53 protein-coding genes, 1 tRNA gene and 3 pseudogenes (1 of these 57 running past the window's edge) are annotated in these 56,765 nt (G+C 59.7%); 28 read left to right on the forward strand and 29 right to left on the reverse strand.

What is annotated here, in order from left to right; genetic code table 11:
* Positions 1-249: 249 nt before the first annotated feature.
* Positions 250-579: a hypothetical protein gene (locus SLH49_RS15790; RefSeq protein ID WP_320270128.1), complete on the forward strand. Its 330-nt coding sequence runs from the start codon at positions 250-252 to the stop codon at positions 577-579.
* Positions 564-1,544: pseudogene (locus SLH49_RS15795) on the forward strand (recombinase family protein); the annotation flags it as partial. The gene SLH49_RS15790 and the pseudogene SLH49_RS15795, both read left to right, overlap by 16 nt.
* Before the next feature lie 538 nt (positions 1,545-2,082).
* Here the strand turns inward: SLH49_RS15795 and SLH49_RS15800 are convergent.
* Positions 2,083-2,169, reverse strand: a tRNA-Leu gene (locus tag SLH49_RS15800).
* Between the two features lie 166 nt (positions 2,170-2,335).
* Between SLH49_RS15800 and lipB the strand changes: the two are divergent.
* Positions 2,336-3,016, forward strand: a pseudogene (lipB, locus tag SLH49_RS15805) (lipoyl(octanoyl) transferase LipB); the annotation flags it as partial.
* Positions 3,017-3,131: 115 nt separating this feature from the next.
* Here the strand turns inward: lipB and SLH49_RS15810 are convergent.
* Together SLH49_RS15810 and SLH49_RS15815 are read right to left on the reverse strand one after the other, a co-directional pair.
* Positions 3,132-3,929, reverse strand: coding sequence for a universal stress protein (locus SLH49_RS15810; RefSeq protein WP_320270129.1), 798 nt, complete (start codon positions 3,927-3,929; stop codon positions 3,132-3,134).
* Between the two features lie 94 nt (positions 3,930-4,023).
* Positions 4,024-4,572 (reverse strand): pseudouridine synthase, encoded by a 549-nt coding sequence (locus SLH49_RS15815; RefSeq protein ID WP_320270454.1) that lies wholly within the window; start codon positions 4,570-4,572, stop codon positions 4,024-4,026.
* Between the two features lie 246 nt (positions 4,573-4,818).
* Here SLH49_RS15815 and SLH49_RS15820 point away from each other — a divergent pair, with 246 nt between their 5' ends.
* The 3 genes from SLH49_RS15820 (at position 4,819) to SLH49_RS15830 (ending at position 8,763) form a co-directional block, all read left to right on the forward strand.
* Positions 4,819-5,991 (forward strand): type III PLP-dependent enzyme, encoded by a 1,173-nt coding sequence (locus tag SLH49_RS15820; RefSeq protein WP_320270130.1) that lies wholly within the window; start codon positions 4,819-4,821, stop codon positions 5,989-5,991.
* A gap of 123 nt (positions 5,992-6,114) precedes the next feature.
* Positions 6,115-7,395, forward strand: coding sequence for a DUF3422 domain-containing protein (locus tag SLH49_RS15825; protein ID WP_320270131.1), 1,281 nt, complete (start codon positions 6,115-6,117; stop codon positions 7,393-7,395).
* Between the two features lie 57 nt (positions 7,396-7,452).
* A complete protein-coding gene (locus tag SLH49_RS15830) occupies positions 7,453-8,763 on the forward strand; it encodes a cytochrome-c peroxidase (RefSeq protein WP_320270132.1) in 1,311 nt (436 codons plus the stop codon).
* Here the strand turns inward: SLH49_RS15830 and SLH49_RS15835 are convergent.
* Together SLH49_RS15835 and SLH49_RS15840 are read right to left on the reverse strand one after the other, a co-directional pair.
* Positions 8,760-10,232 (reverse strand): CRTAC1 family protein, encoded by a 1,473-nt coding sequence (locus SLH49_RS15835; RefSeq protein WP_320270133.1) that lies wholly within the window; start codon positions 10,230-10,232, stop codon positions 8,760-8,762. The genes SLH49_RS15830 and SLH49_RS15835 overlap by 4 nt on opposite strands.
* Positions 10,229-11,494, reverse strand: coding sequence for an ROK family protein (locus tag SLH49_RS15840; RefSeq protein WP_320270134.1), 1,266 nt, complete (start codon positions 11,492-11,494; stop codon positions 10,229-10,231). Before SLH49_RS15840 ends, SLH49_RS15835 begins: the two co-directional genes overlap by 4 nt.
* A gap of 208 nt (positions 11,495-11,702) precedes the next feature.
* On the opposite strand from SLH49_RS15840, the gene xylF reads away from it, so the two are divergent.
* The 8 genes from xylF (at position 11,703) to SLH49_RS15880 (ending at position 21,049) form a co-directional block, all read left to right on the forward strand.
* On the forward strand, positions 11,703-12,734 hold the full coding sequence (gene xylF / locus SLH49_RS15845; protein ID WP_320270135.1) for a D-xylose ABC transporter substrate-binding protein: 1,032 nt from the start codon (positions 11,703-11,705) through the stop codon (positions 12,732-12,734).
* Between the two features lie 124 nt (positions 12,735-12,858).
* Positions 12,859-14,151 (forward strand): sugar ABC transporter permease, encoded by a 1,293-nt coding sequence (locus tag SLH49_RS15850; protein ID WP_320270136.1) that lies wholly within the window; start codon positions 12,859-12,861, stop codon positions 14,149-14,151.
* Positions 14,148-14,897 carry an ATP-binding cassette domain-containing protein gene (locus SLH49_RS15855; RefSeq protein WP_320270137.1) on the forward strand — a complete coding sequence of 250 codons (750 nt, stop codon included), beginning with the start codon at positions 14,148-14,150 and terminating at the stop codon, positions 14,895-14,897. Before SLH49_RS15850 ends, SLH49_RS15855 begins: the two co-directional genes overlap by 4 nt.
* On the forward strand, positions 14,897-16,336 hold the full coding sequence (xylB, locus tag SLH49_RS15860; protein WP_320270138.1) for a xylulokinase: 1,440 nt from the start codon (positions 14,897-14,899) through the stop codon (positions 16,334-16,336). The genes SLH49_RS15855 and xylB overlap by 1 nt, the downstream gene beginning before the upstream one ends.
* Positions 16,333-17,637, forward strand: a complete 1,305-nt coding sequence (xylA, locus tag SLH49_RS15865) for a xylose isomerase (RefSeq protein WP_320270139.1) — start codon at positions 16,333-16,335, stop codon at positions 17,635-17,637. The genes xylB and xylA overlap by 4 nt, the downstream gene beginning before the upstream one ends.
* Before the next feature lie 112 nt (positions 17,638-17,749).
* Complete coding sequence (locus tag SLH49_RS15870) at positions 17,750-18,664, forward strand: hypothetical protein (protein ID WP_320270140.1); 915 nt, start codon at positions 17,750-17,752, stop codon at positions 18,662-18,664.
* On the forward strand, positions 18,661-19,869 hold the full coding sequence (locus SLH49_RS15875) for a hypothetical protein (RefSeq protein WP_320270141.1): 1,209 nt from the start codon (positions 18,661-18,663) through the stop codon (positions 19,867-19,869). The genes SLH49_RS15870 and SLH49_RS15875 overlap by 4 nt, the downstream gene beginning before the upstream one ends.
* A complete protein-coding gene (locus SLH49_RS15880) occupies positions 19,862-21,049 on the forward strand; it encodes a glycerate kinase (RefSeq protein ID WP_320270142.1) in 1,188 nt (395 codons plus the stop codon). Before SLH49_RS15875 ends, SLH49_RS15880 begins: the two co-directional genes overlap by 8 nt.
* Positions 21,050-21,066: 17 nt before the next feature.
* Here the strand turns inward: SLH49_RS15880 and SLH49_RS15885 are convergent, their stop codons facing one another.
* A complete protein-coding gene (locus tag SLH49_RS15885) occupies positions 21,067-22,320 on the reverse strand; it encodes a cytochrome-c peroxidase (protein WP_320270143.1) in 1,254 nt (417 codons plus the stop codon).
* Between the two features lie 33 nt (positions 22,321-22,353).
* Here SLH49_RS15885 and SLH49_RS15890 point away from each other — a divergent pair, with 33 nt between their 5' ends.
* Both SLH49_RS15890 and SLH49_RS15895 read left to right on the forward strand, forming a co-directional pair.
* A complete protein-coding gene (locus tag SLH49_RS15890) occupies positions 22,354-22,842 on the forward strand; it encodes a tetratricopeptide repeat protein (RefSeq protein WP_320270144.1) in 489 nt (162 codons plus the stop codon).
* Positions 22,843-23,089: 247 nt separating this feature from the next.
* Positions 23,090-23,917, forward strand: a complete 828-nt coding sequence (locus SLH49_RS15895; protein ID WP_320270145.1) for a LysR family transcriptional regulator — start codon at positions 23,090-23,092, stop codon at positions 23,915-23,917.
* A 48-nt stretch (positions 23,918-23,965) separates the two neighbouring features.
* Here the strand turns inward: SLH49_RS15895 and dctP are convergent, their stop codons facing one another.
* The 6 genes from dctP to SLH49_RS15925 form a co-directional block, all read right to left on the reverse strand.
* Positions 23,966-25,027: a TRAP transporter substrate-binding protein DctP gene (gene dctP, locus SLH49_RS15900; protein ID WP_320270146.1), complete on the reverse strand. Its 1,062-nt coding sequence runs from the start codon at positions 25,025-25,027 to the stop codon at positions 23,966-23,968.
* Between the two features lie 23 nt (positions 25,028-25,050).
* On the reverse strand, positions 25,051-26,622 hold the full coding sequence (locus SLH49_RS15905) for a TRAP transporter large permease (RefSeq protein WP_320270147.1): 1,572 nt from the start codon (positions 26,620-26,622) through the stop codon (positions 25,051-25,053).
* Positions 26,622-27,218, reverse strand: coding sequence for a TRAP transporter small permease (locus SLH49_RS15910; RefSeq protein ID WP_320270148.1), 597 nt, complete (start codon positions 27,216-27,218; stop codon positions 26,622-26,624). The genes SLH49_RS15905 and SLH49_RS15910 overlap by 1 nt, the downstream gene beginning before the upstream one ends.
* Before the next feature lie 108 nt (positions 27,219-27,326).
* A complete protein-coding gene (locus SLH49_RS15915) occupies positions 27,327-27,830 on the reverse strand; it encodes a flavin reductase family protein (protein ID WP_320270149.1) in 504 nt (167 codons plus the stop codon).
* On the reverse strand, positions 27,830-28,720 hold the full coding sequence (locus SLH49_RS15920; protein ID WP_320270150.1) for an aldo/keto reductase: 891 nt from the start codon (positions 28,718-28,720) through the stop codon (positions 27,830-27,832). The genes SLH49_RS15915 and SLH49_RS15920 overlap by 1 nt, the downstream gene beginning before the upstream one ends.
* Positions 28,720-29,877: an LLM class flavin-dependent oxidoreductase gene (locus SLH49_RS15925; RefSeq protein WP_320270151.1), complete on the reverse strand. Its 1,158-nt coding sequence runs from the start codon at positions 29,875-29,877 to the stop codon at positions 28,720-28,722. The genes SLH49_RS15920 and SLH49_RS15925 overlap by 1 nt, the downstream gene beginning before the upstream one ends.
* Before the next feature lie 101 nt (positions 29,878-29,978).
* Here SLH49_RS15925 and SLH49_RS15930 point away from each other — a divergent pair, with 101 nt between their 5' ends.
* The 3 genes and pseudogenes from SLH49_RS15930 to SLH49_RS15940 all read left to right on the forward strand — a co-directional run.
* Entirely contained in the window at positions 29,979-30,686 is a 708-nt protein-coding gene (locus tag SLH49_RS15930) for a GntR family transcriptional regulator (protein ID WP_320270152.1), read from the forward strand.
* Positions 30,687-30,690: 4 nt separating this feature from the next.
* Positions 30,691-31,779 (forward strand): Gfo/Idh/MocA family oxidoreductase, encoded by a 1,089-nt coding sequence (locus SLH49_RS15935; RefSeq protein WP_320270153.1) that lies wholly within the window; start codon positions 30,691-30,693, stop codon positions 31,777-31,779.
* A 333-nt stretch (positions 31,780-32,112) separates the two neighbouring features.
* Positions 32,113-32,730: pseudogene (locus tag SLH49_RS15940) on the forward strand (IS5 family transposase); the annotation flags it as partial.
* A 71-nt stretch (positions 32,731-32,801) separates the two neighbouring features.
* Here SLH49_RS15940 and SLH49_RS15945 read toward each other — a convergent pair.
* The 7 genes from SLH49_RS15945 to SLH49_RS15975 form a co-directional block, all read right to left on the reverse strand.
* Positions 32,802-34,319: a tripartite tricarboxylate transporter permease gene (locus SLH49_RS15945; protein ID WP_320270154.1), complete on the reverse strand. Its 1,518-nt coding sequence runs from the start codon at positions 34,317-34,319 to the stop codon at positions 32,802-32,804.
* A gap of 3 nt (positions 34,320-34,322) precedes the next feature.
* Positions 34,323-34,817 (reverse strand): tripartite tricarboxylate transporter TctB family protein, encoded by a 495-nt coding sequence (locus SLH49_RS15950; RefSeq protein WP_320270155.1) that lies wholly within the window; start codon positions 34,815-34,817, stop codon positions 34,323-34,325.
* Between the two features lie 61 nt (positions 34,818-34,878).
* Positions 34,879-35,865, reverse strand: coding sequence for a tripartite tricarboxylate transporter substrate binding protein (locus SLH49_RS15955; RefSeq protein ID WP_320270156.1), 987 nt, complete (start codon positions 35,863-35,865; stop codon positions 34,879-34,881).
* 245 nt (positions 35,866-36,110) lie between these two features.
* Entirely contained in the window at positions 36,111-36,668 is a 558-nt protein-coding gene (locus SLH49_RS15960; protein ID WP_320270157.1) for a membrane integrity-associated transporter subunit PqiC, read from the reverse strand.
* Between the two features lie 2 nt (positions 36,669-36,670).
* The gene (locus tag SLH49_RS15965) at positions 36,671-38,764 is read right to left on the reverse strand and encodes an intermembrane transport protein PqiB (RefSeq protein ID WP_320270158.1); all 2,094 of its coding nucleotides are present in this window, start codon (positions 38,762-38,764) and stop codon (positions 36,671-36,673) included.
* Complete coding sequence (locus tag SLH49_RS15970; RefSeq protein ID WP_320270159.1) at positions 38,761-39,393, reverse strand: paraquat-inducible protein A; 633 nt, start codon at positions 39,391-39,393, stop codon at positions 38,761-38,763. The genes SLH49_RS15965 and SLH49_RS15970 overlap by 4 nt, the downstream gene beginning before the upstream one ends.
* Positions 39,363-39,869 carry a paraquat-inducible protein A gene (locus tag SLH49_RS15975; protein WP_320270160.1) on the reverse strand — a complete coding sequence of 169 codons (507 nt, stop codon included), beginning with the start codon at positions 39,867-39,869 and terminating at the stop codon, positions 39,363-39,365. Before SLH49_RS15975 ends, SLH49_RS15970 begins: the two co-directional genes overlap by 31 nt.
* Positions 39,870-40,105: 236 nt before the next feature.
* Here SLH49_RS15975 and SLH49_RS15980 point away from each other — a divergent pair, with 236 nt between their 5' ends.
* The 4 genes from SLH49_RS15980 (at position 40,106) to SLH49_RS15995 (ending at position 43,773) form a co-directional block, all read left to right on the forward strand.
* Positions 40,106-40,792, forward strand: coding sequence for a fumarylacetoacetate hydrolase family protein (locus tag SLH49_RS15980; RefSeq protein WP_320270161.1), 687 nt, complete (start codon positions 40,106-40,108; stop codon positions 40,790-40,792).
* Between the two features lie 71 nt (positions 40,793-40,863).
* Positions 40,864-41,895, forward strand: a complete 1,032-nt coding sequence (locus SLH49_RS15985) for a TRAP transporter substrate-binding protein (RefSeq protein ID WP_320270162.1) — start codon at positions 40,864-40,866, stop codon at positions 41,893-41,895.
* Between the two features lie 34 nt (positions 41,896-41,929).
* A complete protein-coding gene (locus SLH49_RS15990; RefSeq protein ID WP_413785304.1) occupies positions 41,930-42,466 on the forward strand; it encodes a TRAP transporter small permease in 537 nt (178 codons plus the stop codon).
* Complete coding sequence (locus SLH49_RS15995) at positions 42,463-43,773, forward strand: TRAP transporter large permease (protein WP_320270164.1); 1,311 nt, start codon at positions 42,463-42,465, stop codon at positions 43,771-43,773. Before SLH49_RS15990 ends, SLH49_RS15995 begins: the two co-directional genes overlap by 4 nt.
* Here the strand turns inward: SLH49_RS15995 and SLH49_RS16000 are convergent.
* Entirely contained in the window at positions 43,770-45,401 is a 1,632-nt protein-coding gene (locus SLH49_RS16000) for an alpha-D-glucose phosphate-specific phosphoglucomutase (protein ID WP_320270165.1), read from the reverse strand. The genes SLH49_RS15995 and SLH49_RS16000 overlap by 4 nt on opposite strands.
* A gap of 11 nt (positions 45,402-45,412) precedes the next feature.
* Positions 45,413-46,066: a P-loop NTPase fold protein gene (locus SLH49_RS16005; RefSeq protein ID WP_320270166.1), complete on the reverse strand. Its 654-nt coding sequence runs from the start codon at positions 46,064-46,066 to the stop codon at positions 45,413-45,415.
* 198 nt (positions 46,067-46,264) lie between these two features.
* Between SLH49_RS16005 and SLH49_RS16010 the strand changes: the two genes are divergently transcribed.
* On the forward strand, positions 46,265-47,131 hold the full coding sequence (locus tag SLH49_RS16010; protein ID WP_320239031.1) for a YihY/virulence factor BrkB family protein: 867 nt from the start codon (positions 46,265-46,267) through the stop codon (positions 47,129-47,131).
* On the opposite strand, the gene kynU is transcribed toward SLH49_RS16010, so the two are convergent.
* On the reverse strand, positions 47,128-48,324 hold the full coding sequence (kynU, locus tag SLH49_RS16015) for a kynureninase (protein ID WP_320270167.1): 1,197 nt from the start codon (positions 48,322-48,324) through the stop codon (positions 47,128-47,130). The two genes, SLH49_RS16010 and kynU, sit on opposite strands and share 4 nt — an antisense overlap.
* On the reverse strand, positions 48,321-49,079 hold the full coding sequence (locus SLH49_RS16020; protein WP_320270168.1) for an SDR family oxidoreductase: 759 nt from the start codon (positions 49,077-49,079) through the stop codon (positions 48,321-48,323). Before SLH49_RS16020 ends, kynU begins: the two co-directional genes overlap by 4 nt.
* 80 nt (positions 49,080-49,159) lie before the next feature.
* Here SLH49_RS16020 and SLH49_RS16025 point away from each other — a divergent pair, with 80 nt between their 5' ends.
* The 4 genes from SLH49_RS16025 (at position 49,160) to SLH49_RS16040 (ending at position 54,014) form a co-directional block, all read left to right on the forward strand.
* Positions 49,160-49,609: an isoprenylcysteine carboxylmethyltransferase family protein gene (locus SLH49_RS16025; RefSeq protein ID WP_320270169.1), complete on the forward strand. Its 450-nt coding sequence runs from the start codon at positions 49,160-49,162 to the stop codon at positions 49,607-49,609.
* Between the two features lie 103 nt (positions 49,610-49,712).
* Positions 49,713-51,293, forward strand: coding sequence for a Re/Si-specific NAD(P)(+) transhydrogenase subunit alpha (locus SLH49_RS16030; RefSeq protein ID WP_320270170.1), 1,581 nt, complete (start codon positions 49,713-49,715; stop codon positions 51,291-51,293).
* Positions 51,294-51,305: 12 nt separating this feature from the next.
* Positions 51,306-52,823 (forward strand): NAD(P)(+) transhydrogenase (Re/Si-specific) subunit beta, encoded by a 1,518-nt coding sequence (locus SLH49_RS16035; protein WP_320270171.1) that lies wholly within the window; start codon positions 51,306-51,308, stop codon positions 52,821-52,823.
* Positions 52,824-52,955: 132 nt separating this feature from the next.
* A complete protein-coding gene (locus SLH49_RS16040; RefSeq protein WP_320270172.1) occupies positions 52,956-54,014 on the forward strand; it encodes a phospholipase D-like domain-containing protein in 1,059 nt (352 codons plus the stop codon).
* A gap of 5 nt (positions 54,015-54,019) precedes the next feature.
* Here the strand turns inward: SLH49_RS16040 and SLH49_RS16045 are convergent, their stop codons facing one another.
* The 6 genes from SLH49_RS16045 to SLH49_RS16070 form a co-directional block, all read right to left on the reverse strand.
* The gene (locus SLH49_RS16045) at positions 54,020-54,394 is read right to left on the reverse strand and encodes a hypothetical protein (RefSeq protein WP_320270173.1); all 375 of its coding nucleotides are present in this window, start codon (positions 54,392-54,394) and stop codon (positions 54,020-54,022) included.
* Positions 54,394-54,633 (reverse strand): hypothetical protein, encoded by a 240-nt coding sequence (locus tag SLH49_RS16050; RefSeq protein WP_320270174.1) that lies wholly within the window; start codon positions 54,631-54,633, stop codon positions 54,394-54,396. Before SLH49_RS16050 ends, SLH49_RS16045 begins: the two co-directional genes overlap by 1 nt.
* Positions 54,626-55,189: an RNA polymerase sigma factor gene (locus SLH49_RS16055; RefSeq protein WP_320270175.1), complete on the reverse strand. Its 564-nt coding sequence runs from the start codon at positions 55,187-55,189 to the stop codon at positions 54,626-54,628. Before SLH49_RS16055 ends, SLH49_RS16050 begins: the two co-directional genes overlap by 8 nt.
* Before the next feature lie 60 nt (positions 55,190-55,249).
* A complete protein-coding gene (locus tag SLH49_RS16060; RefSeq protein WP_320239020.1) occupies positions 55,250-55,543 on the reverse strand; it encodes a hypothetical protein in 294 nt (97 codons plus the stop codon).
* Between the two features lie 79 nt (positions 55,544-55,622).
* Entirely contained in the window at positions 55,623-56,579 is a 957-nt protein-coding gene (locus SLH49_RS16065) for an ABC transporter permease (RefSeq protein WP_320270176.1), read from the reverse strand.
* Positions 56,572-56,765, reverse strand: the end of a protein-coding gene (locus tag SLH49_RS16070) for an ABC transporter permease (RefSeq protein WP_320270177.1). 814 nt of this gene lie beyond the right edge of the window; only the last 194 of its 1,008 coding nucleotides appear in the window; the start codon falls outside the window, past its right edge; it ends in the stop codon at positions 56,572-56,574. Before SLH49_RS16070 ends, SLH49_RS16065 begins: the two co-directional genes overlap by 8 nt.

Genomic DNA, 56,765 nt, shown 5'->3' on the forward strand with positions numbered 1-56,765 from the left:
CAGATCAGAAATGATATTTCCGGTTTTGGATATAATGATGGAAACAGATACCCTGCGCCTCTTACCCAAGATGACCATGGGTTTGCCATGATATGGACAGGTTAAGCGTATGAGGTCGTTTGAATTTTCTCTTGCGTGACGAAGGGAAACGATGCATTATGTTCTGTATTTGTTCACATTCTGCCTTGGTGTCGTGGACACCGTAGAACGAACGCATCACCCAAACATTTAGACGAAAGGAAACCGGCTATGTCCCGCCAGCCCCATCATTGTGACCTCCCGCCAGATTTTAATCCTGAGACCGCTCCACCGACGCTGACCATTGATTGGGATGCCTATCTCCCCTTCTTTGAAGACGAAGATATCTCCGAAGAGGAAAAGCGCGAGCTGATTGAAGCTCTTTGGTCGATTGTGGTCAGCTTTGTTGACCTAGGCTTTGGCGTTCATTCTGTTCAACAGGCCTGTGGACAAAATGAGGTTCTTGTCGGCGATGCGTCAAAGGATTTGGTATCCTTGTTGCAAGACGATTGGAACAAAGCCCAACAATGCGAACAGGAGGATACATGGCAGGATCAGTAATCCAACGAAAAGCAGTCATTTACTGCCGTGTGTCTGGGGCAAAGCAAGTTCGCGAAGGTGACGGCCTCGCCTCACAAGAAACCCGGTGCCGTGAGTATGCCAAATACAAGTCCTACGATGTCGTTGAAGTCTTCACCGACGACATGACGGGCAAGGCGACTGCGCGACCGGGTATGCAGTCGATGCTTGGTTACCTCCACATGAATGCCAGCAAAAGTGATGAGATTGTTGTCATTATTGATGACATCAGCCGCTTGGCACGTGGCCTGAATGCCCATCTTGAACTGCGTCAGTCATTAGCCGGTGCCGGTGGCAAGCTGGAAAGCCCGTCTATTGAGTTTGGTGAAGACAGTGACTCCGTGCTTGTCGAGAACTTGCTTGCCTCGGTTGCTCAACATCAGCGCGAGAAGAACGGCGAACAGACATCCAATCGCATGAAGGGACGTATGATGAACGGCTATAGCGTTTTCGCCGCGCCGGTGGGATATCGCTACGAGAAACGTAGTGGGCACGGCAAGATGCTCGTCCGCGATGAACCCGTTGCATCCATTGTCCAAGAGGTCATGGAAGGCTATGCATCCGGACGTTTTGAGACACAGGCCGAGGTGAAACGCTATCTCGAAAACCAAGCGGCATTCCCTAACATTAACGGCAACGTGCGCCAACAAATCGTGACGGATATGTTTAACCGGGTTCTCTATGCTGGATACATCGAACACGAGCCTTGGGGCGTCACACGCCGTAAGGGACATCATGAGGCGCTTGTGTCGCTCGAGACCTATGAGCGCATTCAATCCCGCAAGGCTGAGCGTCAGATCGCGCCTGCACGTCCGGATATCAATCAAGACTTTCCACTGCGTGGTGCAGTGACATGTGCCTGTTGCGACAAGCCGCTAACCTCTTGCTGGTCACGCAGTGCGACAGGCAAGCGATATCCTTACTACTGGTGTCAGACAAAAGACTGCGTGATGTATCGCAAGAACATCCGCGCTGAAAAGATCGACACGGCCTTTGCAGAGGTCATGCAGTCGCTGGCACCCTCGAAGGGTATGATTGCGCTCGTAACAAAGATGCTTAAGGACGCATGGTCACAACGGCTTGTACAGACAGACGCTAAAAAAGAGAGCGGGAAGCGCAAGGTTGCGCAGTTGAACCGACAACTGGATGGTCTATTGATGCGGATTGTGGAGACGGACAATCCAACAGTTGTTGCGGCCTATGAGAAAAAGATCGCTAAACTGGAGCAAGATAAGCTCACCTTAGCGGCTCAACTCGCGCAAAAGAGCAAAACAAAGCATAGCCTTGATGAGATTTTCGAACTTTCCATGGCATTCCTGACAAACCCCTGGAGCCTATGGGAAAAAAGCAATCTCACCCTCAAGAAAACAGTGCTCAGATTGGCTTTTCAGTCACCTTTAGCCTATTCCCGCGAAAACGGGTTTCGAACTCCGCAAACCTCTGTGATCTTTAGGTTTTTGGGTGATCTCAAAGAAAAATATGAAATGGTGCGGTCGGGGGGACTCGAACCCCCACGAGTGTTACCTCACAGCGACCTCAACGCTGCGCGTCTACCAATTCCGCCACGACCGCAAGTCTTTCCAGGCTGGTAAGTGGAGTTCTCATAGACGAGGCGTTTTGTGATGCCAAGAGGGAAATGGCGTCTGTGCCTGCACGCAATGCCGTCATTGTTAGAACGTTACTTTTGCACCACGATCAATTGTGGCACACCGATGCCTAACGATCAAAAGAGGACGCTCAAAATATGGTGGAGTGGATCATCAGTGACGGGCTGACCGACTACGCCGCCGCACTCGATTTCATGGAGGCACGGGTCGAGCGTATCGTTGATGGAACAGCACGGGAATGCATCTGGCTACTGGAGCATCCGCCGCTTTATACCGCCGGCACCTCCGCGAAGGCTGAGGATCTGATCGATCCGCATCGTTTTCCTGTCCATCAGGCAAGGCGCGGTGGAGAGTACACTTATCATGGTCCGGGGCAACGTGTTGTCTACGTAATGCTTGATGTGGGCAAGCGCGGACGCGATGTGCGGGAATTCGTGAAGGACCTCGAGAACTGGAGTATCGCAGCGCTTGACTGTTTTGGCGTTCGTGGCGAAATCCGCGATAATCGTGTTGGGGTTTGGGTGCGGCGCCCCGAAAAGCCCAGACGGCCTGACGGACAGCCCGCCGAAGATAAAATTGCGGCCTTGGGTATACGCCTGCGCAAATGGGTCTCGTTCCACGGCCTATCGATCAATGTCGACCCTGATCTGGAGCATTTCACAGGGATCGTCCCTTGCGGGATCAAGGCGCATGGTGTCACGTCCCTTGTTGACTTGGGCTTGCCTGTCACAATGGCGGACCTTGATGTGGCGTTGCAGCAGACCTTTGACAAGGCGATGTGCGGTGATCGCGTCGTGGACCCACCCGCATGATGCCGCTGATCACAAGCTTCGTGGAAGCATGGCGTTTCCAGGCTACCAGGGCGAACCGCGAGATTTTGGGTGAGCTACGTCACGACATATCCAAAACGATAACGTCGTTCTTCGACTAGAGGATGAGTATGTCGCAGGTGACATGTCCAAGCAGGAAGCTGGCCGTGCTGCCGAGGACAAATGCTTCCAAACCTGTCTTTTGTGTTCGTCCAAACGCTACCAGATCCGACCGCGCCGTCTTGATCGCCGCCAAGAGCGCATCGTTGACCCGTCCGCTGAGCAGGTCAACTTTTGGCTGCGGGACTGCATTGGACATTTTGCGCGTGATTTCGGCTAGGTGACCATGGACCATATCCTGAGCGTTGGCGCGTGCGGCCTCTGTGACGTCGCCAATCACCTTTGTAACTGTCAAGTCAGCCTCTGGCGCGATCCTCAATGCGTGTTCAAATGCGCGGCGCGCGTTGAGCGAATGATCGAATGCCACAATGGTCCTTTTATAGCTTCTGTGGACAGGACCACGTACCACGAGGATCGGATGCGCGATCTTAGATACGATCTGGTCGGTTGACGTGCCTTGAAAGATGGTTGCTGCGGTCAGATCCTGGCTTTGGCCCAACACCACCAAATCAGGATCCACTGCGGAGACCCTTGTGATGATGGTCTGAACGGGATCACCGATCTGCGTGTAGGCTGTCCAGTCTGGCCGCTTCGTTTCATCGGGCGTTAGTTCGGCGAACTGACCGGCGATCCGCTCATCCAATTCGGCTCTACGTGCTTCCATGCTCTCCGCAGCAGATGCGCCGACATAGATGACATGCAGATGCGACATATGTTCAGTGGCGAGGCGGCAGGCGCGTTCGAGCGCGCGATCCGAACGGGAGGTGAGGTCGCTGGCATAGAGAATGTGTTGCATTTTGTGCCTGTGTTAGGTGTCTTAGACGCAAACAGGATGCCTCATCTTGGCAAGAAATGTATTGATTTATATCAAATGCTTACCAGCGTATTAGTTATGTTGTGACCTCGCGCCATTCACCAGACAATAGCCCGTCGAGGGACCAATCGCCCACGCGCCAGCGCACCAGCCGGAGCGTGGGAAAGCCGATATGGGCGGTCATGCGACGTACCTGGCGGTTGCGGCCTTCACTGATCGTGATCTCGATCCATCGGTCGGGCACGGATTTGCGAAAACGCACTGGCGGGTCACGATCCCAGAGGATGGGGGGATCGATTTGCCTCACCTTTGCAGGGCGGGTCGGCCCGTCCTTGAGGGTTACACTATCGCGCAGCTTCTGAAGCTCCGAATTCGTTGGTACCCCTTCGACCTGCACCAGATAGCATTTGCTCAGCTTGTGCTTCGGATCAGCGACCCGTGCCTGCAGCCGTCCGTCATCGGTGAGCACCAGCAAACCCTCGCTATCGCGGTCGAGGCGTCCGGCGGGATATACGCCGGGCACATCGATGTAGGATGAGAGGGTCGGGCGCGGCGTTGGGCTACGCGCATCTGTGAATTGCGACAGGACGCCAAAAGGTTTGTTGAACAGGATCACGCGGGCCATGACTTTCATGTGCCGCAGATATGCGGGCCCGTCCATGCCGATATGAAAAATCGCATAGTGTCATTTTCCCTCTTGTGCCGAATCTCAACTTGCCCCAAATGCGCGCCCATAGACGCCAACGCACGCGCCTCTGGCCAGTGATAGTCAACGCACTCGTGTTTACGTAGCGACGGTAACGTCTCTTTTGGAACTGAGCGGTCTGGGGCGGTGAGAATCCGTTATGGCCGGGTCTACTGGAGATGACCCATGACTATGCACTTCGCGCCCGACGGGGCGTCTTTTTCTGTCGAATCCACTTCTCGCCTCGATGCGTTTGTTGCCGCGCGCAGCTTTGACAAGCCGACACTGGTGATGGACCTTGATCTGGTTGAGGCGCAATACCGTGCGCTGCGCCGGGGGCTCGGACGGGCGGATATCCATTATGCGGTCAAGGCCAATCCGGCGCGTCAGGTCATTGCGCGGCTCGTCGATCTTGGCTCGCACTTCGATGCGGCCTCACGGGCCGAGATTGCGCTTTGCCTCGAAGAGGGCGCGCAGTCGTCAGAGGTCTCCTTTGGCAACACGATCAAGCGTGACTCTGACATCGCCTGGGCCTGGGACCAGGGGATTACGCTGTTTGCTGCCGATGCGGCAGAAGAACTGGAGAAGATCGCCGCAAATGCGCCGGGCGCTTGCGTTTACATCCGGCTGGTGGTCGAGACATCGCCGGGCGACTGGCCGTTGTCGCGCAAGTTTGGCTGCGACAAGGATATGGCGCTGCAATTGCTAGACATGGCGAAAACACTGGGCCTGAAACCAGTTGGGTTTTCATTCCATGTCGGTTCGCAAACCCGGCAGGCGGCGATGTGGGCGCCCACTTTGGACGTGATGGCCGACATCTGGCAAGCCGCGCGGGCGGCGGGGCATGATCTGACTTTGCTCAATATCGGTGGCGGGTTCCCAGCCTTTCATGGTGAAGAGATTGAGACACCGACAGCTTATGCCGCCGAGGTTATGGCAATGGTCGAGGCGCGTTTCCCGAATGTCCCACACATCATGGCTGAACCTGGTCGCGGTATGGTGGCAGAAGCTGGCGTGATCGTGGCCGAAGTCATGCTCGTCAGCCGCAAGTCGGACCGTGATTTGCATCGCTGGGTCTATCTGGATATCGGACGTTTTTCCGGGCTCGCCGAAACGGAGGGTGAGGCGATCCGCTATCAGTTTGAGACGGCAAAGGATGCCGAGCCGATGGGCCCATGCATTCTGGCGGGGCCAAGCTGTGACAGCGCGGACGTGCTTTATGAAAAGCGACCTGTGTCATTGCCACTGTCGCTGAAATCCGGAGACCGCGTCCTGATCCGCAACACTGGCGCCTACACATCGACCTATTCTTCGGTTTGTTTCAACGGCTTCCCGCCGCTGGATGTCGTTGTCATCTGACCAAAAGGTGGCGTGCGGTATACTGTTGCACGCCGCTAACTATTTATAAATTAACAATTTTCATGGTTTACAGGGTGTGAAACCTCGCTACCTTGCGGGGAAGAGTAGCAACAAGGCACGCCCATGCCCGCAATCGAAGATCACCCGCTGCGCTATCAGATGGCCAATGAGCTGCATGCGCGGCCTTTTCCTGCAGTGGCCGCCCCCAGCCGTGCGGCCTATCTGGCAATTAAGCCTGCTAGCAACGCGGCAGGCCGCGACCGCGAGGCGGATCGCGCCCATCTGATCGACCTTTTGGACCGCTTTGGCGCGCAGCATCCGCAACCCGGAGCCACGCATTACTTTGGCAAGATCGGCAAGCACGAATTGAAATGGGAAAGCCATACCGAGTTCGTGACCTACACGGTCTTCGGGGAAGGTGTCGCCGAACGGCCCTTTGACGCCGCAACATTTGCCGTTTTCCCCGAAGACTGGCTGGAAGCGGCCCCGGGCACGCGCGTGACGTCCGCGTTGATCCGCGTTGAAGTCGCTGATGGCGACGATGGCATCGCGGAGAAGGCGCGCGACTGGTTTGTACCCGAAAGCCTCGCCATCAGTCGTGTGGTGGGGGATGATCTCGTTGTCGCTGGAGATTTTCGGATCGACCCCGGCGGCCATATGCGTTTTGCCGCCTTCGCGCGCCCACATGTGGGTGACCGGCGCGTCGGTCGCGTCGTGCAGCGGCTTTGCGAGATTGAGACCTATAAGGCGATGTCTATGTTGGGCCTATCACGGGCGCGGTCCCTAGGGCCGAAAATGGCGGAATTTGACAGGAAACTGACCGGCTTGTTGGAGAATATGCGCGGTGCGGTCGCGCATCCTGCCGAGGTGTTGGAGGGGCTTCTGGAAGTTTCGGCAGAGATCGAAAACACGATTGCTCAATCAACATTTCGTTTCGGCGCAACAGGGGCTTACGAGACGATTGTGAACCAACGCATCGCGGTTTTGCGCGAGGAGCGGTTCTCCGGGCGCCAAACCTTTGGCGAGTTCATGATGCGCCGCTTTGATCCGGCCATGCGCACCGTGAAGTCGACGGAAGGGCGCTTGCAGGCCATGTCGGATCGCGCCTTGCGTGCTGGCGATCTGTTGCGCACGCGGGTTGATGTGGAGCGCTCTGCCCAGAACCAGGAACTGCTCACTAGCATGGACCGGCGCGCCGATCTGCAATTGCGCTTGCAGAAAACGGTGGAGGGGTTGTCCGTTGTCGCGATCAGCTACTACGCCGTCAATCTGGTGCTCAACATGACCGGCCCGCTGGAAGAGGCGTTTGGCATCAGCAAAGTGGTATTCGCCGCTTTGGCGACACCGATTGTGCTGGGCATCGTCTGGTATCTCGTCAATCGCATCCGCCGCAATATGGAGTAAGTGCCGCACTTGCACCCCGCCTGCGCCATGCTAACCATTGCGGACGGGGAGGAAACGATGCGGATCATCACAACGGGTTTCATGGCAGTTCTTGGCACGGGTGTCGTGGCAGAGGGCTTGCCGCGCGCACTGACCGACGCCGATTTCCGGCCCGTGCGCGAGGTGGAGGCACGGCTGGGCCAGTTGCTGTTCTACGATCCGATCCTGTCGGGCAATCGCGAAGTGTCTTGCGGCACCTGCCACCATCCGGCCTTTGGCACGGGAGACGGTCTGTCGCTCGGCATTGGCGATGGCGGCATCGGTCTCGGCCCGAAACGGGTGGTTGATTCCGAAAACATGCCAGAACAACGCATCCCGCGGAACGCGCCCGCGCTCTTTAACCTCGGCGCGCATGAATTCACCGTGCTCTTCCACGATGGCCGGATCGAGGTCGACCCCGACCGACCTGGCGGCCTGCGCACACCACTGGATGCGGATATGGTGACGGGCTTTGCCTCGCTTCTGTCCGCACAGACGATGTTCCCGGTGCTGAGCGCCGATGAGATGGCGGGGCATTACAGCGAAAACGACGTATCCCAAGCCGTGCGGCGCGGGGTGATCACGGGTGAGGGCGGCGCGTGGGACATCATCGCGCGGCGGGTTGCGGACACTCCCACCTATGCCCATGATTTCATTGCCGTTTATGATCACATCGATGAGCCGGACCAGATCACATTCGCTGATATCTCGAACGCGATTGCGGCTTTCATGGAATGGGAATGGCGGTCGGATAGCGCACCTTTTGACGCCGTTCTGCGGGGAGAGGGTACGTTGCCAGAGCCCGCCGCGACCGGCATGGAGCTGTTTTACGGCAGTGCGGGCTGCGCCGCCTGCCACAGTGGCCCGTTTCTGACCGACCATGATTTTCACGCCATGGGCGCTCCGCAAATCGGCCCCGGAAAGGCCGCCCGCTTTGAAAGCCACGCACGAGACGAGGGGCGGTTTCGCGTGACAGGTGATCCGGCCGATCTCTATGCATTCCGCACGCCGTCCCTGCGCAATGTTGCCCTAACCGCACCTTACGGGCATGCGGGTGCCCATAGCGATCTGCGCAGTTTTATCGTGGCTCATCTGGACCCGGCGGTGGACCTGCAAGCCTACGACCTGACGCAGGCGACCTTGCCAGAGATGCCAGTAGATGACGCACGCGGGTTCGCCGACAGTTCCGCAATCATGGCAGCCATAGCCGATGAGCCGGTTAATGTGACAGATGAGGAGGTGACGGCTCTGATCGCATTTCTCGACGCGCTGACCGACCCGATCTCTGTTGAGGGACGATTGGGCATCCCTGATACCGTGCCGAGCGGTTTGCCCGTCGATCAGCCCTAGCGGCTGATAATCAGCGTCTGGTTTGCCGGGCTTTCGTGGCCAGAGACGGAGCCATCGGGCCAACGCACGGTGATCACCGCACTTTCGGCATCGCCGAGACCGAAATGCAGGGGCAGGGCGCTGCCCCCCGCATGGCCGCCGCCGACCACCTTTTGCTGCACCTGAATGCCCGCAGAATCTGCCCCGTAGCGGACAATGATCGTCGCCCCGATCCCAAAGGTGTTCACATCCATCTGGCTCATATCCACGCGCAGCCAGTTGCCGGTGTCTTCGGTGATGTTGCGATAAAGCTCCATCGGCGCGCGGCGGTTCATCACCACCAGATCAAGCCGACCGTCATTGTCAAAATCGGCGAAAGCGGCTCCGCGAGACCGGTCCGTCGTCGCGATACCTGCTGTCGCCGCGGCCTCCACAAACGTGCCATCCTCGTTCTGCATCAACAGGTTATTGGGATCACGTGTAGCCAATCCCGGCATCTGGTCCACATTACCTTTCGCGATGAAAAGGTCTGGCTGCGTATCGTTGTCCACATCCGCAAATTCCGCATGCCACCCGGTTGAGGGGCGGCCATCATCGCCGATATGGGGCCGCTGCGCGTAGGTGCCAATGCTGTAGGGCGCAGCTCCATAGGTTCCGTCCGGGTTGGCCAGTTGCATCAATTGATCGCCCATCGAGGTCAGCATGACCTCATCCAAGCCATCGCCCGTCAAATCGCGACTGGCAATCCCCATGCCCCAGAGCGAGACATTGTTCCAACCGTCCTCCGGCCCCAGAAAGTGCCCGTCGGCGATGTCCCACATCTGCTCGTGCCCGCCGCGCACGTAGTAGTGGCGATCATTGGAAATGCGCAGAGTGGGCCGCCCGCGCGCATCATTGGCGGCGAGCATAGATAGTGGGCAATAGCCAGGGGTAAGTGGGGTCGCGAAGTAATCGCCGCTTCCGGCCCGTAGCAGGTAATTGTCATCGCAGGCCTCAAACGGACCGTCAGGGTCGCTGCGATCCACGTAATTTCCGATGGCCATGACGAGGCCCTGATCGTCCCACCAAGCCGAGAATGCGGTGGTCCAGTCATCGCGCAGGGGCAACTCGCTGCCACGACTGAACCGGCAATCGCCCGCACCCATCTGCAGTTCGTTCTGCCCGACCCGCATGATGAATAGATCGAGCGTACCGTCGCTGTTGATATCCAGCGGATAGGCACCCGTCACACCGGTGATTGCGGGGAATTCGACGGGGATGAAGGTAAAATCGCCCTGATTTACGAAAAGCTTCGCGGGGTTCTCGCCGCCAGCAGCAAAGATATCGGGCAGTCCGTCGCGATTGCAGTCAAAAACCGCGATGCCGCCACCCACAAAATGCTCCCATCCACCATCATAGACATGGTCAGGAAGGCCGAATGAACGGTCCTCAAAACGGGGCTCCGCCGCCACCGCCGACGCCAGAAACAAAACGGGCAGGGCGCGGATCATGTGCGACTTTCACCCAACGCCGCGTCGGTGACGGCGGTCAGGGCAAGCGCTGTGGCGCCACGCGCCCAGGCCAGATCTCCCCAGGCGTGGATCTCGACACGACAGGGCGTGCGCCCGTCATTCAAGGTCAGCTTCTGCATCTCGGCCAGCACTTCATCGGCGTAAAGATAGTCGTATTTCATCCGCGCGCCTGACAGAATAATCAGTTCCGGATCAAAGAGTTGGATGATATTCGACAGGCCCACCGAAAGATAACGTCCGGCCCGGCGAAAGATGGTCAGTGCCGCTTCGTTCCCGGATTTGGCCTGTGCGAAAAGCGCCTCGAGCATCGCTGCGGGGCTTTGCAGATTGCGGGGATTGCGGTGCAGCGCAGTCGCTGCCTCGCGCGCCAGCGCATAATCGGCCAGATAGGCCTCCAGGCAGCCGCGCTGGCCGCAGCGGCAAAGCGCGCCGTCCAGTTGCACCTTGATATGGCCAAGCTCCAACCCCATGCCGCGCGAGCCGCGGAACAACTGATTGCCCAAAACCATCCCCATGCCGACACCATGTTCGATGGTCACAACCGCAAAATCCGGCATGGCGCGGCCCGCGCCGAACCAGAGTTCCGCCAGTGTCAGGACATTGGCATCATTGTCCAGCAGCAGGGGCAGCCCGAAGCGGCTGACAAAGGCGTTCGCCATGTCCACGTCCCGGTCGACCAAAAGTGGAGACCAAGGGACCATACCGGTCTCGAAATCCACGATCCCTGACATCCCGATACCCACCGCCGAGATGTCCGACAGTGACTTACCGGCGCTTTTCATGACAAGGTCCATAAGCGCATCGATTTCTTCCAGCAAAACATCCAGTGACTTGGGCGTTGGTTGGGTTTGCAAGGAGGCATCTGCCAGCATGCGACCGGCAAAATCGGTCAGGACGGCGGAATGGCTCTCGTCCGACAGCTTGATGCCGATCACATGATGGCCTTCGGGCACCACCTCAAGGGCGACCGGCGGGCGGCCGCGTCCGCTTTCGCGCGGTAGGCCCTCAACCTCGCGCAAGAGATTTGCCGTGATCAGATCGGCGGTCAGGGTCGTGGCAGAGCCTGCGCTGATGCCAAGCGCGCGGGTGACGTCAGTTCGTGCAGCACGGCCCGCTGCTCGCACATGTTCAAAGATTTGCTGGCGCAGCGGCTTGGAATCGGTGCTTTCGCTCGGCAACATCGGGCCGCAGCCAGTGGGCCCCTCTGATTCGCCGCTTTCCGCTGTGATTTCATCATACATATTTCAAGACTTGAATTATTGTGTAGTGGAAACCCAATCAACAACCAGACTTTTCCAGCTTTGCCCAAAATTCGAGCTTACGCAAAGCAATTTTTTCACATTGGTGGCGATTTTTATTTTGACAACTGAAATTAATTGGTCATCCTGTCCGACGTAAGGTCAAAAGACCTACGCCCTGAGCCAAAGGGTAAATCGTTGGGAGGAACATATGCATAAATCCATTATTGCCGCGGTTATTGCTGTTGCAGGTTTCAACTCTGCAGCGCTCGCAGATGGTCACGGCGTCACTGTTGGCGTGAGCTGGTCCAACTTTCAGGAAGAGCGCTGGAAGACAGATGAGGCAGCGATCAAAGCCGCTTTGGACGCCGCCGGCGCCACTTACGTGTCGGCTGATGCGCAGTCATCTTCGGCAAAGCAGCTTTCGGACGTTGAAAGCCTGATCGCGCAGGGCGTGGATGCCCTTATCATTCTCGCACAAGACGCAGCGGCGATTGGCCCTGCGGTCGATGCAGCCGACGCTGAAGGCATTCCGGTTGTGGCCTATGATCGCCTGATCGAAGACCCACGCGCATTCTACCTGACATTCGACAATGTCGAAGTTGGCCGCATGCAGGCCCGCGCCGTTCTTGCCGCCCAGCCAAACGGCAACTACGTCATGATCAAGGGCTCACCCACTGACCCGAACGCGGATTTCCTGCGCGGTGGTCAGCAGGAAGTGCTGCAAGCCGCGATTGACAGCGGTGCGATCACAATCGTGGACGAGGCCTATACCGATGGCTGGCTGCCTGCGAATGCGCAGCGCAACATGGAACAGATCCTGACCGCCAATGACAACAACGTGGACGCGGTTGTTGCTTCGAATGACGGCACTGCCGGTGGCGCCGTCGCTGCGCTGACTGCACAAGGGATGGAAGGCATTCCGGTGTCAGGTCAGGACGGCGACCATGCTGCGCTGAACCGTGTGGCGCTGGGTACGCAGACCGTCTCCGTTTGGAAGGACGCCCGTGACCTGGGCTATGCGGCAGGGCAGGTGGCTGTCTCCATGGCCAGCGGCGCGCCGATGCTGAGCGTCGTGGGTTCTGGAAAATGGACCTCGCCCGGCGGGACCGAGATGACCTCGCTCTTCCTGGAGCCTGTGCCTATCACAGCCGACAACTTGACCACGGTGACTGATGCCGGTTGGATCACTGTCGACGCGCTCTGCCAGGGTGTCTCAGGCGGTCCGGCCCCTTGTAACTAAGCGTTGCGGGCGGGCAATGCCCGCCCTGATCGGGACCTTGTGAAAGACTTGCGAAGTCCCTTCGCTGCATTTCAAAGCGTCTGTCTCATGCGCTGGCCCCAAACGGGCCGGAACGGAGGATCATATGTCTGATCAAATTGCAGAACCCGTCAAAGCCGAACGCAACTTTCTGGCCAAGCTTGAGGTCGATACTCGCCTGTTGGGGATGATCGGTGCGTTTGTTCTGGTCTGCCTCGTCTTCAACGTGCTGACAGACGGGCGGTTCCTGACACCGCGCAACATCTTCAACCTGTCGATCCAGACCGTTTCGGTCGCGATCATGGCGACGGGCATGGTTTTTGTGATCGTCACACGGCACATTGATCTCTCGGTTGGCGCGTTGCTTGCCACTTGTACCGCTGTCATGGCGATGACGCAGACGCAATTTCTTCCAAACGTGCTTGGGTTGGAGATCGGCCACCCCATGATCCCGTGGATCACCGTTCTAGTCGGACTTCTGACCGGCGCGCTGATCGGTGGATTTCAGGGCTATCTGGTGGGTTACCAGATGATTCCGGCCTTTATCGTTACGCTGGGTGGTCTTCTGATCTGGCGCAACGTGGCCTGGCACATGACCAACGGCCAGACCATCGGCCCGCTGGATGAGACCTATCTACTCTTTGGCGGCATCAACGGCACGCTCGGCGTCTTTTGGAGCTGGGTTGTCGGTGTCTTGGCGGCAGTGGCCTCGGCCTTTGGTATTCTCTCCGCGCGTCGCAGCAAGATCGGCCATGGTTTTGCGGTCAAGCCGATGTGGGCAGAGGGCATCGTCATTGGTGTGGTTGTCGCTGCGATCCTGGGCTTTGTCGCGGTGCTGAACTCTTACACGGTGCCAGATCGGGTCATCGCCCGCGATCTGGAGCGCTGGGGCTGCGAGGCGGCTGAAGGCTGCACGGCCGCCTACGGCATTCCTTATTCGGTCCTGTTGCTGATCGTCGTGGCCATCATCATGACTGTCATCGCGCAGCGCACGCGGTTGGGCCGCTACATCTTTGCCACCGGGGGGAACCCCGATGCGGCAGAGCTGTCGGGCATCAATACGAAGCTGCTGACGGTCAAGATTTTCGCGATTGTCGGTGTGCTCTGCGCCCTTGGTGGCATCGTTGCCTCTGCCCGGTTGGGGTATCACACCAATGATATCGGCACGCTCGACGAACTCCGCGTGATCGCGGCAGCGGTAATTGGCGGCACCGCCCTGTCGGGTGGGATCGGCACAATCTACGGCGCCATTATCGGCGCGTTGATCATGCAATCCCTGCAATCGGGCATGGCCATGGTGGGCGTCGATGCGCCCTATCAGAACATCGTGGTGGGCTTTGTGCTTGTCCTCGCCGTATGGATCGACATCCAGTACCGCAAATTCTCGGGAGCGAAATGATGACACCTCTTGTTGAGATGAAAGATATCTGCATTTCGTTCGGCGGGGTGAAGGCGGTCGATCATGTGAGCATCGACCTCTATCCCGGCGAGGTTGTGGGCCTTTTGGGCCATAACGGGGCCGGGAAATCGACGCTGATCAAGATCCTGTCGGGCGCCTACAAGATGGATAGCGGCGAGATTTGGATCAACGGACAAAAGGCCAATATCCAGACCCCACGCGATGCGCGCGACCACAATATCGAGACAATTTATCAGACGCTGGCGCTCGCTGATAATCTTGATGCGGCCTCAAACCTGTTTCTGGGGCGCGAATTGACAACGTCTCTGGGCTTCGTGGATGACGGCCGGCAAGAGGCAGAAACGGCCAAGATCATGGCGCGCCTCAACCCGAACTTCAAAAAGCTGAGCGAGCCTGTCTCAGGTTTGTCGGGCGGTCAGCGGCAATCGGTGGCGATTGCACGGGCGGTCTATTTCAAGGCGAAGATCCTGATCATGGATGAACCGACCGCAGCCCTGGGTGTGCACGAGACCAAGATGGTCGCGGACTTGATTCAGGAGCTGAAGGCGCAAGGTCTTGGCATCTTTCTGATCAGCCATGATACACGCGAAATGATGGAGCTTTGCGACCGGGTGTCTGTGATGAAGAACGGACAGGTTGTGGGGACCGAGCGGGTCGAAGATGTGACGGAAGATGACATCCTGTCGATGATCATCCTTGGGAAAAATCCAAAGAAAGCAGCCTGATGTATATCGGTCTTGATCTTGGGACCTCTGGTCTCAAGGCGGTGCTGATTGATGAAGCCCAGGCGGTGCTGGCCGAGGCCGTGGCACCGCTGGAGGCCGTGCGGCCCGAACCTGGATGGTCGGAACAGGTGCCTGCGACATGGCTCGATGCGGCAGATGCTGCTATGCGGGCGCTGGGCGCGCAGGTCTCGCTGGAAGCGGTGCGTGGGATCGGGTTGTCGGGCCAGATGCACGGCGCGACGCTGCTTGATGCGGCGAACGAGGTGCTGCGCCCCTGCATCTTGTGGAACGACACACGGTCCGCTGTTGAGGCGGCGGAGCTGGACGCCGATCCGCAGTTTCGCGCGCTGACGGGCAACATCGTCTTCCCCGGTTTCACTGCGCCGAAACTGGTCTGGGTCGCCCGACATGAGCCGGAGATTTTCGCGCAATTGGCGCGGGTGCTGTTGCCGAAGGATTACCTGCGGCTTTGGCTGACAGGTGAGGCTGTGGCCGAGATGTCGGATGCTGCGGGGACATCCTGGCTGGATGTCGGCAAGCGCGACTGGTCGGATGCGTTATTGGCGGCCACCGGCATGTCGCGGGACCAGATGCCGCGATTGGTCGAAGGGTCGCAGGTTTCCGGGCAATTGCGCGATGCACTGGCGGTCTGCTGGGGCCTACCGAAGGGTGTGGTCGTGGCCGGTGGCGGTGGCGACAACGCCGCAAGTGCGGTTGGCGTGGGCGTTGTCAAGGCGGGTGATGCATTTGTGTCACTTGGAACTTCAGGCGTGCTCTTTGCCGCCTCGGATGCGTATCAGCCCGACGCTGCCACCGCCGTACATACCTTTTGCCACGCGCTGCCAGGCACATGGCATCAGATGGGCGTGATCTTGGCTGCTGCCGACGCGCTCAACTGGTTTGCGGGCGTGGCGGGGCAGCCCTCGGCCACCCTGACGGGTGCTCTCGGGGAGTTGCAAGCGCCAACGCGGGCGCTGTTTCTGCCCTATCTGGGGGGAGAGCGGACGCCGCATAATGATGCCAGCATTCGTGGATCGTTTCTGCATCTGGATCACGGGGCCGATCAGGCAGCCATGACCCGGGCCGTGCTGGAGGGTGTGACCCATGCGATCCGGGATTGCTATGATGCGCTGTCTGCGACGGGGACGCAGATCAACCGCTTAATTGCCGTCGGCGGTGGGTCGAAATCCGACTATTGGGTCAAGGCGATTGCAACCTCGCTGGGCCTGCCCGTTCAACTGCCGGTTGCCGGTGATTTCGGTGGGGCGTTCGGCGCCGCACGGCTTGGCATGATGGCGGCGACGGGGGCGGGGGTTGAGATCGCGACGCCACCACAGATCGCCCGCACGATTGACCCTGACACATCGCTTACTGCGGCCTTTTCCGAGGCGCATGCGCGCTATCGCGCCAGCTATGCCGCATTGAAAGGACTGATATGACCGACTTTTTCAAAGGCATCCCAGCCATTACGTATGAGGGGCCGCAGACGGGCAATGATTTTGCCTTCCGGCACTACAATCCGGATGAGATGGTGATGGGCAAGGCGATGAAGGATCACCTGCGCTTTGCCGCTGCCTATTGGCATTCCCTCGCCTGGCCCGGCGGCGACCCGTTTGGCGGCCAGACGTTTGAGCGGCCCTGGTTCGGCGACACGATGGCGGCGGCGAAGCTGAAGGCGGATGTGGCCTTCGAGATGTTCCAGATCCTCGGCGTGCCCTATTTCTGCTTTCACGATGCCGATGTGCGGCCCGAAGGCACGAGCTTTGCTGAGAGCACAAAGAACCTTGCAGAAATTGTTGATTACTTTGCGGAAAAGATAAACGCCTCCGGCGTCAAACTACTGTGGGGCACGGCCAATCTGTTCTCGCACCGCCGCTACATGGCCGGGGCGGCGACGAACCCTGATCCGGATGTGTTTGCCTATGCCGCCGCAACGATCAAGACCTGTATGGATGCGACGATCAAGCTGGGTGGCGAGAACTACGTGCTCTGGGGCGGGCGCGAGGGTTATGAGACGCTGCTCAACACCGATATGGGCCGCGAACGGCAGCAGGCGGGTCGCATGCTGCAGATGGTGGTCGACTACAAACATAAGATTGGGTTCAAGGGCACGATCCTGATTGAACCGAAGCCGCAGGAGCCGACCAAGCACCAATATGATTACGACGTCGCCACGGTGTATGGGTTCCTGAAGGACTTCGGACTTGAAGGCGAAGTGAAGGTCAATATCGAGCAGGGCCATGCGATCCTGGCTGGCCATTCGTTTGAACATGAACTGGCGCTAGCGCGTGAACTGGGCATCTTCGGGTCCATCGATATGAACCGCAACGACTATCAGTCGGGCTGGGATACAGATCAGTTCCCCAACAATGTGCCCGAAATGGCTTTGGCCTATTACGAGGTGCTGCGCGCGGGCGGGTTTACCACCGGGGGAACGAATTTCGATGCGAAGCTCAGGCGGCAAAGCCTTGATCCAGAAGACCTTATCCTCGCCCATGTGGGTGGCATGGATGCCTGTGCGGCGGGGCTGAAAGCCGCCGCCGCGATGCTGGAAGATGGTAAGCTGGAAGAGGCGCGCGCTTCGCGTTACGCGGGCTGGGACACCTCCGACGCGCAAGGGCTGCTGACACAGGCGACATTGGATCACTGCTATGAGTGTGTTGTCCGCGACAATATTGATCCACAGCCGAGATCGGGCCGGCAGGAGCGGCTGGAAGGCCTCGTGAACCGTTATCTCTAGGCTACGCTATTCCTGACCTTGTGCCGTGGTGTTGGCCTGCCTAGTCTGGTGCGGACCAGACAGGCTCAAGACGTTGATCGGCACAGTTTTCAAGACATTCAGGCGGCGTTACATGGACCTGACCCTGCGGTCCGGGCGCGACTATTTGGTGCGGATTGTCGAGCGTCCGGGGCTCTGGATGTCGCCGGGGGATTTGGAGAAATTGTCAGCTGCTTTGCGACAGATTGCAGCGCAGACGCTGGATGCAGGGAGCCTCACTTACGGTGTGTTTTCTGGCGACAAGGCGCGGATGGAAGCGGTGATCATCACGCTTGTGTCGCGCCGCGATGGCACGTCGGTGGCGTTTAACGCGCTTGCGGTGATGGATGTCGACACTGCGCCGCAACCGACCGAGGTGCTGCATCTGGGCCTCGTCATGGTGGACCCCGATGAGCGATCCAAGAACCTGTCTTGGGTGCTGTACGGTTTGACCTGCTTTCTGATTTTTGTGCGGCGGCAGTTTCGGCCAATCTGGATCTCGAATGTCACGCAGGTGCCTGCGGTTGTGGGCATGGTGTCCGAGATGTTCTCGGATGTCTGGCCGCGCCCGGCGGGCGGGCGGCGCACGCTCAATCACCTGCTGCTGGCCCGTCAGATCATGGCGCACCATCGGCAGGTCTTTGGTGTGGGCGATGACGCTGGATTTGATGAGGCGCGATTTGTAATCACTGAGGCCTATACCGGTGGGTCCGATAATCTGAAAAAGACCTGGGCGCAGGCCCCAAAACATCGCGACGAAAGCTACAACGCGTATTGCGCGGTGACGCTGGATTACGACCGTGGTGACGATGTGCTGCAGCTGGGGCAGATGGATTTGGCTGCAATGCGCACGTATCTTGCGCGCGAAGTGCCGAAGTCGGCCCTGCTTGGCTTGCTGGTTACCGGCGCGCTGGTCGCGCTGCGGCGTCTGATCTTGCCAGCGATCTACTGGGCCGACAGCACGCGGCCTTTCTCGATCCTGCGCCCGGCCAAAGATCAAAAACCATGATTGCCGCCGCGACGATCCTGGTGCAGCTTTTCCTGTCCTGCGCGGCTCTTTTGGGGCTGTTTGTCCTCCGCGGCGTCCTGATGGCACGCGATCCGTGGGAGCCGATCAACCGCCGGTTTCTCTTTGGTGTTCAGGTCACGATGATGCTCTTTGCGGCGCGGGTCTTCATGATTTTGACCGGGATTGAGGCGTTTCGCATCTTTGTGCTGCTGGCTGCCGGTCTGATCCCGCTTGCAGTGCTTTTGCTGACCGAAGGGCTGTTGCGCCGGCATGCCCCACCCTCAATCAAGCTTTATGTCGCTGGTGGGGCCTGCATCGCGGCTCTCACTTCGCTTTGGTATTCCAATAGCATCGACCCGGCCCGTTTGTTTACGCTTCTGGCCTTTCAGGTTTCGGGCTTTGTGATTGCTGGCTGGCTGATCCTGACGCGTGATCAGGCGTCACTCTCGGCCCAGGAAAACGCGACGGCCGTCCGGCTTGGCCTGTCGCTGTTGTTGCTGATTCCGTTGGCAATGGGGGACTTCCTGCTTCTTTACATCGATCTGCCGATCCAGTTTTCGGCCCTTGGTGTTCTGATCCTGTGCTGGCTCGCCATCGGCCTTGGCCGGGCGCATCAGGGCCATCGCGCAACATTGGCCAATCTGGGGGTCATGATTGCGGCGGGCGGATCGGTGGGCGGCATGATCGGCTTTCTGGCTGCATTGGGTCAGGATGGAACACTTCTTGTGATTGCGGCCATTCTGACCATGCTTTTTGTGGTTGCTATCTTGAACGATGCGCGCGCCTTGCGGGCTGAAGAACAGAGCTTGGGCCTGCTGCGCTATCTCGCGGATGCCAAGACCGACGACCCGATGGCGTTCCTGCGCAACCTGCAAAGCCACCCCCTTGTGGACGGTGCCGTTGTGATCAGTGAAGATCGCCTTTCGGATCTGCAACCGTCTGTTTTGGATGAGATTTTCGAGGCAGCTCCAGTATTGCGCAAGTCCGACCCGCCGCAGCTTAGCGCAGTGGCCGATGATCATATCGCCTATCTCTTTGAACATTACGCAGCCACGCACGTGATGCTTGCGATGGTGAACCCCCGCGTGCTGATCGCACTTGCGATGCCGTCGCTGACCGCATCGCCGCAGGCAGAGTTGGAATTACGGGTGGTTCAGCGTATGGCTGCATTGATGGCCAAAGAGGGGAGAGTTGGGCATGGATGATCCACGCGAAGTGGCGCGCCGGATTTTTGATGCGGGGCTGCGCGCGGCTGATCCTTTTGCGGCTGTGGAGAATGCGCTCGACCGTGTACAATCGCCAGCACTGATCATCGCCGTGGGAAAGGCCGCGCGGCGCATGGCCGAACCGGCGCTCGCGCGCTTTCAAGGTGCGCCATGTCTCGTGGTGACTAATTACGAGAATGCAGGTGATCTGAACGGTGCATTGGTTCTGGCAGCCGGGCATCCGGTGCCCGATGAAAATGGGGCAGCCGCCGCGCGCACAGTTATTGATGCGTTGCAGGCCGCCCAAGGGCCGGTTCTGGCCTTAATTTCAGGTGGCGGATCGGCCCTCCTGCCTGCGCCTGCAGGAGATGTGACGCTTGCCGATAAGGCAGTCGTGAATGAATTACTGCTGGGTGCGGGCATGGATATCTGCACAATGAACCTGATCCGGCAGCAATTGTCGGAACTGAAGGGCGGCGGTTTTCTGCGTTGTGCAGCACCGCATCAGGTGACCGCGTTGATCCTGTCCGATGTTGTCGGAGATGATCTCTCTGCCATTGCCAGCGGGCCCACTGCGCATCCCCTTGGCACCGCGGCTGACGCGATTGAGGCCCTCCAGAAGGCAGGCATATGGGCGCGCGTACCGGATGCGGTGCGCACTTATCTAAAAGGTGCGCCACCACTTGAACCGGTGCCTGATTGCACGAACATCCTTGTCGGTTCAAACGCAAGAAGCGTGGGCGCAATGGCCAAGGAAGCGGGTAAGGTGCATGTGATGTCTGACCCGGTTGAGGGCGACGTGGCCGATGCGGCGCTTAAGATCTGCGATGAGGCGCAGCCGGGGATCACCCTCTGGGGTGGTGAGACCACGGTGCATTTGCGCGGGAACGGGCGCGGTGGGCGCAATCAAGAACTGGCATTGCGCATCGCGCTTGAGGCACGTGCACGTGGCTGGACCCGCTGGGTCTGTCTGCAAGGCGGGAGTGACGGGCGTGATGGCCCCACCGATGCGGCCGGCGGTCTGGTCGATCAGGACACGTTGGACAAGATCGGCGCTGTTGAAGCACTGCTTGCCAATAACGACAGCTATGCCGCGCTGAAACAGGCGGGCGACCTTTTGATCACAGGCGCGACCGGCACGAATGTGGCTGATCTGGGTGTGATGATCCGGATGGACTAAGCCGGTCAGCGCTGACGTCAGTCGACAGGCAATCCACTTGGAACGGTTTTGGGGCGACCAAGAGGGCGTTCTTCGGCAGTCTCGCCGGTCAAAGCGTGCAGGAACGCGACAAGATCGGCAATGTCATCGTCACTCAGAGACATGGGGCGCAGATCATTCACGGCAGCCTGTCGGGCCATTTCCGCACTGTCCTGACGGATCGCAAAGTCAACGGGGGCCAGCCACGGAACGTCAGGAAGGTTCGCGACGTTCTCCAACCAGGCCGCGCGGGCTGCGATAGGGTCCGCATGGTGCCGGATCATTGCCTCAAGCGTCGGATAGGCGCCGTTATGACCGTAGGGGCCGGTCAGGGCGACATTTCTCAATGACGGCGTGCGGAACTTGTAGGCGTCTTCCAGGACGTTCGTTTCGGCCATCCGCCCCACGTCGCGCGCGATCTGATCCCAGCGTCGTGTCCGCCCCGGTCCGAAGGCTGGTAGGCCAAGCGCGTGGAACTGCTGATCCGTGAAAAGCGGGCCCGCATGGCATGATGCGCAGCGGTTGTTGAAGAAAAGTTCGCGCCCACGCTCTGCATCTTCGGGCAAAGGGGTGCCGGTCAGCCAGGCATCATAGGGACTGTCATAGCTTTGCCATTCGCTGGCGATGAAGGCCCCCAGGGCATTACCAATTTCAACAATGGTCACATCGCCAGGCTCTTCGATATGATCGAAGGTCTCAACGAACATGGCGCCATATGCGGGTATCGTGCGTACCCGTTTCGCGATGATGGGCCAGCCGCGATCAATCCGATTGGTGACCGCCCCGATCACATCGTTCTCGCCCAGGTTTCCGGCCATCTCAAACTGCGCAGCCATCGGAAACAGCGCTTGCGCGGCCAACAGATTGTCCAGACCGGCGGGCAGCCATTCCTCCGCCGGGCTGTCGAAACCGTTGTCATAGATATCGGAGCGCGTCAGGCGACCATCGTGGAAGAGGACCCGGATGTCGTTATGCCCAAGGTTCCAAAGTGCAGGCGCGTTGCGCGGCACGCGTTTCTTTATCCGGTCGGGCCCTGTGCCGGGGCTACGTTCTGGCCCGACGCCCACGCCACCTTCGCCAATGCCGAGTGAGAGCCCATCACCCCCGGCATGGTCATGATGATGGCAAGTGCCACACGATATATTTCTGTTGCCTGACAATATCTTATCATAGAACAGAAGCTGCCCGATCCGGACTTGATCAGGGTCGATGGGGATGTAATCATCCGGTCCGATACCCTGCGCGGCAGCCATCTGGCCCGCGAGGATCAACCCAAGGAGAGTGGTATGCTGCCTGCTCAGAAAGCGTTGATATGGCTTGTGGCCGGCTGGATGCTTGCCACTCCGGCGCAGGCGGACATGGAGATGGCGCGCGATCTGATGGAAGCCGGCGAATACGGTGAGGCCCGCGCGCTTTTTGAGGTTTACGCACGCTCTGGCAATGCGGAAGCCGAGGAGTTGATCGGGGTCATGTATGCGCTTGGTCTGGGTGTGGAACGCGATGATGAGCGGGCGTTTGACTGGTATCTTCGGGCGTCGTTGAAGGGCCATGCGGGCGCGCAATCCGGGTTAGGCTGGTACTATGAAGTCGGACGCGGCATTCCCGCCCCCGATATGGTCAGAGCGTATCTGTGGTACGCGCTATCGGCAATAGGCGGGGACCCCGATGCACTGATCAGCCTTGAAGAAATCACGCCCCGCCTGACAGCCGAAGAACGCGCCCGCGCGGAGGTACTGGTGGATGATTACAAGGCGTGGATGTATCCGTTTCGGTAGTGTCATAGCGCCTCGTCAATACGGCCTTGATCCGCTGGAGCCACTGTTGACGCTTACGCTGGCGCAACTCAGCTTTCATTTCTGCAAAGATCAAACGCTCGTTTTGGTATTCCGTTTGCGGTTGGCACTGCTTAGGCAGGGGGCGGATAAGGGGCGTCATTGGGGGGCCTTCTTGCTAGGATGCCTCAGACCTAACCTCGCCAAGGCGGGTTGATCAGACCGCAAAACCGAATGTGGACTTTCGCAAATGCAAACGGATTGGAACGACCTTGCCTATTTCTCGGCCATTGCGCGGCTGGGGAGTTTGGCGCGTGCGGCGCATGACTTGGGGGTCAGTCAGGCGACGTTGAGCCGCCGGATGAAGGCGTTTGAGGCAGCACTCGGGCGGCGGTTGTTTTTGCATGGGGCGGAGGGGTACACGCTCACCGCGGATGGCGCGGCGCTGGCGCAGAAGACAGTGCATATGGAGGAGGCCGCGCGGCAGATCGACCAATGGCGCGATGCGGCGAAGGGGCCGGTCTGCGTGCGGATTTCGGCGGGAACGTGGACGGCGATGGATCTGGCGGAGAATGTACAGGCCTATTGGAGGCCGGATACTGTCTGGTTGCCCGAATTTGTCTATTGCGATCATGATTTGGACATTGCGCGGCGCGAGGTTGATATCGGGCTGCGCAATCGGTGTCCGGAACAGCCCTGGGTCGCGCGGCGGCGTGTGGGGGAGGTGGCGTTTGCGGAATATGGCGCGGACAAGGACGTGCAAGGCTGGATTGGGGCGGCCTGGGGGGCGACGATGACGCCCTCGGCGCTTTGGGTGAAAGCGCGCTATGGCGACCGGATCGTGACCAAGGCCAACAGCCCGCATCTGGCCTGTGCGCTGGCGAAGGCCGGGATTGGGCGGGTGGTGCTGCCGATGTTTATCGGGGAGCGGATGGCGGGGTTGCAGCGGTTGTCGGAGCCGATCGCAGAGCTTCAGAGCGAGCAATGGATCGTGTCGCATCATGAGGCGCGGAATGAGCCGCCGATCCGCGCAGCACTGGATGCGATTGCGACTTATGTGCTGGGGCGGAGCGCATAGAAAAAGGGCCGCCCAACGAGACGGCCCTTTCGCGTTTGCAAATTGAGTTTAGTTCAGGTCGCTGGAATAGGCAGCGTCAAGCTCGCCCTCGACTTCCTCGACCGCTGCAATCAGCGCATCCAGCATTTCACCGCCGCCATCGACATTGTCGCGGAACCAGGCATAGACAGGCTGCGCAGCCTCGGCGAAGGCAGCTTTTTCATCAGGCGTCGGCACATAGATGTCGCCGCCACCGGCCACGAAGGCCTCATAGGCTTCGATGGATTTCCGCTTGGGTGAGGCGAAGGTGGCCTGTTGAAGCTGGCTGAACCCGTCGACCACGACGCGGCGCAGATCCTCTGGCATCGCCATGAAGTTGTCGTTCGACATCCACCAGAGAGCGCCCATGTAGGAATGGCCGTCGAGCGTCAGGTATTGCAGGCCCGCATCGGGGAATTTCATACCCATGATGTCGGTGATGCCGTTGGCGGTGCCTTCGACCACGCCGGTCTGCAGCGAGGTGAAGAGCTCCGGCCACGGGATTGGTGTGGCGGAAGCGCCCATCGCCTCAACCAGTTGCACGGGCAGGTCGGCGACCACGGTGCGCATTTTCAGACCGGCAAGGTCTTCGGGTGTCTGCACCCGGCGTTCGGTGTTCGCAAAGTTGCGCCAGCCGCCTGTATTGCCGACGGTCATGAGCCGGATCGTGTTATCACTGTCTTCCAGCGCCTTGTCTCGCAGGGTGCGGACGAAATCGCCCGACAGCACAGCCTCGGCCACGCGGTCATCGGACATCAAGTAGGGCAGGTCGAGGACTTGGATATAAGGGAAGATGCCCGCGGCACCGCCGGAGGTGGAGATGTAGACATCGATGGAGCCTTCCGAGACGCCTTCCAGGCATTCCGCGCCGGTCGCACAAAGCTGGGTGCCGATGAAGAGTTCAACGCCGATCCGGCCGTTGGAAGCCGCCTCGACATAGTTCTTGAAGACGACCAGACCGTCATAGTCTTCGTCGTTCTCATTCGAGTTCGCTGTGGCCCGGATGGTGAATTCCTGATGGCCATCCGCCCAAGCGGCGAATGGTGTCGCCAGAAGGGCGGCAGTGGCCGCGATTTTGAGATGATTCAGCATTACTCTCTCCCTGTTGCTGATCTTTAGTTGATGCCCGGTGACGGGCTAATGCAAGCGCTGAATCCGACCTCTGGGCCGCAGCCCAGGAACCCGGTCAGATAGGGCACTGTCATGGAAATGGCGGGGATGTAGGTGATCAGGAAGATCACCAGAATTTCGACGGCAAGGAACGGCAGGATTGCCTTGGCGATGGTTTCCACCTTTTCGCGAGAGACGGTACTGGCCACGAATAACACAAGCCCCATGGGCGGCGTTGCCAGCCCCACAGTCAGGTTCACGCTCATGATGATGGCGAAGTGGACGGGATGCACGCCGAGGTCGACGAAGATGGGGCCAAGGATGGGGCCGAGGATGATGATGGCGGGGCCCGCATCGAGGAACATGCCGACGACGAAAAGCAGGATGTTGATGAGGAACAACAGCATCAACGGGTTCTCGGAGAGCGATAGGATGAACTCGCTGAGGATTTGCGGTGCGTAGCTGAGCGAGACCACCGTTTTGAACGCGACGGCCGCGCCGACCAGTAGAAGCACGGCAGCGGTGGCAAGGGCCGAGCGGGAGAGGACCTGATGCAGGTCTTTCAGCGTCATGGAGCGCAGGACAAGGAAGCTGACGATCAGAGCATAGGCGACGGCGACGGCTGAGGCCTCGGTCGGGGTCATGATGCCGATCAGGATGCCACCCAGAATGATGATGGGGGTTTGCAGGGGGGCGACAGCCTTTTTGCAGATGATGCGGAAGTCGTGGCTGACCCGTTTGCGGTAGCCCATCAGCAGGAAATGGGCGGCGAGCAGGCACACAGCGAAGGTGCCAAGGATGACGGTGCCGGATGCGGGGATGGTCTCGCCCGCCGCGTTGACAGTCTCGGCGGTGATGCCGGTGGTGGCGGTCAGGATCGCATAAAGGATGTAGCCGAAGTTGAGCCGCAGAAGCACGAAGCTGACCCAGTACTCGGTCGCGCTCATCATTTGGTTTTTGTGGACGATCCGTTCGGCCTTGGGCAGGTTGTAGCGGTCGGCCATGAGCCGGACCATGATCATGAGGCCCACGCCAACCATGATGCCGGGGACGATGCCTGCGAGGAAAAGCGCGGCGACGCTTTCGCCCATCACATAGGCGTAGATGATCATGATGCCGGATGGCGGGATGATCGGGCCGATGACTGAAGAGGCGGCGGTAATGGCGGCGGCGAATTTGCGGGAATAGCCGTTTTTCTCCATCGCCGGGATGAGGGTGGAGCCGAGGGCGGAGGTGTCGGCGACGGCAGAGCCGGAGAGGCCTGCGAACAGGATGGAGGACAGGATGTTTACGTGGGCGAGGCCGCCGCGCAAGTGCCCCATGAAGGCTTGGGAAAATTCCACAAGGCGCAGCGTGATGCCGCCGCGGTTCATGATCTCACCCGCCAGCATGAAGAAGGGCAGGGCCATCAGCGGGAAGCTGTCCATGCCGTTGTAGAAATTGCGGTAAAGGACCGAGAGTTGGCGCGCTTGGTCGTCGAGTGTCAGTAGCGCAAAGGGGGCCGCGAGCAGGGCAAAGACGACCGGCAGGCCGACCATGATCAGGACAAGAAAGACGGGCAGGAACCAGAGCAGCATTATTCGGCCCCCGCGTAGTCTTCGACGCTGAGCGGGTTCAGTTTTTCGCCCTGACCGGCGAGTTTAATGATCTGGCGGATCATCAGTTCGAGATTGACGAGGATCAAAAGGTTCACACCGACCCAGAGCGAGGTGAACTGATAATTGTTCTGGAACCGGTTGCCGCATGTGCCGATCTCGATCCCGAAGGGCCAGCGCAGGCTTGAGGAACAGCCGCGGCCAGAGATCGTGTCGACATGGTTATTGAGGCCCTTGTCCCAGGCGATGAAAAGGACCCACAGGGTGATGGCCAAAAGGATCAGGGTCAGGATCGCCGCAGCCATGCGGGGCAGGGCGCGTTCGAGCATGTCGATGGAGACAAACCCGCCGATGCGGTAGGCCATGGGCGCCATCAGGCCAGTCATCCAGAGCATGCCGAAGCGCGCGCCTTCTTCGGTCCAGTTCGGGGCGTCGTTCAGCACATAGCGGAAAAAGACCTGACCCAGGATCAGGCAGACCATGATGGCAAGGGCCGCAACCGCGATCGCCTTGCCGATGGCAAGCACCACGGTGTTGAACCGTTCAAGCGGCCAAAGTAGGCCAAACAGGACCGACATCGCGGCTCCTCCCCTGTTTATGTCAGGGCCTTTGGCCCTTTTGTTGTCAGCGGTGTTGGCCGCCGCCCCGGATATGGTCCGGGTCCTCAGGTACTGCGGATTTTTCCGTCAGTCTTGGTGAAAGCCCCCGTATTTGCCAGCGTGAAAGACGAGCGGGTCACCGGGATTGTGATGTGCCTTTATGACCCGGCCCACGATGATGACGTGGTCGCCGGCGTCATGGGTGGCTTCAAGATTGCATTCGAATGTGGCGAGCGCCCCTTCGATGATCGGCATGCCGCAATGCGAGAGGTGCATAGGGATTTGGCTTATCGCGGTTTTGGAGCGCACGATCGCCGCGCATATGTCGCGTTGATCGGCGGCCAGGACGTGGATCGCGAAACGGCGAGAACCAGCGAAATGTTCGAAGCGTTTGGACGCTTTGGCGGGTGACCACAGCACGAGCGGCGGGTCGAGCGACACGCTGGCGAAGCTGTTTGCGACGATGGCAACGGGGCCTTCGGGGCTGTCGGTGGTGACGACCGTGACCCCTGTCACGAAGGTGCCGAGCGCGCCGCGAAAGCTGTCCGCGTCGGTGCTGGGATCGAAAGTGGCGATGGTGCCTGCGTCCATTAGGGAACCTCTTGGCCAAGAGCGGCCGTGTAGAGCGCGAACCAGGTTTGCCTGTCCATTTTGACTTTCAAAGCGTCAGACAAGGTTTTGATTCGGTGAAGATTATTTGTGCCCATCACCGGCATGATATTGGACGGGTGTGCGAGTAGCCACGCCACCGCGACGGCGCCTGTGTCGACACCATTCTCTGCGGCGACTTTGCCCATCGCGTCTTGCATCGGGCCGGTTCCGGTCATCAGGCTACCGCCGCCGAGGGGCGACCACGCCATGATGGGGATGCTCCGCTCTTGCAGATAGGCGACATCGCCGTTGGTGAAGCCCTGATGCGCGCTGAGCGACAGTTCGATCTGGTTGGTGATGAGCTTTGTTTTCATCGCAGACTGAAGCAGTGTCCAGTCATGCAATTTGAAGTTGGAGACCCCGACCGAGCGGACCTTGCCGGAGGCGACGACCTCATCCAGCGCGGCACCTGTTTCCTGATGGTCCATCATTGGGTCAGGGCGGTGGATGAGTAGGGTGTCGATCTTGTCGATGCCCATCAACCGCAGTGAATGATCGACCGAGGCGAGGATATGCGCGCGGCTTGTGTCGTAGTATTTGACCGGTGCGTCGCTGTAGCGGCCCATCGGGGCGACGATATCGCATTTGGTGACGATCTCGATCTGGTCCTTTAGGGCAGGCGCGGTTTTGAGGGCGTTACCCAGCACCTCCTCCGCCTCGTAGCCGCCATAGATATCGGCCTGATCCATCGTTGTGATGCCCTGTTCCAGGCAGGCCTCGATCTTGGCTTGCACATGGGCGGACGAGGTGTCGCTGTCATCGCTCAGCCGCCACATGCCGTAGATGATGCGGCTGAAGGAAAGGTCTTCGGTGATCTGGATGCGGTCCATTAGCGGCGGGTTCCGGTGCCCAAGGGCGTGGCTGGTGTTTCGTTGGGCACCCGGCCGTATTCATGGGGCAGGGAGCAGGTCTTAAGCTGTGGCATCACGCGCTGGCCAAAATGTTTGGCCTCATCGATATGCGGATAGCCCGAGAAGATGAAAGCACGGATGCCCATCTTTTGATAGGCTTCAATTTTGCTAAGTATCTGATCTGTTGAGCCGACAAGGGCCGCACCGCAGCCGGAACGCGCGCGGCCAACACCGGTCCAGAGGCCGGGTTCGGTGTAGCCGTATTTGTCGGCGAGTTCGCGCGCGCGGGCCTGATGGGAAACGCCGAGGCTGATACTGTCATGGGCGCGGTCGCGGATCAGTTTGCCATATTCATCGTCGAGTTTGCTGGCGATGTAATCGGCATATTCCTTGGCCTCTTGTTCGGTATCGCGGACGATCATGTGGACGCGCAGACCGTAATCGAGCGTGCGGTTATGGGCGGCGGCGCGTTCATTCACGTCCTTCATGCGCTGTGCGAGCATGTCGGTCGTTTCGGGCCACATCAGGTAGACGTCACATTGGGCGCCGCAAAGTTCGAGTGCTGCGGGGGAATAGCCGCCGAAATAGAGGAGCGGGCCGCCGTTCTGTTGGTAAGGTTTGGCGGGGTCGGTTGTCAGTTTCGAGATCTGGTAGATGTCGCCGTCATAGCTGACCTCGTCCTGGGTCCAGCATTTGCGCAGGATTTCAACGACTTCGTGGGAGCGTTTGTAGCGATAGGCGCTCTCAGCCACTTCACCTGGGAAATCGCTGCTGATGACGTTGAGGGTCAGGCGCCCTTTCAGCATATGGTCGAGCGTCGCGATGGTGCGGGCGAGCATGATCGGTTGGACTTCGCCGCAGCGGATCGCGGCGAGGAAGTTCATCTTGCTGGTGAGCGGCGCCATGCCAGCCACGAAGCTGAGCGTGTCCTGACCCACCTGATAAGAAGACGGGGCAAGGATGTTGCGGAAACCTTGTTCCTCAGCCGTCAGCGCGATGTCGCGGCAATGCTCCCAGCTTGAGCGCAAATCGCCATCGGGCAAGCCGAGGAACTGGTAATCGTCTGAACACAGTGCGGAAAACCAGCTGACTTCGGTCGCATCAAGGTCTGCGCTGGTGACCGGTACGATGGTCATCGATTCTCCTCCCCGAGATATGTTTGGCCTCTTGCGTAGCATGCAATTTTTGGTGCAACAATAGTGTATCAATTTATCCGGTGGCCAGGGGAGGGGTTGCCATGGCAAAAACCTCGGCCCTGCCGAAATTCATTCAGCTGAGCGAAATGCTGATCCGCGAGATTGCCGCCGGGCATCTTGCCGATGGTGCGCGGCTGCCCCCCGAACGCGATATGGCGGATGATCTGGGCGTGGCCGTGGGGACCTTGCGCAAGGCGCTGGCGGACGTTGAGGCCAAAGGGCTCTTGGACCGGGTGCAGGGGTCGGGCAATTATGTGCGGCACAGGCCTGCGGTCGACTCCGTCTATGCGTTTTTCCGGCTGGAGCTGTTGAAAGGTGGCGGGTTGCCCACGGCAGAGGTTTTGTCGGTGGATCGCTTGCCTAAGCCTGACGGCTTTGCGCGCTTGGGTGGGCACCCGGAAGGGCACCGCATCCGGCGGCTGCGGTCACTCGATGGGGTGCTGGTGGCGCTGGAAGAGATTTGGCTCGATGGCGGGCAACGCGACGTCATCGCGATGGGGGACCTTTCAGAATCGCTTTACCACTTTTATCGGCACGAATTGGGGCTGGTGATTGCGTCGGTCGAAGATCAGATCGGGGTCGATGTGGTTCCCGATTGGGCACCGGCGGCGTTTCATATGAAGCCGGGGCAAACCGCAGGCTATATCGCGCGGGTCAGTCGGACCGCCGCCAAGGAACCGGCGGAATTTTCGCGCACCTGGTTTGATGCCGGGCGTGCGGCTTACATCTCTCGCATGGGAAAAGGTTAACGACGTGCAAACGGTGAATTACGGTCTGATTGGCTGCGGCATGATGGGCCGCGAACATATCCAGAATATCAATCTCCTGCCGCAGGGGCGGGTGTCGGTTGTTTACGATCCGGTCGCGGAACTGGCAGCATCGGCCGCAACTCTGGCACAGGACGCTCATGTGGCTGAGTCCTTGGAGGAATTGCTGGCATTCCCGAATCTGGATGCGGTTGTGATTGTGAGCCCGAACTACCTGCATGTGCCGCAATTGCAGCAGATTGTTGCAACGCGCCCCCTGCCGATCTTGTGTGAAAAACCGCTTTACACCGAACCTGCGGATGCGCCGGTCATCACGGAATTGTTCGCAGACTATTCGCATCCAGTCTGGGTTGCGATGGAGTATCGGTATATGCCGCCCATCGCCGCCCTCGTCAGTCAAGCCGAACAGGCAACCGGCGGCATCAAGATGCTGTCGATCCGCGAGCATCGCTTTCCATTCCTGCCGAAAATCGGCGACTGGAACCGGTTCAATGCGAAGTCCGGGGGAACATTGGTCGAAAAGTGCTGCCATTTCTTCGATCTGATGCGTCTGATCCTCGATGACGAGCCAGTGCGTGTCATGGCCAGCGCTGGACAATCGCTGAACCACATTGATGAGCGGTACGATGGGGAGGTGCCTGATATCTGGGACAACGGCTATGTCATCTTGGATTTTGCGAAGGGCGCACGCGCGATGCTGGAATTGTGCATGTTCGCCGAAGGCTCCAAATGGCAGGAAGAGATCAGCGCCGTGGGTCCCAAAGGCAAGATCGAGGCGCTGGTGCCAGGGCCAGGGCGGTTCTGGCCGAAGCTGCTGGGTGACCCGCCTGTGCCACAACTGATCATCAGCCCGCGCGCGCCAAAGGGGCCATATGTGTCCGAGATACCCGTTGATCCGAAACTGTTGGAGGCCGGGGACCATAACGGATCGACCTTCTATCAGCATCAACGCTTCAATGCCGTTGTGCGCGGCGAGGGGAATGTTGAGGTCACGTTGGCCGATGGGGCAAGGGCTATCGAAATTGGACATGCCGCGCAGGAGAGTGCGCGCCAAGGACAGGCCGTGCTGCTCTAGTGGTCTGCCGTCTCGCCATGACGGGCTATTGGGGCGTAGAAATCTAAGCACGCGCAAAGGTTAAGAACCAAATCAGCATGAAATGCCGCGCTGTGGTCCGTTCTGACCAATTGGTTTTGACGCTCTGGTTCGACATAAATCAGGTGCCCGCCGATCGCGAGATCTGGATGTTGTCGCCTTCTTGATGCTTGCTGTGCTTAATGCTGCAAGTCAGCGGGACCTTCGGCTCTACTTGAAATCCCAGAAATCAGTTCAGGTTTTTCGAGTGACGCTTTGAGCCCAAGACCCATTGATTTCCGCTTGGTAGCCTGCTTCGCAGTTCGAAAACGAGCGGTGAACATGTTTGATCTTTTCTGGCTGACAGACGCGCCGAATGCATGTGGCCCGCACAAACCATCCTACAATCGCTGGAAACGGTGGAACGATAACGGCATCTTTGCACAAATGATGATGTGCCTGGCTGCAGATCAGGGTGAGATAGAGGCCGAAATGACCGGCGCAACATATTTCAAAACGCATAGTACGGCTTTCGGGATGGGATCAAAAAGGCGGCGCGGACACCTAATTGGCCGCGCCAAAGGCGACATGAATACAAAGCTGTATGCCATCTGCGACAGCAAAGGCCACCCCCTGAACCGCCTTGCCACAGCCGGTCAGGTCAGCGACTACATCGGCGCTCGGGCACTGCTCGGCAGCACGACTGGGGTCGATTGGCTACTCGGCGACCGCGGCTATGATGCCGATTGGTTCAGAGAAGCATGCAAAGACAAAGGGATGTAGCCCGGCATCTCGGGCTGGAAACAGAGTAAGAAGACCGTGAAATACGACAAGCTCCGCTGCCAACGGATAGAGATCATGTTCGGCAGGCTCAAGGAGTAGCCGCGCATTCCGACCCGATATGACAGATGCCGGAAGGTCTTCCTCTCAGCAATCGCCCTCGCAGTGATGTAGTTTATTTGCTATGAATCCTGACCCTAGTTTGTCTCGGCAATGAATAGGTCTTCAGTTTTGGTGAATGCCCCCTAATCCCCGTCAGCCACGCCTTCCTGCCGCAGCCGGGCGCGTCTGGCGCGGTAGCTGGGAAGGATGATCAGAAGCGCCGCGATGACCAGAAGACCAAGCGTCAGCGGCCGTTCGTAGATGAAGGATGGTCCGTCAAAGAGGTTCATGGAGCGAGAGAAGTTATTCTCAAGCATTGGGCCCAGGATGAACCCGATCAGGAGAGGCGCGAGCGGATAATCGGCGAAACGCAGGATTGTCGCGCAGACGCCGAGGCCGACGAGGATCAAAAGCTCGGTCGCATTGTTCTGGCCGATATAGGCGCCCATCAGTGTGAAGAACAGAATGAACGGGATCAGGAAGGTGCGCGGGACCGCGAGGATTTTCGCGATATAGGGGATCAGCGGGAGGTTCAGCATCAGAAGGATCACGTTGCCAACATACATGGAGATGATGACGGCCCAGAAGACCTCTGGCTCGTCAATCATCAAGCGCGGGCCGGGCGAGACGTTGAGCGCGATCAGGGCGCCCAAGAGGATCGCTGTTGTGCCAGAGCCGGGGATACCGAGCGTTAGGAGTGGCACGAAAGAGCCGGTGGCCGCGGCGTTGTTGGCGCTTTCAGGGGCGGCGAGGCCTTTGATGCTGCCTTTGCCGAACTCGGCCTGATCTTCCTTGCTCGCGATATTGCGCTCCACCGCATAGCCGAGGAAGGACGCGATGGTGGCCCCGGCACCCGGCAAGACGCCGATGAAAAAGCCCTGGATCGACTGGCGCCCGACAACGGGTGCGATCTGGCGGGCCTCGGCGCGGGTGATGCGCAGGTCTTTGATCTCGGACGAACCGCCATCGGATTTGGAGCGGTTGGGGTCGAGGATCAGATAGATCGCCTCGGGCAGGGCGAACATCGCCATGGCGAGCGTGATGAAGCCCAGACCCGATTGCAGGTCCATGATGCCGAAGGTGAAGCGTGGTTGGTTGAAGAGCACGCCTTCGCCGATTGTGGCGAGCATCAGGCCGAGGACAGTCATCAGGAGCGCCTTGGCGACTTGCCCGGTGCCTGCAAAGGCGGCGATGGCCGAAAGGCCCACGACCATCAGGGCGAAGTATTCCGGTGATCCGAAAAGGAGCGCGACGGTGGAGAGGGCGGGGGCGAAGATCAGGAGCAGGATTGCACCGAGCGTGCCGCCGACAAAGGACGAGATCGCGGCGACTGTCAGCGCTTTGCCGGCCTTGCCTTGGCGCGCCAAGGGGTAGCCGTCGAAACTGGTCGCCACGGTGGAGGCAACGCCAGGCGCGTTGATCAGGATCGAGGAGGTGGAGCCGCCGAAGATCGCGCCGTAATAGACGCCTGCGAGTAGGATGAGTGCGGCGGACGGGTCACCGATGGAAATGGCGACGGGAATCATGATCGCGATGATCGACATCGGCCCAAGGCCCGGCAGCATGCCGATGAAGGTCCCGATCAGACAACCTCCGATGACCATCAGAATATTGGTAAGCGAGAAGGCCGTTGTGAGGCCGATCATCAATCCTTCAAGCATACCTCAGACCCCCATGAATGCGGGCCAGGGGCGCAGGAAGATACCCAGCACCTCTTGCACCAGATACCAGATGCTGCCGGCTGCGATGACGGCGACCGGGATCAGGATGTGCAGGCGCCGTTCGCCTAGCACCAGCGAGCCGATGGTCAGAAAGCCCACGGTTGCTGTGAGAAATCCGATAGGACGCAGCAGCAGCGCATAGGCGATCATTAGGCCAATCAGGGTGAGGGCGGGAACAACCTGATATTCCAGCAGTCGCCGATAGACGATGACCGAGGGGTCTTCCTCTCGTGGCTTCTCGTTTTTCTCAAAGCCCAGAAGAATGATCAGAGCCGCAACGATGGCCATGACCGACAGGACTTTGGGGAAGGTCGACGGCCATATGGGATTGTTTCGCATGAAAGGTGCGAGCGCGCCGTCCATCGTGAAAAATGCGGTATAGCCGTAGCCGAGGCTCATCACCAGAATGATGAGCGCGATCCAACGATCAAGCGCCATTGGCTCCTCCCCTTATGTCTTGTTGGTGTCCGGCGGCGGACCGCCGGACACAAGATGGCTTCTACAGGAAGCCCAGTTCGCGCATCAGATCGCCGATCACCTGTTCCTGATTTTCCAGGAAGGTCAGGAACTCATCGCCGCTGTTGTGGATGTTGACCCAGCCATTGCGGGCGCGCACCTCTTCCCATTCGGGCGTGTCATACATCTGGCCGATGGCGTCCTGATACATCGCCAGCTTGTCATCGGGCAGACCGGGGGCCGCAAAGAACCCGCGCCAGTTCACGAATTCCGCGTCGATCCCCTGTTCTTTCATGGTCGGAGCGTCGGCGAATGTCTCAACACGCTCTGGCGCTGTGACGCCGATGATTTTGACCTCGCCTGCATTGGCCAGATCAACCGCTTCGGAGAAGCCGGTGCTGAGTGCTGTGATCTCACCTGACAGGAGCGCGGCCATCGCTTCACCACCTGCATCGTAAGGAATGTACTTTACAGCTGTCGGGTCTTCGCCCGCTGCCTGCATCACGATGGCTGCAACGATATGGTCCATCCCGCCTGGAACAGAGCCGCCGCCGACAGCCGTGCCGCGCGGGTCAGCGCGATATGCGGCAAGGAAGTCTTCCATCGTGTTAATGGGGCTGTCCTTACCGACAACCATCGTCGCGTAGTCACCGATGGTGCCTGCCACGAGCGTCAGGTCGCGGAAGTTCTGCGGGAACACGCCGGTGAGCGAGCGGATCACGATGGGGGTGGAGTTCACCATCAGCGTGCCGTGGTTGCTTTCGGCGTTTTCGATCAGATAGCCGATGGCCTTGCCGCCACCGCCGCCTGACATGTTCTCGTAGGTGGCCTGTCCGACGAGGCCCGCATTCGTCAGCGCCTCGCCCGTGCCGCGCGCGGTGCCGTCCCAGCCACCACCGGCGCCGCCGGGGATCAGAAAGTGGATGCTGTCGACAACCTGATGGCCATCGGCCATGGCTGGTGCGCCAAGTGAGACGCTTGCCGCAGCCGCCGCGATCACGGCCCTGCGGGTCATATTGAATAGTTTCATTGTTTTCCTCCCAAGTCGTATGGCGATGAACGCCTTGGAGGATTTTTCACGATCACTGGGCGCGACGCAACCGTCATTTTGACACCTTTCGCTGTTGGTGGTCAAAACCTCGGCGCATCGCACGCTTTTTAATTCGGAAAGCCTCCGGCGGTGGTTGAGCGGCGTCTTGGAAACGATCCGGGGGGGGTCGTTTTAGCCGGTGACGGGCGAGGCCCTTGGCCAAGATAGTTTGGGAGCCTGTCGCTTTAGCGGCCCAAGCTGCGGGCGATCTGTTCTGAAAGGGTCAGTAAGGCGGCGGATTGTGCGGCAGCAATACTTTGTAGGCTTTGATCGGGCATCGGTTGCGTGATCTCAAAAGCGCGGGTGCTGTTGGGAAAGTCGATCCCGTCGCCCCCGATGTAGTATTGCCCTGTGAGGCGGAAGACTCCATCTGCGCCCGCAAGCATCCGTGCCACCCGGATATCAATCGCAATGTCGGGCAGGCCGACAAAGGGCCAAGGGTCCGGGCCAACCCGCGTATCAAGGATATCGGCGAGTGATTGCGCGATGTTCAATGTCACCGCACGGTCCGGCATATCCGCCCAGAGCACGTTTTCATCAATTGCAATCAGTCCTGATGGCGTTTCAAAGGCCACTTCCTCAAGCTCGGCATAGGTTGGCAGGATCACCGTGCGGACCATGGCGCTACTGACCAATGGGCTGAGCGACAGTTCCGATTGCAGGCGGGGCATGGCCAGACGGTCAATCGGCGGAGTACATGCGACTAGCGCCATTGCAGCCAATACCACGAATTTGCGCAACATCTTTACCGTCCTACGATCAGAGAATTGGGATTGCGCTCAATCGCGCGCGCGAGCGAGGAGACCGCGTCCGCCGCGATCTGAATGTCCCGCAAGGTGGCGCGTGTCTCGGCACCAAAGCGTGAGCGTTCACCATAGCTTTCGATCACCTCTTCTGTCCGCGCGACAAGGGCGTTGGTGCGCGCGGCGAGGCCTGGCAGGCCGCCAACAGCTTCTTCAATGGCTTGCGCTGCGTCATTGGCCGCCTGAAGGGCCGCGTTCACATTGTCAATCGCGCCGCCTTCGCGCGCATCGGCGAGAAAGCCGCGCATCTCATCCAGTGCGGTGTTGAGCGTGCCAGGCAGCGCGCTGGTATCCTCGGCGCTGACGAAGGCCTCAATCGAGTCCAGCGTTTCGGTTGAAGAGGCTACAAGTGCCTCAAGCTCCAGCGCGTTTGCCGTTGCCATCAGCGTGTCGATCTGGTCTGCAATCTGAGGCAGGCTCTGTGTCGCCTCTTCGATATTCGCGGCTGCCTGAGCTGCGTTTTCGAGGGCTGTGTCCAGATCACCGATCAGATCAACCTCATCCGCGCGGGCGATGATCGCGTCGAGATCAGTGATGACATTGCGCAGGTCACCCGGCATGGCCTGCAGATCGTCGTCATTGATCAGGGCGCGGCTGTCCTCAAGTAGCGCAACCAGTGAGGCGGGCGCGGCCACCGTAGCGTCGTCATTGGCGAGCCGTTCGATACTGTCCATCAGGTCAATGGCGCCATCCATCAGTTCTTCGACGGGGAGGGCGTTGATGCGGGCCAAGACCCCCTCTGCGGTGGCCGCCACATCCGAGATTTCGGACTCGGTTGTGGGGATGATCGGATATTGCCCGCCCGTGCCCGTCATGATGGCGGGCAGGGCATCATCGATCTGGACAAGCTCCACTAAAAGCGCGCCTGACAAGATGTTTCCGGTGACCATCCGGGCCCGCAGCCCTCGTGCCACGAAGTCCGACAAGAGAACCATGGCATCATCTGCCGTGGCTTCGGCTCCCATGCCTAGCCGGGATGGCTCAATGTCCAGCACGGCTTGCAGCCGCACTTCGGCATCCGCGCTTTCACCCACGACGATGGCATTCAGATCGTTGACCTCGCCAATGCGGATGCCCTGGAAGCGTACCTCTGATCCGGGTGTCAGACCGCTCACCGATTCCTCGAACAGAACCGCCACTTGCAGCACATCAGCGTTGGGGTCTGTAAACAGGCTGTCTCGCGCGCTTTCTTCGGTGCTGAAGATGTCAAACAGATGGCCATCACGGATGGGATTGCCGCCCGAGACGATGGTGTCAAACGCAATGCCGCCTTCGATCAGAGAAGCGAGCGAGTTGACGTCCAGCGACACCCCGCCCGCACCAAAAGACACGCTAAAGCCGGAGGTATCCCAAAACCGCGTGCTGGTGGTGATCCGGCGGTCATAGGGGCTCTCGATAAAGGCCGTGACCACAACTTGCGTGCCGTCAAAGGACAATTCGGGTTCTTCGAGATATCCGACTTGCAGCCCCTTATGCAGAACCGGTGCCCCGGCCGCCAGTGATCCGCCATCACTTGTGCGCAGGACAATGCGCGTACCGCGCTGGCCTGCGCGGGTCAGGACAGGCTGTTCCAGACCGCGAAATTCGAATTGCTGAACATCGGCTTGCGTGTCCCAGTTACCTTCGATGTAGACGCCTGACAGAACCGTATCGAGGCCGGTGATCCCACGCACGGACACATCCGGGCGCACCACCCAGAATTGCGCATCGTCATCCATGAAAGGCGCGACGGTCTGGTCGACCCGCGCATGCACAAGGACCACAGCGAGACCTTCGTCAAACTCGACCGTTTCCACCTCGCCAATGGTCACATCGCGGTAGCGGATCTGTGTCTCGCCCGACGTGATGCCTGCCGCGTTCTCGAACGCAATGGTGATCAACGTGCCGCGATCCTGGTAATTCTGCCAGGCGGCGAAAAGAGAGACACCAAGCGCGATCAGCGGCACAAACCAGACCAGCGACAAACGCTGCCAGACCCGCCTTTTGATCGGGCGAATATCCAAAGGCGCGGCCCCGATGGGGTCTTGGTCGCTCATGCTGTGTCCTGTCCCTTGTCCCAGATCAGGCGGGAGTCAAAAGCCTGCGCTGCCAGCATGGTGAAAATCACCGATAAAGCAAAGCTGACGGCCGCAATCCCCGGATTGACCGTGGCAATTGTGTCGAGTTGCACAAGGGCTGACAGAATTGCAACGACAAAGACGTCAATCATGGACCAGCGCCCGATAAATTCGACGACTTCATAGGCACGATGACGCTCATGCTGATTGTCCAGTGAATGCCGCTGCACGCTGATCGCCAGATACATGATCACCAGAAACTTGCCGATGGGGATCACGACCGATGCGACGAACACGATAAAGGCGACGCCGTACGAGCCATATTCGATCAACTCCACGACCCCACCGATGATCGTGCTTTCGCTGCGTTCAATCAGCGTTGAGGTCAAAAGCATCGGATAGATGTTTGCAGGGATATAGGCGATCATGCCCGCGATCAGCCAGGCCCAGACCTTTTGCAGGCTGAGTTCGTCGCGGCTGCGCAAGGGGGCGCCACACCGCTTGCAAAAAGCAGTCTCTTGCCGGTGCACCTGTCCGCAGCGCTGACAGGCCACGAGGCCCGCCTCACGGGCCGAGATTATGCCGCTGACCGGTCCAGTGTTTCCCAAATCGAATACCTGCAAATCAGTTGATCTTTGAGAACGGTAATGATGACGACCCCCGCAAAAGCCCAAAAGGCGGGGCCGATGGTGACTGCTGCAAGCCCTGCAACCTTGATCAGCGCCACTGTCACACCGACGATAAAGATCTCGGCCATGCTCCAGGGCCGCAACCGTTCGGCCAGACCAAAGGCCACGCGCGCACCCGCGCGTGGTTTCTGTTCGCGCACCAAAGGCCCGAGCGCGTAAATCAGCGCGCCCAGCCGGATCAGCGGGATCACTACGATGAAAAACGCAACGGCGATGGCCAATGGAAATGCCAGCCCGTCATTAAAGGCCAAGACCGCGTCGATGACCGACGTCGCGTTTTGCAGCCCCCCTGCGTCCAGCGTCAGAAACGGAAAACTGATCGCGGCGATCATCATGATGAATGCGGTGAGCGCGAGACTGATCACACGTGCGATGGCGGCAGGTTGCGAGGTCATCAACACGATCCCGCAACGCTGGCAATGGGCCCGGGCATTGGGGGGCAACGTGCTGGCCCGATGCAACGTATCGCATTGCGGGCACGCAACCAGATCATCCAATGGTGGCAGTGCCACAGACACGCAATATCCTTTCAGCTTGTCCCGGATAGCCCCAAGTCTAGCGCGACCGCGCCGGGTTTGACATAGATATGCTATGACCCCGCCTGGTACAATTCAATAAAGAGAGAGCATGCATGCCCAATCCTGTCTTTCTACCTCGTCCAGTCCCACTTGTTCCGTTGACATCGGGTGGCACATTCCCGGTTGCCCGGATTTTCTGCGTTGGACGCAACTATGCCGCCCATGCCGCCGAAATGGGTCATGCGGTGGATCGCGAGGCGCCGTTCTACTTCACCAAATCCGCGCATGCCGTGCTTTTGTCAGGTGAGGACATGCCCTATCCGCCTCGCACGGCAGATTTGCATCACGAGATGGAGCTTGTCGTGGCCATTGGCGATAAGGCCCGTGAGATCAGTGAAAGCGACGCAATGGGCGTGGTTTTTGGCTATGGCTGCGGTCTCGACATGACCCGCCGCGATTTACAGGCCGCTGCCAAGGAAAAGCGGCGGCCCTGGGATACGGGCAAGGACTTTGAGAATGCGGCGATCCTCGGCGCGTTGACACCTGCGTCGGCGGTTGAAGACATCACGCAGGCGACCATTGAACTGCAGGTTAATGGTGAGGTGCGGCAGAGGGCTTCAATTGCCGATATGGTCTGGTCGATCCCTGAAATCATCGCGGATCTGTCGACGCTTTACACGTTGATGCCCGGCGATCTGATCATGACCGGCACACCGGCGGGGGTTGGCCCGGTTGTGGCTGGCGATACGCTGAGCGGTACGATTGACGGATTGTCTCCCGTGGTCACGCGCATCGCTTAGGCAAAAGTGACTTGCATGAGGTGTTGCGCTTCGCCAAACAACGTCAAAGTCATGTTTGTTGGAGGAACCCCATGACATTGTCTCGCCGCACTCTGTTTGGTATGGTCGCTGCCGCTTGCCTGTCGACAGGCGCCGCGGCGCAAGAGGTCACGTTGCGCCTGCATCAATTCCTGCCCGCACAGGCGAATGTGCCCGCGCATATTCTTGATGTCTGGGCGGATAAGGTTGAGGCCGACAGCGATGGCCGGATCAAGGTGGATCGCTTTCCATCTATGCAACTCGGTGGCACACCCCCGCAATTGATCGATCAGGCGATTGATGGCGTGGCAGACGTGATCTGGACCGTTGCGGGCTACACGCCGGGCCGTTTCCCGCAATTGGAGGTGTTTGAGCTGCCCTTCATTTCGACCAGTGCCGAGGCCACGTCGCGCGCCTATTGGGAACTGGCCGAAGAACGGATGATGGATACGGATTTCGCGGCGTTCAAACCCTTGGGGCTTTGGGTGCATGGCCCCGGTCTGATCCATTCCAACCGGCCTATCGCAGATGTGGCGGACCTCAACGGGCTGAAGCTGCGTGCACCCACCCGCACAACGACGACGCTTTTCACCGGGTTGGGTGCCACATCCGTGGGCATGCCGGTCCCGGCTGTGCCAGAGGCGTTGTCCAAGGGTGTCATCGATGGCGCGGTGATCCCGTGGGAGGTTGTGCCAGCGCTCAAAGTCCATGAACTGGTCAGCAATCACACCGAGTTTGGTGACGCGCACCTTTACACGACCGCCTTCATCTTTGCGATGAACAAAGGTGTTTATGAGGGCCTGCCCGACGATCTGAAAGCCGTGATTGACGCCAATTCCGGGCTGGAATTTTCGGCCTTTGCCGGGCGCACGATGGAGGAATATGACGCGCCCGGTCGTGCCATGGCGGAAGAGGCGGGCAACACAATCGTGACGTTGACCGATGAACAGGTGGCGGCCTGGCGCGCGGCCAGCCAGCCCACAATCGACAATTGGATTGCCGAGGCGGATGCGGCGGGCATCGACGGCACCGGCCTTCATGACGCCGCCACTGCGCTGATCGCCAAGCACAGCGTGGGCAACTGACCCACGCGGCGTGATCGGGCAGGAGGCGGGATTGCTGCACAGAATCATCTCCCTACTTGCCCGCGTGATGGCGATGTTGGGTGGGCTGGTGCTCTGCGCTATTGTGGTGATGGTCTGTCTGAGCATCATCGGGCGCGAGGTGAACGGGATGGCCCATGGCGGGTATCTGGGCGGCTTTGGCGATTGGCTGATCGCGCGGGGCGTTGGCCCGATCACCGGCGATTTTGAGTTGATTGAAGCGGGGATTGCCTTTGCGATCTTCGCGTTTCTGCCGCTGACGCAGCTGACGGGCGCCCATGCGACGGTTGATATCTTCACCAGCGGTCTTGGCCCTAAGGCCAACAACCTCATCGCCGCGTTCTGGAGTGTGGTGATGGCGGTGGTCATCCTGCTGATCACCTGGCGGCTTTTCGCGGGGATGCAGGACAAGCTGCGCTATGGCGAGACGACGTTCCTGATCCAGTTCCCGGTCTGGTGGGCCTATGCGGCGAGCTTTGTCGCTGCTTTGGTGGCGAGCCTCGTCAGCCTTTATTGCGCGGCCATGCGCTTGACAGGTGCGCGGACCATATGAGCGACCTCGCCCTCGGTTATCTGTCTTTTCCGGTTCTGCTGCTCCTGATCTTTTTGCGGGCACCCATTGGCCTTGCGATGCTGCTTTGTGGCATTGGCGGGCTGTGGGTGGCGACGGATGGGACGACCGTCTTCATGGCGCGGCTGAAGTCCGAGGTTTACACGACGTTTTCCAACTACAACCTGTCGATCATCCCGATGTTCCTGCTGATGGGGCAGTTCGCGACGCTGTCGGGGATGTCGCAGTCACTTTTCACGGCGGCGCAATCCTGGCTGGGGCACCGCAAAGGCGGTATGGCGATGGCGGCGGTCGGGGCTTGCGCCGGGTTTGGGGCGATCTGCGGGTCGTCGCTGGCGACCGCCGCAACAATGAGTCGTGTCGCATTGCCGGAATTGCGTCGTTACGGATATTCCGGTGGGTTTTCGACGGCGACGCTTGCGGCGGGGGGCACCTTAGGCATCCTGATCCCACCATCGGTGATCCTGGTGATCTATGCGATCCTGACCGAGCAGAACATCGCAAAGCTCTTTGTCGCCGCCTTCATCCCCGGCCTGCTGGCGGCTTTGGGGTACATGCTAACCATCGCAGTTTACGTGCGCATCTACCCCGGTCAGGCGGGTACGCAGGAACGGCTGCCTTACTCCGCGCGGTTCCGATCGCTCTTTGCCGTTTGGCCGGTGCTAGTGGTCTTCGCTTTGGTCGTGGGCGGCATTTACAATGGCTGGTTCACCCCAACCGAAGGTGCGGCAGTGGGGGCGATGGGCACCGGGCTGATTGCGCTTTTTTCCGGGTCTTTGAACTGGGCCGTCTTTCGCGACAGCATCTTGGAGACCGCCACGGGCACCGGCATGATCTTTTTCATCGTGCTGGGGGCGGGGTTCTATAACGGCTTTCTGGCGCTCACGCAGGTTCCGCAAGAGCTGTCATCCTGGGTCACCGATCAGGGATTCAGTCCGTGGCTCGTGATGGTCATGATCCTTGCCTTCTACCTGATCCTCGGCTGCCTGATGGACAGCCTGTCGATGATCCTGTTGACGATCCCCATCTTCTGGCCGGTTGTCTCGACACTGGATTTCGGGATGACGACCGAGGAGGTGGCGATCTGGTTCGGGATCCTTGTCCTTATCGTCGTGGAGGTCGGGTTGATCACGCCGCCTGTGGGCATGAACCTGTTTATTATCAACAGCATGGACAAGGATACGCCGATGAGCGCGACCTACAAGGCGGTGCTGTTTTTTGTCGGCTCGGATATCCTGCGGGTGGTGATCCTGCTGATGTTCCCGATCATAACGCTGGTGTTTATTTAGGTACGTACATCGGGGCCATCGCGACCAGTGCGGGATTTGATCTGGGCGATCTCATCAGCGGCGGCGATGACGGGCGCGAGTGCGTCCTCCACCGGCAAGGCCAAGTTTGTGGGATCAGTTTCCAACCGTTCCAGATAAACGCGCAAGGTCGCGCCCTTTGTTCCGGTGCCGGAGAGCCGCAGCACGACACGGGCGCCTCCGTCGAACATGATGCGGATGCCCTGGCCTGTTGCCGTGCTCTGATCGACCGGGTCCGTATAGGCGAACTGATCAGCGGATTGGACATTCAGACCGGCAAAGCTTTGGTCCGGCAGGTCGCCCAGCCGCGCCTCCAAGTCGGCGATCAAGGTCTTCGCCGCATCACTGTCCACACCTTCATAGTCGTGACGCGAGTAGTAGTTGCGGCCATAGGTCTGCCAATGGTCCGTCATCAGTTCAGTCACCGGTTTCTTGCTGACCGCCAGAATGTTGAGCCACATCAGCACGGCCCAGAGGCCGTCTTTCTCGCGGACATGGTCGGAACCGGTGCCTGCACTTTCCTCACCACAGAGGTTTACGCGGCCCGCATCCAAGAGCGAGCCGAAGAATTTCCAGCCCGTCGGCGTTTCATAGCATTGCAGACCCTTCGCGGCGGCGACCCGGTCAACGGCTCCTGACGTCGGCATTGAGCGGGCGACGCCTGACATACCACCGCTATAACCCGGTGCGACATGCGCCTGTGCTGCAATCAGAGCGAGGCTGTCGGACGGCGTCACGTATGCACCGCGCCCCACGATCATGTTGCGGTCGCCATCGCCGTCGCTTGCGGCACCGAAATCGGGGGCGTCGGGCGAGGTCATGATGTCCATCAATTCATGCGCCCAGATCGGGTTGGGGTCCGGATGACCTTCGCCAAAATCGGGCAGAGGCGTGCCGTTCAGAACGGTGCCTTTGGGGGCGCCCAGCCGTTCTTCCAGCAAGCGATGTGCGTAGGGGCCTGTGACTGCATGCATCGCGTCAAAGACCATGCGGAAGCCGCCCTGAAAGAGCGCGCTGATCGCGTCGAAATCGAACAGCGTTTCCATCAGCGCAGCATAATCATCGACCGAATCCACGATGCGGACGCGCATCTCGCCCAATGTCGTTTCGCCGATCTGGCTCAGGTCAACATCCTGCGCCTCAAGCACCTGATAGGTGCTGATCGTCTGCGTCTCGGCATAGATCGCGTCTGACACAGCCTCGGTCGCCGGGCCGCCATTGCCCATATTATACTTTAGCCCGAAATCCGCATCGATCCCGCCGGGATTGTGGCTGGCTGACAGGATGAACCCGCCATCGGTTTCATTCAGCCGGATCAGATGTGACGCAGCCGGTGTCGAGAGGATCCCGTTTTGCCCGACAATGACCTCTGCCGCGCCACCGGCTGCCGCCATCCGCAGGATCACCTGAATGGCGCGGTCGTTGAAATAGCGGCCATCGCCACCCAGCACAAAGCGCTTGCCTGCCGCCCCGCCAATCGCGTTCAGGATCGCCTGCACATAGTTTTTCAGAAAATGCGGCGCCATGAAGTCGCGCGTCTGGCGGCGCAAACCCGAGGTCCCCGCCTTTTGACCTGTGATTGGTTGGGTGGGAACATGGGTAATATCCATGGCAGCAGACCTTATATCTGGGCGTTCTGGGCAGGGGCGGGTTGCCCGTCAAATGTAAAATCACAAGGCAGCGCGCGATCAATCACACGTTGCGCGTTCGGAATGTCATTGCCTTCGGCCCGGCGCGTGGCGACCGCGCGGGAGTAATTGAGGCTGAGCCAGCGATGGATGAGCCGCGCGCGCAACTCCGGCATCGGCACGTCGAGCCGCGCTGTCACGTCCCAAAGCCCGGCGAGTTCGGACCATGGGGCCTCATCAAACATCAGGTAATTGCCTTCCACGATGACAACCTTTGCATCCACCGGCACGGCAACGGCACCCGCAATCGCAATGTCACGTGTGCGATCAAAGATGGGGGCAAAGACCTCCTCCCCTGTTTTGAGGGCCTTGACGAGCCGGATAAAACCGGGCGCGTCGAACGTCTCAGGCGCGCCCTTGCGCTGGGTCAATCCGCGGGCCTCAAGGATCGCGTTGTCGAGGTGAAAGCCGTCCATCGGAACGACCGTGGCCTTGGTCCGTTGCGTGTTCAGCCGCCGCGCCAGTTCCGTAGCAAGCGTGGATTTGCCACAGCCCGGCGCGCCGGTAATGGCAACCAATTGCCGCGTGTCTGCCTTGTCCTGCAGATGCTCTGCCAGCGTGTTGATATGAAGCGTTAAACTGCTCAACTTATGACCTGCCAGTCGAAAGGGTTTTTCCCCGTTTTGTCGAAACCTTAACCTGTGTTTCGGGGTGAGGCGAATGGTTTTTGCAGTCCCTTCGCTTTCTTGCCGACGCTAGATCGTCGGCTTGCTGGCAAAAGTGGCCATGGCCCGCGCTTTGGCTTAGGTTTGCACAACAAGACGACATTTGTGAAAGCCCGCTTCATGGCGACATTGCTGCATATCTGGCGCGTTCTGGCGGCGGTCTGGACATCCGCTGGTGAGAAACATCTGGGGCTGATCGCGGCTGGTGTCGCCTTTTTCGGCGTTTTTGGCATTTTTCCGGGGATTGCGGCGGTGATTGCCATCTTTGGTCTGGTGGCGGACCCGGTGATCATCGCCGAGCAATTGGTGCTGATGGAGGATATTATTCCGCCTGATGCCTACCAATTGCTGTCATCGCAGATCACACGTCTGGTGAGTGCGCCGTCAGAGGCGCTGGGTTGGGCCACTTTCGTGTCGATCACGCTCGCGCTCTGGTCGTGCAGGGCAGGGGTCAGCGCGTTGATCGGGGGGCTGAATGCGATTGCGGGGCAGCGGCTGCGCAATGGGATATGGCAGACGGTTGTGGCGTTTTTGCTGACCATTGCGCTGGTCAGTCTGGCGATTGTCGCCTTGACGGTTGTGGTGCTGTTGCCCATTGCCTTGGCGTTCATTCCGGTTGCGACGTCGACCGCGTGGGTTCTGGAGGGTGTGCGGTGGCTGATCGCGCTGGGGGTGCTGATTGTGGCGCTCAGCCTGCTCTATCGCTTTGGTCCCGCGCGGACTGGCGGCCGGGGGCGTTGGGTGACCATTGGTGCGTTTGTGGTGGTGATCTTGTGGGTGGCCGCCTCGGCGGGGCTGTCCTACTACCTGACCAACTTTGCCAGCTACAACGAAGTCTATGGCTCCATCGGGGCGGTGATTGGCCTGCTGCTCTGGCTTTACGTCAGTGCATATCTGATCCTGCTGGGGGCGGCTCTAAACGTGGAAGTGCATGGATACGACTGCCCGCCCTCTGACGAGGATACGTCTTTCCTGCCAGAGGGTTAAGTGACGGCGGCTTTGGTTTTGTAGGTCTGGTCATCCCACAAACGGTTGGTCATGACATCGGCGATGACTGCGATGGCTTTGTCGACATCGCCCGCATCTATGAAAAGTGGTGTGAAGCCGAAGCGCATGATATCCGGGGCGCGGAAGTCACCGATGACGTTGCGAGCGATACAGGCCTGCATCGCGGCATAGCCTTCGGCAAACCGGAACGATACCTGACTGCCCCGCTGATCGGGGTCGCGCGGGCTGGCGAGGGTGAGCATGGGGCAGGCGGCCTCCACCCCGGCGATGAATTGCTCGGTCAGCGCGATTGAGGCGGCGCGCAGGTCCTGCATATCCACCTGATCCCAGATGTCGAGGGCCGCATCGAGTGCGGCCAGCTGCAAGACAGGCGGCGTGCCGACGCGCATGCGTTCGACACCGGTGCCGGGGCGATAGTCGAGATCAAAGGCAAAGGGGGCCTCGTGACCCAGCCAGCCGGAGAGCGCGGGTTTGCAGCTAGCGACATGGCGCGGTGCGACATAGATATAGGCGGGCGCGCCGGGACCGGCGTTGAGGTATTTGTAGGTGCAGCCGACCGCGAAATCGGCACCGCAACCGGCCACATCGACGGGCAGCGCGCCTGCTGAATGGGCCAGATCCCACAGCGTTAGCGCGCCGGCCTGATGCGCTATATTTGTCAGTTGCGCCATGTCGTGTTTGCGGCCAGTGCGGTAGTCGACCTCGGTCAGCATCAAGACCGCAACATCATCGGTGATGTTGTCTGCGACCTCTTCGGGTGCCACGACGCGTAATTCGTGACCGCGCCCGAGCATCTCGATCAGCCCTTCGGCCATGTAGATATCGGTGGGGAAATTGCCGCTATCGGTCAGGATCACGCGGCGGTCCGGGACAAGATCAAGGGCGGCGGCAAGCGCCTGATAGACCTTGATCGACAGCGTATCGCCCAGCACCACATGGCCCGGTTCCGCACCGATCAGCCGACCGATCCTATCGCCCAGGGCGGATGGTTGCGCCATCCAGCCCGCCCGGTTCCAGCCGGTGATCACCATCTCGCCCCATTCCTGGGCCATGCAGCGTTCCATGCGCGCAAGCGCTGCCTTGGGTAAAGGCCCCAGCGAGTTGCCGTCCAGATAGGTGACACCTTCGGGCAGGTGAAAGAGCTGTTTGGTGTCGGCGAAGTCGATTGTCACACCTGACCGCCCGAAATTTCGATCGTCTGACCATTGATGCTGCGCGCACCCTCGGAGCAGAGCCACATGAGGGCCGTCGTCGTCTCATCCACCTCAAGCAATTTGCGGTGGCGGTTGCCTTTGGCAATCGCATCAATCGCGCCTTGTTCGTCGACACCGAAGCGCTTCATCAGGCCCGGCAACTGGTTGCGGACAATCGCCGTGTCCACATAGCCGGGGCAGAGCGCGTTAAAGGTGATGGGGCGGCGCATGAACTCTTCCGAGAGGCCGCGGATGAGGCCGATCACGCCATGTTTGCTGACCGTGTAGGGGATCGCGTTTTTCAGACCGCGCACCCCGGCGATGGAACTGACGACGATCATGCGGGCGGGATCGTCCGGTTTCAGCGTGGACATGGCCGCCTGAAATGTCAGGAACACACCATCAAGATTGGTCGTCATGATCTTGCGCCAGGCGGCGAGGCTTGTCGTCTCAAACGGGCCACCTTCGGCGATACCCGCATTGGCAATGCAAATCTGGACCGGTCCGCGCTGCTCTGCGGCGGCCTCAATCCCGTCGCGGACGGCCTGTTCATCGTCGATATCCATGACCATGGGGTGCAGGCGCTCTTGCGTGGCCGCAAGCTCTTCAAGCACATCGGCGCGGCGGCCTGTGATGGTGACCTCTGCGCCCGCCTGCGCGAGGGCGACGGCGATGCCCTTGCCAATGCCCGTCCCGCCCCCGGTGACGAGCGCGTGTTTGCCTGCATGTTCCATGATCACCTCCTCAATTTCGCCGCAGGTTAGCGGCCCCAGCCCCGTGGACAAGCCCAAAGCGGCGCGGCACAAATGAGGCCATGAAATGGATTGATCTTCCCCCTGTCTGGCTGGCGCTGGCGATATTCATGACCTGGTGGATTGCAGAGCTGCAGCCTGCAGCTCTGGCATTCGGCGGCCCGGTGATGGACCTTTTCGGCGGCCTGATGGTGGGCGGCGGCGTCGTATTGATGCTGCTGGCGGTGGCCGAGATGCGCAAAAGGCGCACGACGGTCATTCCGCATATGGAGGCGAGCCATCTGGTGACCACCGGCATCTTTTCCCGCACGCGCAACCCGATCTATTTGGGCGATGCGCTGGTGCTGGCGGGCCTCGCGCTGCGGTGGGACGCACCTGTCGCGCTAATCCTGGTGCCGCTGTTTGTCGGTACGATCACACAGCGCTTTATCACCCCCGAAGAGGACCGCTTGCGCCGCAAATTCCGTGCCGATTTCGCGCGCTACACACAAAAGACGCGACGTTGGTTGTGATGTTAGCGCATGACATGAAATGTCATGGCGACCCGTCTCTTGTGAAATATTCTTCCGCCCTATACTCCAACATCAACAACCTGAGTAAGATGGGGGACGGTCCGTGAAAATCGGCACACCGAAAGAGATATTTGCGGGTGAGGATCGGGTCGCGATGACCCCGGCCTCGGCCAAAGACTTGCAGAAGCTGGGATATGAATGCCTGATCGAAACCGGCGCCGGGATGGCGGCAGGTTTCTCGGATGTGGCTTATGAGGAAGCGGGCGTGAGCGTGGTGAAGACCGCGGCGGCGCTTTTTGAAGGGGCCGATATCGTCGCGAAGGTGCGTCCGCCCGAGGATGCGGAAGTCGCCATGTTGCGCGACGGGCAAACGCTGATCTCGTTCTTCTATCCGGGTCAGAATGAAGCTCTGATGGAAGCCGCCAATGGCAAGGGCGCCACCGTTATTGCGATGGATATGGTGCCCCGGATTTCGCGCGCGCAGAAGATGGATGCGTTGTCGTCCATGGCCAATATCGCGGGTTACCGCGCGGTCATTGAAGCGGGCAATAATTTCGGGCGGTTTTTCACCGGACAGGTGACGGCCGCCGGTAAGGTGCCGCCTGCGAAGGTTCTGGTTGTCGGTGCCGGTGTCGCTGGACTGGCGGCTATCGGGACGGCGACGTCGCTAGGCGCGATCACATATGCCTTCGACGTGCGCCCTGAAGTGGCGGAACAGGTCGAGTCGATGGGCGCGGAATTTGTCTTCCTCGATTTTGAGGAAGAACAGCAGGACGGCGCGTCGACGGGGGGGTATGCGTCTGTGTCTTCACCGGAATTCGCGGCAGCGCAGTTGGCCAAGTTCCGGGAACTCGCACCCGACATGGACATCGTCATCACGACGGCGCTGATCCCCGGTCGCGACGCGCCAGAGCTTTGGACCGAGGATATGGTCCAGGCGATGAAGCCCGGCTCGGTCATTGTCGATCTGGCGGCAGAGCGTGGCGGGAACTGCAAGCTGACCGTCAAGGACGAAAAGATCGTCACCGACAACGGTGTGACCATCATCGGTTATACCGACTTCCCAAGCCGGATGGCGGCACAATCCTCGACGCTTTATGCCACGAATATCCGCCACATGATGACCGATTTGACGCCGGAGAAAGACGGCGTTGCGGTTCATGATATGGAAGATGACGTGATCCGGGGCGCGACCGCGACCCACAAAGGCGAGATCACCTTCCCACCGCCGCCACCCAAGGTGCAGGCGATTGCGGCCCAGCCGAAGAAGGAACCGCCGAAGGAGCTGACGCCTGAGGAAAAGCGGGCGCAGGAAGTGGCCGCCTTCAGGAAGGAGACCCGCAATCAGGTGACGCTGCTGGCGATTGGTGCTGCACTTGTTCTCGGCATCGGGATGATCCCCGGCATGCCTGCGAGCTTTATGCAGCATTTCATCGTCTTCGTGTTGTCGGTCTTCATCGGCTTCCAGGTGATCTGGAACGTGGCGCACAGCTTGCACACGCCGTTGATGGCTGTGACCAACGCGATTTCGTCGATCATCATCCTTGGGGCGCTGATCCAGATCGGGTCAACCTCGTGGCTGATCACGATCCTTGCGGCGCTCGGCATTTTCATGGCGGCGGTCAACATCTTCGGCGGCTTCCTCGTGACACGGCGTATGCTCGCCATGTTCCAGAAATCCTAAAGGGGCAGGGCAATGGATAACGCATTCACGATCGCGGCCTATGTGGTCGCAGGTATTCTTTTCATCCTGTCGTTGGGCGGTCTCTCGGGGCAGGAAAGCGCGAAACGGGCGGTGTGGTATGGCATCGTCGGCATGGCGATTGCGGTCTTCGCGACGCTGATCGGGCCGGGCGCGGGGCTGAGCATCGTCTCACTCGTCCTGATCGCGCTGGGCGCGGCTGTGGGCTACCAACTGGCGACGCGGGTCGAGATGACGCAGATGCCGGAGCTTGTGGCCATCATGCACTCGCTAGTGGGGCTGGCGGCGGTCTTTGTTGGTTTCAACGCCGACATCATGATCAACTATATCGGCAATATTTATGAGGCGAACGGACAGGTGCTCGGCGCTGTCGGGCCGGATGGCATCACGGCCATTGGATTGCCGAAAGAGGTTTATGATGAGCTGAGCGCTTTCGGGCAGTTGATTGCCAGGAAGTCGAGCGTCGAGATCGGTATTCTGCGTGTCGAATTGGTACTGGGCATTTGGATCGGGGCGGTGACCTTCACCGGTTCCGTGATCGCCTATGCCAAGCTGGCCGGGTCATCCTCGTTGTTGCCGTTTAAAGTCGATACCGGAGCGAACAAACTGCCCGGCGGGCATCTTCTGAATGCGACCGCTGCGGCTTTGTCAGTCCTACTGCTGTTTGTCTACCTGACCGGCGGCGGGTCGTGGGCGCTGGTGCTGCTGACCCTCGCGGGCCTCTTCATCGGCTACCACCTGATCATGGGGATCGGCGGGGCAGATATGCCCGTCGTCGTGTCCATGCTGAACAGCTATTCCGGCTGGGCGGCGGCGGCGATTGGGTTCTCGCTTGGCAATGACCTTTTGATCGTCGTGGGCGCGCTTGTCGGCTCCTCGGGTGCGATCCTGTCGTACATCATGTGCAAGGCCATGAACCGGTCCTTCGTCAGTGTGATCCTCGGCGGCTTTGGCGGCCCTGCGGGTGAGCAAATGGCCGTGGAAGGTGAACAGGTGGCCATTGACGCCGACGGCGTGGCCACGGCACTGAACGAGGCCGACAGCATCATCATCATTCCCGGCTACGGGATGGCTGTGGCACAGGCGCAAACGTCGGTGGCCGAACTGGTGCGCAAGCTGCGCGCGAAGGGCAAGAATGTGCGGTTCGCTATTCACCCGGTCGCCGGGCGCTTGCCGGGCCACATGAATGTGCTCTTGGCCGAGGCGAAGGTGCCTTATGACATCGTGATGGAGATGGACGAGATCAATGAAGATTTCCCGGATACGGATGTCGCTATTGTCATCGGCTCCAATGACATCGTGAACCCTGCCGCACAGGACGATCCGAACAGCCCCATCGCTGGTATGCCGGTGCTGGAATGCTGGAAGGCGAAACAGGTTTTCGTGTCCAAGCGTGGGCAGGGGACGGGTTATTCGGGGATCGAGAACCCGCTCTTCTTCAAGGAGAATACGCGGATGTTCTATGGGGATGCGAAGGCGTCTTTGGATACGCTCTTGCCTAAGATCGATTAAGGTCAACTGGGTTCAACCACCCGATATTTTGCGGCCCTGTCAGGATTGGCGGGGCCGTTTGCGTTTGGCTTGCTCGAATCGTAACCGGCTGGCAGCCTCTGCATCATAGATTGATCGATTTGAGAGGATGCGATGCCCGAAACCGTTGGCGCGATTACGCTTTTCATGGGGCCGGATACGATTGGCGCGCCGGATAACCTCGAAGCGCCGATCATCGATTTCATTACCGCCGCGCAAGAGGAATTGCTGGTCTCGGTCCAGGAACTCGACCACCGGCCGATTGCCGAGGCCCTGATCGCTGCGCGTAAGCGGGGTGTCTTTGTCCGGGTGATCCTTGAACAGGATTACCTGCGCGAGGCGAAGCCGCCTGCTGATGACGGGCTTGGCGCACAGGAGATCAATCGCGAACTCCTGACCCGTATCTTGCGCGGCGGGGTGGATGCGAAGGCCGATTATAATCCCAACATCTTTCACCAGAAATTCATCGTGTGCGACAGGGATGCGGTGCTGACCGGCTCGACCAATTTCACCACGACCGGCGTGACCAAGAACCTCAATCACATTGCGATCATCATCGATGAAGAGGTCGCGCGGGAATATGCCCGCGAGTTTCGCCAGATGCGGCGCGGCATCTTTGGCAAGCGCAGCCTTGAGACGCCGCGCAAACCGCTGGAGGATCACGCCGTGAGCGGCATCCGCATCAAACCGCTTTTCGCGCCGGATCACGCGCCCGAGATGGAATTCATCAAGCAGATGATCAAGGCGCAGACCCGGATCGACTTTGCCGCCTTTACCTTTTCGCAATCCTCCGGGATTGATGATGCGCTGGTGAACGCACGGCAGAAGGGGCTGCAGGTGACGGGTATTCTGGATCGCAGGCAGGCAAACCAGACCTGGGCGGCGAAGCACACGTTGGCAGCAGGTGGCGTGACCCTGCATCGCAACAAGACCGGAACGGGCGTGCGCAAGGTGCATCACAAGCTGATGGTGATCGACGATGCGCTGACGATCATCGGGAGCTTCAACTATACGGGGCCGGCGAACCTGCTGAATGATGAAAACATCATGGTGCTGGGCGATCTTGACCTGCCAGCGGGGCAGGCGCGCGATGATCAGGAGCGGCTGGCGATCTATGCGCGGACAGAGATTGACCGGATCATCGCCACGCAGGCTGAACCGATCACGCCCTAGCGGGGTTACTCCGCCTGTGCGGCGTCTTCGATGACCTCCAGCATGATGCGCTGGCCTTCGACCTGTAGTGCGGCGCTTTGACGGCGCACCTCGGCCATGGCGTCGATAAGCGCCTCACGATCTAGGGGGCGTGCCTCGGCGGCGGCCATCATTGCGCGGCGCGCATCGCCGAGTTGGGCGAGTTGTGTCCAGATCTCATCCTCGTCCTCGATAACCTCCATGAAGGCGCGGCCAAGTTCGGGGGGAAAGCGCGTGTCCTGCAGGCCCGCGCGGTCGCGCAATTCAACCGCCCGCAGGATCACACCGATCACGACCGCATTGGCAAGCAGCGACAGTACCAGCACAACCCGCAGGGCGATCCGCAGCACACGGTTCCGCATCAGAAGAGCCCTCCGAAAAGTGAGATCGGATTGCCGGTGATCAGACCGAGCAGGAGTTGCGCAGGATCAGCCGTCAGGACAAGGATAACGGGTGTCAGAAGCAACGCCGCGAAGATGACGGACACGAGGACGGCCGGAACACGGCTCTGCCGTGGTCGCTCTGGCCGTTGGGGCGGCTTACCCGGTGGTTGCCCGATCCCGCCACGCAGCAAGGCATCGATGGCATCATCTTCATTCATGTCCAGTCTCCTTCATACGCGCGCGCAGGCGTCGCCTTGCGCGCACGATCAATTGCTCCACCGCGCCCTGACTGCTGCCCATAATCGTCCCGATTTCATGCGTATCCAAGCCCGCAGTCGCGCTCAGCAAAAGCGCCATGCGTTGCCGGTCCGGCAGATCAAGAATATCGGCCTGGACCTGGCGCAATTTGGCGCGGTCATCGACCTGCACGCTTTGATCCGGTGCAGTGTCCACGGGTTCTGTCACAAGCGCGTCAAGGCCCACCAGCCAGCGTAGCCGTTGCCTGCGCAGATGATCTCGCGCCACGTTGCGGACAATCGTGAAAATCCAGGCCGTTCCCGTGCCGCGGTTTGGATCGAAGCGATAGGCGCTCTGCCAAATTTTGACAAAGGCCTCCTGCAGCACGTCCTCACCCGCATCCGCCGTGCCCAGAAACCGCATGCCGATCCCGTGGATCGCGCCACCATGCAGCGCCCAAAGCTGATCGAGCGCGCCGCGATTGCCGTCCGCCAATTGCCGGAGCAGTGCATCAGTCTGGTTGGTCTTGTCCGGCAATTGCGCGTCATTCCCAAGGATACGGCCCAGCCTTGCCCGACCGTATCCATGATGCAACCCTTAGCGGTCGCGCCGCCATGTCGTGACGCGCTCGCGACCTGACGGGTCAATACCAATCCGCGTCCCACTGACGCCGTTCTGATCGTAAACGCGACGCGCGGTGCTGCTATAGGTCTTTCCGGCGGCTGTGGTCCATGTGCTCGTCGTCTCACACACGCGTTGGCCGTCAACGCGTGAACAGGTGGTTGATCCGCCGCCGGAGCCGCCATTGGAGTTCGTGGCGCTCCAATCCGCATGGGCGGGCAGGGCGAGGGCAGTCAGCGCAAGGGCTGCAAAAGTCGTTCGCATCAGCATTGGGTTTCTCCTGTCTAAGCTGCGATACTTACCATTACGCAGCGCAGCAGGAGCTCCTACGCGGCATCGACAGAAAAAATCACTGACCGCGGATGCGTGGATCAAGCGCGTCGCGCAGGCCGTCGCCGATGTAGTTGACCGACAAGACCGTCAGCGAAATCGCCATGCCCGGCCAGATGACGCGTTCGGGGAAGGCGGTCATGCGGTCGACGCTGTCAAACAGGATCTTACCCCAGGTGGGGAAGTCCGACGGGAAGCCGAGACCTAGGAAAGAGAGCGCGCTTTCCGTGATGATCGCCGTGGCGAGGCCAAGCGTGGCCGAGACCATGATGGGCGACAGCACGTTGGGCAGGATATGTCGGGTGATCATGCGGCGCGGCGGTGTGCCGATGGATTTTGCGGCAAGGACAAATTCACGCTCTTTGAGCGCCATGACGTCGCCGCGCACGATCCGGGCCGTCTGCATCCACGACGTGATCCCGATCCCGAAGACGATGAGCAGGAAGATTCCGTTCTCTGGACCAAACGCCGCGCGCAGCGGGTCGCGGAACAAGAGCATCATCACGAGGAGAAGCGGCAGGAGTGGCAGGGACAGAACCAGATCGGTGAAACGCATCAGCGGCCAGTCGAGCCGCTTGAAATACCCCGCGAGCACGCCGACCAATGTGCCGATCAGGATCGCAAGGATCATCGCGGTCCAGCCAACGGCCAGACTGATCCGACCGCCCTGCATGATATTTGCCATGATATCGCGGCCCAGATGGTCGGTGCCCATGGGCCGTGCCCACGAAACCTTCGCATCGCCGTCCCAGATCGCGGTGTAGATTGGGCGCAGGTCCTTGTTGCGAATGTCCAGCTTGCCGGGATCAACATCCCACGCAATCGGTCCCAACGCGCAGAACACCGTGATGAAGAATAGGAAAAAGAGGCCCGCCATCGCCCCCTTGTGGCTACGGAACTGGTCCCAGACATCCCACCATTGGTTGCGGGCCTTTTCGTCCTTTTCGACCGGTTTGGCGAGGGTGGCGTCAGTCATAGCGGATCCTCGGGTCAAGCACGCCGTAGAGGATGTCGGCAATCAGGTTCATCATCACGATCAGTACTGCGAGGAGGAATGTAATGGTCATCACCATGGGAATGTCATTGCCCTGCAGCGCGATGATCAGAAGCTGGCCCAAGCCATTCACCTTGAACACCTGTTCGGTAATGATCGCGCCGCCAA

The sequence above is a fragment of the Cognatiyoonia sp. IB215446 genome, from assembly GCF_033963825.1.
GTDB lineage: Bacteria > Pseudomonadota > Alphaproteobacteria > Rhodobacterales > Rhodobacteraceae > Yoonia.

Bases quoted from the DNA above. Each gene is read 5' to 3' on its own strand.
- SLH49_RS15790 (WP_320270128.1), top strand. From the start codon at position 250: ATGTCCCGCCAGCCCCATCATTGTGACCTCCCGCCAGATTTTAATCCT.
- SLH49_RS15810 (WP_320270129.1), bottom strand. From the start codon at position 3,929: ATGCAACACATTCTCTATGCCAGCGACCTCACCTCCCGTTCGGATCGC.
- SLH49_RS15815 (WP_320270454.1), bottom strand. From the start codon at position 4,572: ATGGCCCGCGTGATCCTGTTCAACAAACCTTTTGGCGTCCTGTCGCAA.
- SLH49_RS15820 (WP_320270130.1), top strand. From the start codon at position 4,819: ATGACTATGCACTTCGCGCCCGACGGGGCGTCTTTTTCTGTCGAATCC.
- SLH49_RS15825 (WP_320270131.1), top strand. From the start codon at position 6,115: ATGCCCGCAATCGAAGATCACCCGCTGCGCTATCAGATGGCCAATGAG.
- SLH49_RS15830 (WP_320270132.1), top strand. From the start codon at position 7,453: ATGCGGATCATCACAACGGGTTTCATGGCAGTTCTTGGCACGGGTGTC.
- SLH49_RS15835 (WP_320270133.1), bottom strand. From the start codon at position 10,232: ATGATCCGCGCCCTGCCCGTTTTGTTTCTGGCGTCGGCGGTGGCGGCG.
- SLH49_RS15840 (WP_320270134.1), bottom strand. From the start codon at position 11,494: ATGTATGATGAAATCACAGCGGAAAGCGGCGAATCAGAGGGGCCCACT.
- xylF (WP_320270135.1), top strand. From the start codon at position 11,703: ATGCATAAATCCATTATTGCCGCGGTTATTGCTGTTGCAGGTTTCAAC.
- SLH49_RS15850 (WP_320270136.1), top strand. From the start codon at position 12,859: ATGTCTGATCAAATTGCAGAACCCGTCAAAGCCGAACGCAACTTTCTG.
- SLH49_RS15855 (WP_320270137.1), top strand. From the start codon at position 14,148: ATGATGACACCTCTTGTTGAGATGAAAGATATCTGCATTTCGTTCGGC.
- xylB (WP_320270138.1), top strand. From the start codon at position 14,897: ATGTATATCGGTCTTGATCTTGGGACCTCTGGTCTCAAGGCGGTGCTG.
- xylA (WP_320270139.1), top strand. From the start codon at position 16,333: ATGACCGACTTTTTCAAAGGCATCCCAGCCATTACGTATGAGGGGCCG.
- SLH49_RS15870 (WP_320270140.1), top strand. From the start codon at position 17,750: ATGGACCTGACCCTGCGGTCCGGGCGCGACTATTTGGTGCGGATTGTC.
- SLH49_RS15875 (WP_320270141.1), top strand. From the start codon at position 18,661: ATGATTGCCGCCGCGACGATCCTGGTGCAGCTTTTCCTGTCCTGCGCG.
- SLH49_RS15880 (WP_320270142.1), top strand. From the start codon at position 19,862: ATGGATGATCCACGCGAAGTGGCGCGCCGGATTTTTGATGCGGGGCTG.
- SLH49_RS15885 (WP_320270143.1), bottom strand. From the start codon at position 22,320: ATGGCTGCCGCGCAGGGTATCGGACCGGATGATTACATCCCCATCGAC.
- SLH49_RS15890 (WP_320270144.1), top strand. From the start codon at position 22,354: ATGCTGCCTGCTCAGAAAGCGTTGATATGGCTTGTGGCCGGCTGGATG.
- SLH49_RS15895 (WP_320270145.1), top strand. From the start codon at position 23,090: ATGCAAACGGATTGGAACGACCTTGCCTATTTCTCGGCCATTGCGCGG.
- dctP (WP_320270146.1), bottom strand. From the start codon at position 25,027: ATGCTGAATCATCTCAAAATCGCGGCCACTGCCGCCCTTCTGGCGACA.
- SLH49_RS15905 (WP_320270147.1), bottom strand. From the start codon at position 26,622: ATGCTGCTCTGGTTCCTGCCCGTCTTTCTTGTCCTGATCATGGTCGGC.
- SLH49_RS15910 (WP_320270148.1), bottom strand. From the start codon at position 27,218: ATGTCGGTCCTGTTTGGCCTACTTTGGCCGCTTGAACGGTTCAACACC.
- SLH49_RS15915 (WP_320270149.1), bottom strand. From the start codon at position 27,830: ATGGACGCAGGCACCATCGCCACTTTCGATCCCAGCACCGACGCGGAC.
- SLH49_RS15920 (WP_320270150.1), bottom strand. From the start codon at position 28,720: ATGGACCGCATCCAGATCACCGAAGACCTTTCCTTCAGCCGCATCATC.
- SLH49_RS15925 (WP_320270151.1), bottom strand. From the start codon at position 29,877: ATGACCATCGTACCGGTCACCAGCGCAGACCTTGATGCGACCGAAGTC.
- SLH49_RS15930 (WP_320270152.1), top strand. From the start codon at position 29,979: ATGGCAAAAACCTCGGCCCTGCCGAAATTCATTCAGCTGAGCGAAATG.
- SLH49_RS15945 (WP_320270154.1), bottom strand. From the start codon at position 34,319: ATGCTTGAAGGATTGATGATCGGCCTCACAACGGCCTTCTCGCTTACC.
- SLH49_RS15950 (WP_320270155.1), bottom strand. From the start codon at position 34,817: ATGGCGCTTGATCGTTGGATCGCGCTCATCATTCTGGTGATGAGCCTC.
- SLH49_RS15955 (WP_320270156.1), bottom strand. From the start codon at position 35,865: ATGAAACTATTCAATATGACCCGCAGGGCCGTGATCGCGGCGGCTGCG.
- SLH49_RS15960 (WP_320270157.1), bottom strand. From the start codon at position 36,668: ATGTTGCGCAAATTCGTGGTATTGGCTGCAATGGCGCTAGTCGCATGT.
- SLH49_RS15965 (WP_320270158.1), bottom strand. From the start codon at position 38,764: ATGAGCGACCAAGACCCCATCGGGGCCGCGCCTTTGGATATTCGCCCG.
- SLH49_RS15975 (WP_320270160.1), bottom strand. From the start codon at position 39,869: ATGACCTCGCAACCTGCCGCCATCGCACGTGTGATCAGTCTCGCGCTC.
- SLH49_RS15980 (WP_320270161.1), top strand. From the start codon at position 40,106: ATGCCCAATCCTGTCTTTCTACCTCGTCCAGTCCCACTTGTTCCGTTG.
- SLH49_RS15985 (WP_320270162.1), top strand. From the start codon at position 40,864: ATGACATTGTCTCGCCGCACTCTGTTTGGTATGGTCGCTGCCGCTTGC.
- SLH49_RS15995 (WP_320270164.1), top strand. From the start codon at position 42,463: ATGAGCGACCTCGCCCTCGGTTATCTGTCTTTTCCGGTTCTGCTGCTC.
- SLH49_RS16000 (WP_320270165.1), bottom strand. From the start codon at position 45,401: ATGGATATTACCCATGTTCCCACCCAACCAATCACAGGTCAAAAGGCG.
- SLH49_RS16010 (WP_320239031.1), top strand. From the start codon at position 46,265: ATGGCGACATTGCTGCATATCTGGCGCGTTCTGGCGGCGGTCTGGACA.
- SLH49_RS16020 (WP_320270168.1), bottom strand. From the start codon at position 49,079: ATGGAACATGCAGGCAAACACGCGCTCGTCACCGGGGGCGGGACGGGC.
- SLH49_RS16025 (WP_320270169.1), top strand. From the start codon at position 49,160: ATGAAATGGATTGATCTTCCCCCTGTCTGGCTGGCGCTGGCGATATTC.
- SLH49_RS16035 (WP_320270171.1), top strand. From the start codon at position 51,306: ATGGATAACGCATTCACGATCGCGGCCTATGTGGTCGCAGGTATTCTT.
- SLH49_RS16040 (WP_320270172.1), top strand. From the start codon at position 52,956: ATGCCCGAAACCGTTGGCGCGATTACGCTTTTCATGGGGCCGGATACG.
- SLH49_RS16045 (WP_320270173.1), bottom strand. From the start codon at position 54,394: ATGCGGAACCGTGTGCTGCGGATCGCCCTGCGGGTTGTGCTGGTACTG.
- SLH49_RS16050 (WP_320270174.1), bottom strand. From the start codon at position 54,633: ATGAATGAAGATGATGCCATCGATGCCTTGCTGCGTGGCGGGATCGGG.
- SLH49_RS16060 (WP_320239020.1), bottom strand. From the start codon at position 55,543: ATGCTGATGCGAACGACTTTTGCAGCCCTTGCGCTGACTGCCCTCGCC.
- SLH49_RS16065 (WP_320270176.1), bottom strand. From the start codon at position 56,579: ATGACTGACGCCACCCTCGCCAAACCGGTCGAAAAGGACGAAAAGGCC.